The 57,450-nt window shown below is 71.1% G+C and carries 48 protein-coding genes and 1 pseudogene (1 of these 49 only partly in view); 20 read left to right on the top strand and 29 right to left on the bottom strand.

Annotated features, from left to right (window positions below; translation table 11 throughout):
• The 8 genes from AB0D04_RS19450 to AB0D04_RS19415 all read right to left on the bottom strand — a co-directional run.
• A protein-coding gene (locus tag AB0D04_RS19450) for a beta-ketoacyl synthase N-terminal-like domain-containing protein (protein ID WP_362704585.1) crosses the window boundary here: on the bottom strand, positions 1–443 show its start. 514 nt of this gene lie to the left of the window's left edge; only the first 443 of its 957 coding nucleotides appear in the window; the start codon lies at positions 441–443; its stop codon lies off the left edge, out of view.
• On the bottom strand, positions 440–1,588 hold the full coding sequence (locus AB0D04_RS19445; protein ID WP_362704582.1) for a beta-ketoacyl synthase N-terminal-like domain-containing protein: 1,149 nt from the start codon (positions 1,586–1,588) through the stop codon (positions 440–442). The genes AB0D04_RS19450 and AB0D04_RS19445 overlap by 4 nt, the downstream gene beginning before the upstream one ends.
• A complete protein-coding gene (locus tag AB0D04_RS19440; RefSeq protein ID WP_362704580.1) occupies positions 1,582–2,853 on the bottom strand; it encodes a beta-ketoacyl-[acyl-carrier-protein] synthase family protein in 1,272 nt (423 codons plus the stop codon). Before AB0D04_RS19440 ends, AB0D04_RS19445 begins: the two co-directional genes overlap by 7 nt.
• A gap of 61 nt (positions 2,854–2,914) precedes the next feature.
• Positions 2,915–3,169 carry an acyl carrier protein gene (locus tag AB0D04_RS19435; protein ID WP_362704577.1) on the bottom strand — a complete coding sequence of 85 codons (255 nt, stop codon included), beginning with the start codon at positions 3,167–3,169 and terminating at the stop codon, positions 2,915–2,917.
• 177 nt (positions 3,170–3,346) lie between these two features.
• Positions 3,347–4,096 (bottom strand): alpha/beta fold hydrolase, encoded by a 750-nt coding sequence (locus AB0D04_RS19430; protein ID WP_362704574.1) that lies wholly within the window; start codon positions 4,094–4,096, stop codon positions 3,347–3,349.
• Positions 4,093–5,043 carry an ACP S-malonyltransferase gene (locus tag AB0D04_RS19425; protein WP_362704571.1) on the bottom strand — a complete coding sequence of 317 codons (951 nt, stop codon included), beginning with the start codon at positions 5,041–5,043 and terminating at the stop codon, positions 4,093–4,095. The genes AB0D04_RS19430 and AB0D04_RS19425 overlap by 4 nt, the downstream gene beginning before the upstream one ends.
• Positions 5,044–5,196: 153 nt before the next feature.
• Positions 5,197–6,366 (bottom strand): DNA-binding response regulator, encoded by a 1,170-nt coding sequence (locus tag AB0D04_RS19420; RefSeq protein ID WP_362704568.1) that lies wholly within the window; start codon positions 6,364–6,366, stop codon positions 5,197–5,199.
• A gap of 235 nt (positions 6,367–6,601) precedes the next feature.
• Positions 6,602–7,468 carry a LuxR family transcriptional regulator gene (locus AB0D04_RS19415; protein ID WP_362704566.1) on the bottom strand — a complete coding sequence of 289 codons (867 nt, stop codon included), beginning with the start codon at positions 7,466–7,468 and terminating at the stop codon, positions 6,602–6,604.
• Between the two features lie 703 nt (positions 7,469–8,171).
• Here AB0D04_RS19415 and AB0D04_RS19410 point away from each other — a divergent pair.
• Positions 8,172–8,783: a TetR/AcrR family transcriptional regulator gene (locus AB0D04_RS19410; RefSeq protein WP_362704565.1), complete on the top strand. Its 612-nt coding sequence runs from the start codon at positions 8,172–8,174 to the stop codon at positions 8,781–8,783.
• Positions 8,784–9,297: 514 nt separating this feature from the next.
• On the opposite strand, the gene AB0D04_RS19405 is transcribed toward AB0D04_RS19410, so the two are convergent.
• From AB0D04_RS19405 to AB0D04_RS19395, 3 genes are all read right to left on the bottom strand, one after another.
• Positions 9,298–10,257, bottom strand: coding sequence for a LysR family transcriptional regulator (locus tag AB0D04_RS19405; RefSeq protein WP_362704562.1), 960 nt, complete (start codon positions 10,255–10,257; stop codon positions 9,298–9,300).
• Positions 10,258–10,409: 152 nt separating this feature from the next.
• Positions 10,410–11,165 carry an SDR family oxidoreductase gene (locus AB0D04_RS19400; protein WP_362704559.1) on the bottom strand — a complete coding sequence of 252 codons (756 nt, stop codon included), beginning with the start codon at positions 11,163–11,165 and terminating at the stop codon, positions 10,410–10,412.
• A 339-nt stretch (positions 11,166–11,504) separates the two neighbouring features.
• Positions 11,505–12,941: an amidase gene (locus AB0D04_RS19395; RefSeq protein WP_362704556.1), complete on the bottom strand. Its 1,437-nt coding sequence runs from the start codon at positions 12,939–12,941 to the stop codon at positions 11,505–11,507.
• A gap of 93 nt (positions 12,942–13,034) precedes the next feature.
• Between AB0D04_RS19395 and AB0D04_RS19390 the strand changes: the two genes are divergently transcribed.
• Together AB0D04_RS19390 and recQ are read left to right on the top strand one after the other, a co-directional pair.
• Complete coding sequence (locus AB0D04_RS19390) at positions 13,035–13,760, top strand: TetR/AcrR family transcriptional regulator (protein WP_362704553.1); 726 nt, start codon at positions 13,035–13,037, stop codon at positions 13,758–13,760.
• A 145-nt stretch (positions 13,761–13,905) separates the two neighbouring features.
• A complete protein-coding gene (gene recQ, locus AB0D04_RS19385) occupies positions 13,906–15,948 on the top strand; it encodes a DNA helicase RecQ (RefSeq protein ID WP_362704551.1) in 2,043 nt (680 codons plus the stop codon).
• Between the two features lie 103 nt (positions 15,949–16,051).
• Here the strand turns inward: recQ and AB0D04_RS19380 are convergent, their stop codons facing one another.
• Positions 16,052–17,332: an ATP-binding protein gene (locus AB0D04_RS19380; protein ID WP_362704548.1), complete on the bottom strand. Its 1,281-nt coding sequence runs from the start codon at positions 17,330–17,332 to the stop codon at positions 16,052–16,054.
• Entirely contained in the window at positions 17,329–18,009 is a 681-nt protein-coding gene (locus AB0D04_RS19375; protein ID WP_362704545.1) for a hypothetical protein, read from the bottom strand. The genes AB0D04_RS19380 and AB0D04_RS19375 overlap by 4 nt, the downstream gene beginning before the upstream one ends.
• Before the next feature lie 233 nt (positions 18,010–18,242).
• Between AB0D04_RS19375 and AB0D04_RS19370 the strand changes: the two genes are divergently transcribed.
• The 3 genes from AB0D04_RS19370 to AB0D04_RS19360 all read left to right on the top strand — a co-directional run bounded on the left by AB0D04_RS19370 (position 18,243) and on the right by AB0D04_RS19360 (position 19,962).
• On the top strand, positions 18,243–18,563 hold the full coding sequence (locus AB0D04_RS19370) for a hypothetical protein (RefSeq protein ID WP_362704542.1): 321 nt from the start codon (positions 18,243–18,245) through the stop codon (positions 18,561–18,563).
• Positions 18,564–18,823: 260 nt separating this feature from the next.
• Positions 18,824–19,159, top strand: a complete 336-nt coding sequence (locus tag AB0D04_RS19365; RefSeq protein ID WP_362704626.1) for a hypothetical protein — start codon at positions 18,824–18,826, stop codon at positions 19,157–19,159.
• Positions 19,156–19,962, top strand: coding sequence for an ATP-grasp domain-containing protein (locus AB0D04_RS19360; RefSeq protein WP_362704539.1), 807 nt, complete (start codon positions 19,156–19,158; stop codon positions 19,960–19,962). Before AB0D04_RS19365 ends, AB0D04_RS19360 begins: the two co-directional genes overlap by 4 nt.
• Here AB0D04_RS19360 and AB0D04_RS19355 read toward each other — a convergent pair.
• Together AB0D04_RS19355 and AB0D04_RS19350 are read right to left on the bottom strand one after the other, a co-directional pair.
• A complete protein-coding gene (locus AB0D04_RS19355) occupies positions 19,959–21,506 on the bottom strand; it encodes a glycosyltransferase family 39 protein (protein WP_362704536.1) in 1,548 nt (515 codons plus the stop codon). The two genes, AB0D04_RS19360 and AB0D04_RS19355, sit on opposite strands and share 4 nt — an antisense overlap.
• Positions 21,507–21,593: 87 nt before the next feature.
• Positions 21,594–24,329, bottom strand: a complete 2,736-nt coding sequence (locus AB0D04_RS19350) for a D-alanyl-D-alanine carboxypeptidase (protein ID WP_362704533.1) — start codon at positions 24,327–24,329, stop codon at positions 21,594–21,596.
• 240 nt (positions 24,330–24,569) lie between these two features.
• Here AB0D04_RS19350 and AB0D04_RS19345 point away from each other — a divergent pair, with 240 nt between their 5' ends.
• From AB0D04_RS19345 to AB0D04_RS19335, 3 genes are all read left to right on the top strand, one after another.
• Positions 24,570–25,331, top strand: coding sequence for a GPP34 family phosphoprotein (locus tag AB0D04_RS19345; protein WP_362704530.1), 762 nt, complete (start codon positions 24,570–24,572; stop codon positions 25,329–25,331).
• Between the two features lie 258 nt (positions 25,332–25,589).
• Positions 25,590–26,456: a helix-turn-helix transcriptional regulator gene (locus AB0D04_RS19340; protein ID WP_362704527.1), complete on the top strand. Its 867-nt coding sequence runs from the start codon at positions 25,590–25,592 to the stop codon at positions 26,454–26,456.
• Positions 26,457–26,675: 219 nt separating this feature from the next.
• Positions 26,676–26,885: a DUF397 domain-containing protein gene (locus tag AB0D04_RS19335; RefSeq protein ID WP_362704524.1), complete on the top strand. Its 210-nt coding sequence runs from the start codon at positions 26,676–26,678 to the stop codon at positions 26,883–26,885.
• Between the two features lie 137 nt (positions 26,886–27,022).
• Here the strand turns inward: AB0D04_RS19335 and AB0D04_RS19330 are convergent, their stop codons facing one another.
• The gene (locus tag AB0D04_RS19330) at positions 27,023–27,892 is read right to left on the bottom strand and encodes a hypothetical protein (protein ID WP_362704522.1); all 870 of its coding nucleotides are present in this window, start codon (positions 27,890–27,892) and stop codon (positions 27,023–27,025) included.
• Positions 27,893–28,134: 242 nt separating this feature from the next.
• Here AB0D04_RS19330 and AB0D04_RS19325 point away from each other — a divergent pair, with 242 nt between their 5' ends.
• From AB0D04_RS19325 to AB0D04_RS19310, 4 genes are all read left to right on the top strand, one after another.
• On the top strand, positions 28,135–29,358 hold the full coding sequence (locus AB0D04_RS19325; protein ID WP_362704519.1) for a PLP-dependent aminotransferase family protein: 1,224 nt from the start codon (positions 28,135–28,137) through the stop codon (positions 29,356–29,358).
• 141 nt (positions 29,359–29,499) lie between these two features.
• Entirely contained in the window at positions 29,500–30,117 is a 618-nt protein-coding gene (locus tag AB0D04_RS19320; RefSeq protein ID WP_362704516.1) for a DUF2690 domain-containing protein, read from the top strand.
• A gap of 94 nt (positions 30,118–30,211) precedes the next feature.
• Positions 30,212–30,997: an SDR family oxidoreductase gene (locus AB0D04_RS19315; RefSeq protein WP_362704514.1), complete on the top strand. Its 786-nt coding sequence runs from the start codon at positions 30,212–30,214 to the stop codon at positions 30,995–30,997.
• 337 nt (positions 30,998–31,334) lie between these two features.
• Positions 31,335–32,894 carry a sodium:solute symporter family protein gene (locus AB0D04_RS19310; RefSeq protein ID WP_362704511.1) on the top strand — a complete coding sequence of 520 codons (1,560 nt, stop codon included), beginning with the start codon at positions 31,335–31,337 and terminating at the stop codon, positions 32,892–32,894.
• On the opposite strand, the gene AB0D04_RS19305 is transcribed toward AB0D04_RS19310, so the two are convergent.
• Complete coding sequence (locus AB0D04_RS19305) at positions 32,860–33,270, bottom strand: DUF4345 family protein (RefSeq protein WP_362704508.1); 411 nt, start codon at positions 33,268–33,270, stop codon at positions 32,860–32,862. The two genes, AB0D04_RS19310 and AB0D04_RS19305, sit on opposite strands and share 35 nt — an antisense overlap.
• Before the next feature lie 19 nt (positions 33,271–33,289).
• Here AB0D04_RS19305 and AB0D04_RS19300 point away from each other — a divergent pair, with 19 nt between their 5' ends.
• Positions 33,290–34,072: an AraC family transcriptional regulator gene (locus AB0D04_RS19300; RefSeq protein ID WP_362704505.1), complete on the top strand. Its 783-nt coding sequence runs from the start codon at positions 33,290–33,292 to the stop codon at positions 34,070–34,072.
• Positions 34,073–34,079: 7 nt separating this feature from the next.
• On the opposite strand, the gene AB0D04_RS19295 is transcribed toward AB0D04_RS19300, so the two are convergent.
• On the bottom strand, positions 34,080–35,192 hold the full coding sequence (locus tag AB0D04_RS19295) for an ADP-ribosylglycohydrolase family protein (RefSeq protein ID WP_362704503.1): 1,113 nt from the start codon (positions 35,190–35,192) through the stop codon (positions 34,080–34,082).
• Between the two features lie 261 nt (positions 35,193–35,453).
• Between AB0D04_RS19295 and AB0D04_RS19290 the strand changes: the two genes are divergently transcribed.
• The gene (locus AB0D04_RS19290; RefSeq protein WP_362704502.1) at positions 35,454–36,413 is read left to right on the top strand and encodes a D-2-hydroxyacid dehydrogenase family protein; all 960 of its coding nucleotides are present in this window, start codon (positions 35,454–35,456) and stop codon (positions 36,411–36,413) included.
• Between the two features lie 121 nt (positions 36,414–36,534).
• Positions 36,535–36,789: a hypothetical protein gene (locus tag AB0D04_RS19285; protein WP_362704500.1), complete on the top strand. Its 255-nt coding sequence runs from the start codon at positions 36,535–36,537 to the stop codon at positions 36,787–36,789.
• A gap of 35 nt (positions 36,790–36,824) precedes the next feature.
• Here the strand turns inward: AB0D04_RS19285 and AB0D04_RS19280 are convergent, their stop codons facing one another.
• The 3 genes from AB0D04_RS19280 to AB0D04_RS19270 form a co-directional block, all read right to left on the bottom strand.
• Positions 36,825–39,533, bottom strand: a complete 2,709-nt coding sequence (locus AB0D04_RS19280) for a bifunctional FO biosynthesis protein CofGH (RefSeq protein ID WP_362704498.1) — start codon at positions 39,531–39,533, stop codon at positions 36,825–36,827.
• Between the two features lie 181 nt (positions 39,534–39,714).
• Complete coding sequence (locus AB0D04_RS19275; RefSeq protein ID WP_362704495.1) at positions 39,715–40,116, bottom strand: VOC family protein; 402 nt, start codon at positions 40,114–40,116, stop codon at positions 39,715–39,717.
• 313 nt (positions 40,117–40,429) lie between these two features.
• Positions 40,430–41,254, bottom strand: a complete 825-nt coding sequence (locus AB0D04_RS19270; protein WP_362704492.1) for a TIGR03619 family F420-dependent LLM class oxidoreductase — start codon at positions 41,252–41,254, stop codon at positions 40,430–40,432.
• A 169-nt stretch (positions 41,255–41,423) separates the two neighbouring features.
• On the opposite strand from AB0D04_RS19270, the gene AB0D04_RS19265 reads away from it, so the two are divergent.
• Positions 41,424–42,944, top strand: coding sequence for a CehA/McbA family metallohydrolase (locus tag AB0D04_RS19265; protein WP_362704490.1), 1,521 nt, complete (start codon positions 41,424–41,426; stop codon positions 42,942–42,944).
• Positions 42,945–43,016: 72 nt separating this feature from the next.
• Here AB0D04_RS19265 and AB0D04_RS19260 read toward each other — a convergent pair whose 3' ends face one another.
• The 7 genes and pseudogenes from AB0D04_RS19260 to AB0D04_RS19230 all read right to left on the bottom strand — a co-directional run bounded on the left by AB0D04_RS19260 (position 43,017) and on the right by AB0D04_RS19230 (position 51,580).
• Entirely contained in the window at positions 43,017–44,378 is a 1,362-nt protein-coding gene (locus AB0D04_RS19260) for a WD40 repeat domain-containing protein (RefSeq protein WP_362704488.1), read from the bottom strand.
• 224 nt (positions 44,379–44,602) lie between these two features.
• Positions 44,603–44,905, bottom strand: a pseudogene (locus AB0D04_RS19255) (amino acid transporter); the annotation flags it as partial.
• Positions 44,906–44,919: 14 nt separating this feature from the next.
• Entirely contained in the window at positions 44,920–46,389 is a 1,470-nt protein-coding gene (locus tag AB0D04_RS19250; protein ID WP_362704486.1) for an aldehyde dehydrogenase family protein, read from the bottom strand.
• Positions 46,386–48,125 (bottom strand): D-aminoacylase, encoded by a 1,740-nt coding sequence (locus tag AB0D04_RS19245; protein WP_362704484.1) that lies wholly within the window; start codon positions 48,123–48,125, stop codon positions 46,386–46,388. The genes AB0D04_RS19250 and AB0D04_RS19245 overlap by 4 nt, the downstream gene beginning before the upstream one ends.
• A 93-nt stretch (positions 48,126–48,218) precedes the next feature.
• Entirely contained in the window at positions 48,219–49,346 is a 1,128-nt protein-coding gene (locus AB0D04_RS19240) for an LLM class flavin-dependent oxidoreductase (RefSeq protein ID WP_362704482.1), read from the bottom strand.
• A 334-nt stretch (positions 49,347–49,680) separates the two neighbouring features.
• Positions 49,681–50,478, bottom strand: a complete 798-nt coding sequence (locus AB0D04_RS19235) for an SDR family NAD(P)-dependent oxidoreductase (protein ID WP_362704479.1) — start codon at positions 50,476–50,478, stop codon at positions 49,681–49,683.
• A 151-nt stretch (positions 50,479–50,629) separates the two neighbouring features.
• Entirely contained in the window at positions 50,630–51,580 is a 951-nt protein-coding gene (locus tag AB0D04_RS19230) for a TIGR03619 family F420-dependent LLM class oxidoreductase (protein ID WP_362704477.1), read from the bottom strand.
• A gap of 363 nt (positions 51,581–51,943) precedes the next feature.
• Between AB0D04_RS19230 and AB0D04_RS19225 the strand changes: the two genes are divergently transcribed.
• Positions 51,944–52,228: a hypothetical protein gene (locus AB0D04_RS19225; RefSeq protein WP_362704475.1), complete on the top strand. Its 285-nt coding sequence runs from the start codon at positions 51,944–51,946 to the stop codon at positions 52,226–52,228.
• A 143-nt stretch (positions 52,229–52,371) separates the two neighbouring features.
• Here the strand turns inward: AB0D04_RS19225 and AB0D04_RS19220 are convergent, their stop codons facing one another.
• Complete coding sequence (locus AB0D04_RS19220; protein WP_362704473.1) at positions 52,372–53,628, bottom strand: amidohydrolase family protein; 1,257 nt, start codon at positions 53,626–53,628, stop codon at positions 52,372–52,374.
• A gap of 346 nt (positions 53,629–53,974) precedes the next feature.
• Between AB0D04_RS19220 and AB0D04_RS19215 the strand changes: the two genes are divergently transcribed.
• The gene (locus AB0D04_RS19215) at positions 53,975–56,917 is read left to right on the top strand and encodes a BTAD domain-containing putative transcriptional regulator (protein WP_362704471.1); all 2,943 of its coding nucleotides are present in this window, start codon (positions 53,975–53,977) and stop codon (positions 56,915–56,917) included.
• 212 nt (positions 56,918–57,129) lie between these two features.
• On the top strand, positions 57,130–57,309 hold the full coding sequence (locus tag AB0D04_RS19210; RefSeq protein WP_362704469.1) for a hypothetical protein: 180 nt from the start codon (positions 57,130–57,132) through the stop codon (positions 57,307–57,309).
• Positions 57,310–57,450: the final 141 nt, after the last annotated feature.

The following is a 57,450-nucleotide window of genomic DNA, read 5'->3' as shown; positions in this document are numbered from 1 at the left end:
CCGGAGGTCGCGCCGTTGCACACCATCAGGTTGGGGCCGCGCAGCCCGTAGCGGATGGCGACGGACGAGGCGATGACGTTGCTGGAAGCGTTGGGCAGGTCCATCGGGCTGGTGCCGGTGACGGTCTCCGCGCGCAGGGTGTCCAGGGCCCGGGCGACCGTGTCGAGGTTGCCGTAGTTGGAGCTGGCGACGGTGCCGATGCTCTCGTCCGGTACGGCGACGCCCGCCTCGCCGTGCAGCCCGGCATCGCGCAGGGCGGCCTCGGCCAGGCAGTAACCGAGCTGGGTGGCACGGTCCTTGTAGCGCAGGCCCTTGCGGCCGATCAGCACGGCCGGCTCGACAGGCTCGCCACCGGTGGGCGCGCCCGCGGCCAGGGCGGTGACGCTGTCGATGCCCGGCAGCAGTACGGCGGCGCCGGTGACGGTGATCTGCACGGTGCTCATCGGGCGGCCTCCACGATCGCCACGGCGTTGATCCCGCCGAAGCCGAAGGCGTTCAGCTGGACGACGGTCGGCTCGGCCTGCGCCGGCGCTCCGGTGACGAAGCGGAAGTCGGCGGCCTCGTCCACCGGATCGTCCAGGCCCACGGTCGGCGGCACCCGCCCCTCCTTCAGGGCCTTGAGCCCCACGATCAGATTGAGCAGCCCGGAGGCGCCCGAGGTGTGGCCGGTCATCGACTTGACCGCGGTCATCAGCGGGCGCCCGGCGTCGTCGCCGAGCACCTCGGCCAGCGCGGTGGCCTCCGCCTCGTCGTTGAGGAGCGTGCCGGTGCCGTGCAGCATCACCAGGTCCACGTCCGCGGCCTTGATCCCAGCGAGGCGGTGGGCCTCGCGCATGGCATCGGCGATACCGGCCGGCGAGGGCGCGGTGACGTGGTACGCATCGCAGTTGACAGCCGCACCGCGCAGCCGGCCATGCACCGGCCGGCCCGCCGCGGCGGCGGCGCCCTCGCGGCACAGCACGATGGCGGCCGCCCCGTCGCCCATCAGCACGCCGGTGCGGTTGCGGTCGAAGGGCCGTACCCGGTCCGGCGGGGCGGGGTGGACCCGCTCCAGCAGCCCGTACATGCTCTCGGTGAGCACATCCACGCCCGCGATGACGACGGTGTCGACGTCCTCCTGCGCCAGCAGATCGGAGCCGAGGGCCAGCGCGTAGAGGGACGCGGAGCAGGCGTTGGAGAAGGTGTACGTCTGGTCGGCGCCGAACCGTTCGCGCAGTGCGGTGCCGAAGTGCAGTCCGGTGTCGGCGAGTGAGGCCTGCTCGCGCCACCACAGTTCGACGGAACGCAGCTCGCGCAGTCCGGTGCCGATCAGCACCGGCACCCCGGTCAGGTCCTCGCCGAGCCCGGCGTCGGCCAGTGCCTGGGCGATGGCGTCGGCGAGCAGGGCGGTGGCGCGCGCGGGCCGGTCCTCGCCCTCGGCAGGGCGGTCGTCGACCTCGTAGGCGTACTGCGCCCGGAAGCGGGTGCGGTCGAAGCCGCGCAGTGGGGCATGCCCGGTGCGGCCCCGGCACAGGCTCTCGAAGAGTTCGTCGACGCCGGTGCCGGTGCTGGCCACGGCCCCCATTCCGATGATGGAGCGGCTCAGCATGCTGCTGCCTCCTGCGCGGCGTCATAGCGGCCCAGGAGCACGGCGGCGTTGTTGCCGCCGAAGGCGAGGCCGTTGTTCTGGACGACCTTCAGGTCGGCCTCGACGGCCTGGTTGGGCACGCAGTCCACATCGCACTCGGGGTCGGTGGTTTGGTGGTTGATGGTGGGCGGGATGAAGCCGCCCGAGATGGCCAGGGCGCAGCCGATGGCCGCCAGGGCGCTGGCCGCGCCCATGCTGTGGCCGAGCATCGACTTCATCGACACGGTGCGCGGGGCCCGGTCACCGAACACCTGGCGGATCGCGCCGGCCTCGGTGATGTCGTTGGCCTTGGTGCCGGTGCCGTGCGCGGAGATCAGATCGACCTGGTCGCGTTTGACCCCGGCGTTCTCCAGGGCCAGTTCCATACAGCGGGCGACGCTGGCCTGGTTGGGCGCCACCTGGTGGTGGGCGTCGCAGTTGAGGCCGTAGCCCAGCACTTCGGCGTAGATCCGGGCGCCGCGAGCGAGCGCGGACTCCAGCCGCTCGAGGACGAGGACGCCGGCGCCCTCGCCGGTGAGGATGCCCTTGCGCTCGGCGTCGAAGGGCCGGCAGCGGTCGGGGGCGATGGTGCCCAGCCGGTAGAAGCCGGCGAACGTCTTGCGGCACATGGCGTCCGCGCCGCCGCAGAAGGCGAATTCGGCCTCACCGGAGCTGACCGCGTCATAGCCGTAGCCGATGGCGTAGTTCCCGGCCGCGCAGGCGGTGGGGACGGTGACCGCCTCCACGTCCGTCAGGCCCAGCTCCTGGGCGATGGCGACCGACAGCCGCCCGGCGGGGATACGCCGGGCGACGGTCGGCTCGAAGTGGCCCGGCCCGTGGGCGAGTTCGGCCTGCACCAGCTGGTCCAGGTCGTAGGACTCGCCGTCGGTGGTGCCGATGGAGATCAGACCGCGGCTTTCGCGCAGCTCGTCGAGGCCGAGACCGGAGTCCTCCAGCGCCATACGAGCCGCGGCGGTCGAGAACAGCGAGGCCCGGCCCAGCTGTTCGGTGTCCAGGGTGCGGATCCACTGCCGCGGGTCGAAGTCGGTGACCTCGCACCCGTTGGCGTGGGCGAACCCTTCCGTGTCGAACACCGAGATGGGCCGAGCCCCGCTGCGTCCTTCGCGCAGACTCCGGTCGAACTGCTGCGCCCCCAGGCCAATACTGGAGACCACACCGAGTCCGGTGAGGACCACGCGGTGGCCTCCCGGCTCCCCCGTGTCTGCGCCGTGTACTGCTGCCGACATGTCTGCCTCTCACTCCACCGTGACGGACCGGGCCAAGCCGTCCGGGCGGACGGCGGCCGGGTTACCAGCCGGCCGACTCCGCGACGACCTCGTAGACGCCGGCGAGGTTGACCATGCGCGGCAGCTCGGACTGGTTGATCACCGTGCCGAACTCCTTCTCCAGCGCGGCGAGTATCTCGATGGCGCGCAGCGAGTCGGCGCCGTGCTTCTCCTTGAAGAGGCTGGTCTCAGAGACCTCCTCCTCCTCGATCTCCAGAATGTCGCAGACGATTTCTTTGATCGTCTCGATGCGCTCGTCGCGCTGCACCACAGTCACTCTTTACACCCTTCGGGATTTCCGTCGGCGGAATTTCCTCGCGTTCGCAAGGGCACGCTGAGAAGTTCTTTCCTCTGTCCAGAGCAGAGAACTGCGTGCGTCCTTTTCTAGCGATAGGGCAAGCGGCCGGACAAGGTGGGCTGCAACAAGCTGCTAAACCGCAATTCCGGGAACCGCTCAACACCACCGCGCCTGGATTTCGGCGACCACGGCCGGCTGCTGCTCGACGAGATAGAAATGCCCGCCAGGCAGCACTTTCAGCGCGAATCCCGCCGGGGCCACCTCGCCCCAGGCGGCCACATCGTCGTGCTCCAGGGCCGTGTCCCGGTCACCGGTGAAGGCCACCACGGGACAGCGCACCGGTGTCGCCGGCCGTGGTCCGTACGTACCGACGATCCGGAAGTCCGCCCGGATGGCCGGCAGCAGCAGCTCGGCCAGATCGGGATCCTCGAGCAGGGCCGCGTCGGTGCCACCCAGCCGCCGCACCTCCTCGATCAGCGCCCGGTCCCCGCCGAGATACGCGGACTTGGGCGCGACGCGGTGCGGCGCGGGTCTTGCCGAGACGGCCAGCCCGGCCGGCCGCACCTGATGCAGATTCTCCAGCCGCAGGACCGTCTCATACGCCAGCGAGGCCCCCATGCTGTGCCCGAACAACACCAGTGGCAGCTGCGCCGCCAGCGGGAGCAGCGCCCCGGTGAGCCGGTCGGCGAGCTCGCCCATGGACGGGACGCAGGGCTCGGCGATCCGCTCCTGACGGCCCGGGTAGCGGGCCACCAGGACCTCGGTTTTGGGGTCGAAGGCGGTCCCCCACGCGTGGTAGAAGGCCGCGTTGCCGCCCGCGTGCGGCAGGACGACCAGGCGTCTTCGGGGCACACCGGTGGCGGGGTAGCGGCGGAACCACAGGGTGTCGGCGCTCTGGACGGTCATGCACCGGCACCCTGGCCCACGGCGGTGGGTGCGACCGTCGCGACCTCGGCACCGGGCAGGATGCGGCGGACCATCCCCGCCAGGGTGGTGCCGGGCCCGACCTCCAGGAAGCGGCGGCAGCCGAACCGCTCGCCGAGGGTGCGTACGGACTCCTCCCAGCGGACGGCCGAGGTCAGCTGACGGGTCGCCAGCTCCGGCCAGTCGGCGCCGGTGTCGTGTGGTGCGGCGTCGACGTTGGCGACCACCGGCAGATGGCCGGGCGCGAACGCCACGTCCTCCAGCGCCTTGGCCAGCTGCGCCGCGGCGGGTTGCATGAACGGGCTGTGGAAGGCGCCGCCCACCGGCACCCGGATCAGCTTGGCGCCGATGCCCGGGGCGTGCTCGGCGGCGCGGTCGATGGCCTCGGGCGCACCGGAGAGCACCACCTGGCCGGGCGCATTGACGTTGGCCACCCACAGCTCGCCCTCGCCGCTCCCGGCGGCCGCCGTTTCGGTCAGCTCCCGTACGGCCGCCTCGACCTGCGGCAGTGCGGCCCCGACCAGGACGCCCATGGTGCCCTCGCGCAGCTGTGCCGCTTCGCGCATCGCCCGCCCGCGGGCGGCGACCAGCACGGCGGCGTCGCGCACGGTCAGCGCCGCGGCCGCGACCAGCGCCGCGTACTCGCCGAGGCTGTGCCCGGCGCACGCCACGACGCCGGTCAGCTCACCGCGCCGTTCGGCCTCCCGATGGGCCATCATCGCCACCGCAAAGACCGCGATCTGGGCCAGATCGGTGCGGCGCAACGCCTCGTTGTCGGCGTGCAGCAGCAGATCGGCCACGTCCTCCCCGGTCCATTCGGACAGGTCGTCGACCAGCGACCAGGACTCGACAGCACGCCAGGGCTCACCCATGGCCTGACGTTGTGTTCCCTGGCCGGGAAAGAGCAGGCCGAGCGGTTCGAGACTCATGGATTCACCTTCCGCATGAGGATGCGCTGTTTCGACGACCTGCGTTCGCGGGTCGTCCGGTTGGGGTTCGAGTCGTGCAGGACGGTGGCCAGGGGCGCAGGGGCGCAGGGGCGCACCGCGAAGGGACACAGGGCGCACGGGGCGCGGATGCCGTCAGGGAACGCTTCGGGCAGACGGCGGCGCGCCGCGCGGTGCCCGCGCGCCCGACAGGCCCAGCTCCGCCGCCCGCACCCCGGCCTGGAAACGTGAGCTCGCGCCGAGCAGCGTCATGATCTCGGCGACGTAACGCCGGTACGTCCGTACGGACACGGCCAGATCGCGCGCCGCCACCTCGTCGGTCACCCCTGCCCGCAGCTTCTCCAGGACCTGTCTGGTGATCTCCGTCCGAGCCCGGTCGCCGAAGCTGATCCGCTCGGCGGCCACCACGGCGTGGTGCCACACATCGTCGAAGAAGGTCTGCAGCGTACGGATCACGGCGGGCGCCCGGATCACCGAGGCGCGCCGGCCGGCGGCGGATTCAGCGCAGGCCAGTGCGGTGGTGCCGTCGACGACGACCGCCGACAGCATCGGGATCCTGGCGATCCGCACCTGGACCAGGTCATCCTGCGTCTGCTTGTCGCGCGCCTGGCTGCCCTGCGCCTGGTCGTACGGATCGCCCTGGCCGCTGTCCCCCGCGTCACGGTGGTCCTGGCTGTGGTCCCGTGCTGCCCAGTTCTTGGGGGTGCGGTCCTTCAGGGTCCGCCGGTCGCGGTCCCGACCCTGGTCGCCCGCGTGCGACGGCCAGGGCAGCACGCCGGAGTCGAGTGCGGCCTGGTTGCAGAGCACCCGGACGCGGATCCCTCGGCCGGTGTCCGCCGGCAGGGTGGCGATGGCGGTCTGGAGGGGCGTCGTCGCCTCCGGGGCGATGGCGAACACGACATCGACGCTCGTCGTGGCCTGGGCGATCAGCTCTCCGACCGCGGTCGAGATCGCCGCGTCGTCCGCGGGCACCTGGCTGACCAGGCAACGACGGGAAGACCGGTCGCGGTGTTTGAGCACGGTGCTCTCGATCAACGTGCGGGCCTGGAGCAGCGCCTGTTCGAGGTCGTCGCTCAGCTCCTCCAGTTCGCTCAGATCGCCCCGTTCACCGGTGGCAGCCGGTCCCTCCGCAGCGGGGCCGCTGCTGACGCCGCCCCCGGCAGGGAAGCCTTGCCCCGGGCGTTCGTCGATTCCCCCGGATACCTCGCCGTTTCCCGGTGCTGAGCCACCGGCGGACGGCCCGTCGTCGAATACACCGTCATCGGCCGGGCCCGTCCGTTGTCTCGGCAGTAATCGGTCCTTCAACCTAATCCCCCGTTATGTTCTTTGCGGACCTGGAAGAGGGCCGCTGGTCTACGGCCCGGCATGACTGTTTCTGTCGAAGGGATGGCCTGGGGGCGTGACAGGGCCCGAGAGGTGCCGTCGGAGACGCCGGTGAAAGGCCCGACCATCGCCTCTGCCGAGCGCAACGCCCGGCCCCCCGTGGACACCTCAGCGTTTTCGCTCAAACCGCCGGCCACAGGCGCCCACGGCTGCCACGTCAGCGCGTCGGCAACAGCCCCAGCTCGACCACTCGTACGCCCGCCTGGTACCGCGAACTCGCGCCGAGCAGCTGCATGATCTCCGCAACGCGGCGGCGGTAGGTGCGCAGGGAGACCTTGCTCTCACGCGCGGCCACCAGATCCGTACACCCCTCGCACAACTGCCGCAGCACATGCTGGGCGAGGTCCGTGCGCAGGCGTTCGTGCAGCCGCAGATACTCGACCAGCCGCACCGCGTTGCCCCACGCACCGGCGAAAAGCAGGTCGATGGCGCGGACCGCGGCGGGGTCCTTGACGATCGCGACCTGTTGACAGGACGGTGAAACCACGGGGCGCACCAGGGAGATCCGGCCGTCCACGATGAAGGTGGGATGCAACTCGCCCTTTGCCACCCTCACTTCGCACCCCGATCCAGGCCGCCCGAGGTCGGCGATCGCGCTCGCGCTCAGCAGGCCCTCGTGGACCAGAAGCCGTACGGCCACGCCCAGCTGCGCGGCCGACGTCAGGGCAGCCAGCAGGGCCTCGATGACCTCCCCGTGCTGCTCGGCGTCGCCGGAGAGGGCGATGCTGACACTGTGCCGGGCGCAGCGCACCAGACGTTCGACGGCGGTCACCGCCGACTCGTGGCTGCCCATCACGATCAGCAATCCGTTGCCCGGCCGACTGCGGTGGATGGAGATGGTGGACTCGATGACACGGCGGGCCTGCATCAGCGCCAGCTCCACCTCGTCGCGCCCCGGCCCGGCCTCCCCGTACACGTTCACCGGCCCCGATACGAGCTCTGCCCCGTCCGCCCCCGGCGCGCCACACGCCGGTTCTGCGGCGGCGACTGGTATGCGCTCGGCCTCCGTCAGCAGGTCAGCCATGATTCCCCCCGGATAATCCATCAGCCTGCCGTAGCCACACATGGGTGGCCGGCACAGAAAATGGCCACCCAAGAGCTCTTCTAGCGCTCCGGTGCACCCACCGAAAGCGAAATCCCCCGAGTTTGCACACCGACCGTTAAGAATTCATCCAACGGCGGAGTTCGCAAAGTCATCCGTCGCCAACAAGTACCGGCACATCCGGACTACTCGGACATCGACAGTAGTTCGCTGGCCCGAAGCCGTCAACGTACACACCGGAATCCGACTTTCCGGAACTGCAGGTGATTTCGATTAATGGTGCGGCGCGCGTCACACAAATACCACAGCTTGTCAGCTTGCTGCAGGGGCAGGCGCTGTGCGCCAATCTCGCGTACCCTTTTCGGACCGTCGCGCCACGCACCGCGAAACCGATGCGGCAGTAGGTGATCAGCACGCGGACCCGCTGGCCGCTTGCTGCCACCCCCTCCGTGCAGCGCCTCCGGACCGGCTACCCTCCAGGGTCGCCAGGGCTCCGAACATGCCGATCCCCCGGCTCCCGAGCCGATTGCTCGCGATCCGGAGTCTGTGGGCTCATCGGCCGGGAGAGCAGGGCCGATGGGGAGGATGGGGGGGCGGACACGCGGCTGCGGCCGTCGGCCGGCGCCGCCCAGGGGCGTCGGCGACGCTGAGACCCACCTCTATGACGGGAGTTACCTTCCACCTCATGGTCAGGCCACCTCGTTTCGACAGAGACCGGCTCCTCGACGCCGCCGTGCGGCTGGCCGCCTCAACTGGCCCCACCGGGGTGACGATGTCCGCGGTCGCAGGCGACGTCGGCGCCCCCAGCGGCTCGGTATACCACCGCTTCTCGGGGCGCACCGCGCTTCTGGCCGAGGTGTGGCTGCGCACGGTGGAGCGCTTTCAGGAGGGCTGCTCAGAGGTGCTGGAAGCACCCACCGACCCGTTGCGAGCGGTCTGCGCGGCAGCGCGCCACGTCGTTGCTTGGAGCCGCGCCCACCCCCAGGAAGCTTCACTCCTGCTGTATCGCGCCGAGGACTTCGGGCAGGCCAACTGGTCCGAGGAACACATCCGCCGCGCGCACCGCGGCAACAAGCGGGTACGTGCCACCCTCAGCGTTCTGGCCGCAGGGCTCGGCGCCGACGGCCCGCGGGCCGCCGAACGCGTCGAACTGGCCGTGATCGTCTTACCTCTCTCGGTCGTCCGACTCCATGTGTGGGCCGGCCACCCCGTCCCCGCACATGCCGAAGACCTCGCCGAGGAGTGCGCCGCCGCATTGCTCGGCGTGCCATCACCATCAACACCGGCGACCGGGTGAACACAGCGGCTCCTTTACGAGCAGGCCCCGTGTGCAAGGTCCACCGCCGGCTCGGTGGGCTCGAACTCAACGTCACCGAACGGCTCGCCGCTGCGGGCAAGGCCACGCGCTCGGCGCCCGGACGGCGAGCGAGATCCTGCAGCAGGCCGTCGACGAGCTCCACCACCCACCCTTCGCCGAGAGCCCGGCACCGAACCACATCTCCGCCACCGCCTCGTCCGTATCGACCGTATCGACCGTATCGACCGTGCAGAGCAAGCACGGCAAGTCGGCCGCTTCGGCCCTGAAGGTCACCCACAAGACCGTCGGCCAGGGCACGATCACCTACACCCTGGGCTCCGGCGACAAGGTCAAGGTCTCCTACGACGACGGGGGCGAACCCAGTGCCCACCTGACCGGCCACGGTGCCGAGGGCGACCTCGCCCGGCACGGCGAGAACACCAGGGCACAGGGCAACGGAGAACACCACGGACCAGGGAGAACTCCCCTCACGCCCTTGCGCTGTAGCCCCTTCCTATTCCTCGGGACCCGTGCCCTTCCCGTCTTCCGCCACCTTCATGGCGGCCTTCAGGAATGCGGCGACCGTCTTCGACGTGGACGCCTCCAGCCAGGCCACCGAGACGGTGCTCGCGCTGAGCCCGTCGACCGGCCTGGCCACCACGTCACCGGGCGCACGGTCGGCCACGATGGACTGCGGCAGCAGCGCGACCGCCTGGCCGAACGCCACGACCGTGAACAGCTGGTGCAGATCGCTGATGACGGGCGAGGTCCTGGCCCGGCCCGGGGCCGGCGCCCCGGCCGGCCCCGGCAGAGGGTGTTCCGGGTCCCACTCGTAGGCCTCCGCGTCCTTGCCCGACCAGTAGGCGCGGGCGAAGTCGTCGGCCCCCTCCCATTCGGGGAAGACCTCCGCCGCGAGGTCCGCGCGGGTCAGCCGGTCTTTGTCCGCCAGCGGGTGTCCCTCCGCGAGCACGGCGAGCCGCGGCTCGGCCAGCAGCGGCTCCAGGTGGAGACCGGAACGCCTGGTCGGGGTGCGGACGATCGCCACGTCGGCCCGGCCGTCGCGCACCATCTGTTCCGGGGCGCCCCAGCCGGTCACCCGCACCTCTGCCGGCACGACGGAGTCGGCGTGGTAGAGGTCCAGAATCCGCTTGAGCAGGCCCCCGTCCGCGTCGGGGGTGAGCGCGACCAGCAGCTTCTGCTCGCGTACGGCGGCCCGGCGGGTGAGGCGGTCGGCGGCAGCCGCGGCGTCCAGGACGAGGGACCCCTGTTCCAGCAACACCCTGCCGGAGTCGGTCAGTTCGGCACTGTGGGTGTTCCGGATCAGCAGCTCGACCCCCAGCTTCCGCTCCAGTTGCCGGATGGCACGGGACAACGGGGGCTGCGCCATCCCCAGACGCTGGGCGGCGCGGCTGAAGTTGAGTTCCTCGGCCACGGCCACGAAATAGCGCAGCTCCCTCAAGTCGAAGGAATCCATGGCCGGATGGTAAGTGACTCCCGCCGTGCCCCACGGCAACAAGCAGGGAACGGTGGTGCGTAACCGTGAACGTGCCGACGCCCCCCGGCCGGACCCACGGGTTCACTGTCGGCACGTTGGCGGTCATCGGGTCACGGTTCTCCGCTGCCGGGTCACCACGGCACGACGGACACGGCCCCGGGCTCTCCCTCGGCGGCTTCCAGGAACTGCCCCGTCGGGCCGTCCGCGGGCAGCGTCGCCAGGTGCACCAGGACGCGCGCCCCGTCCTCGACGCTCTGGAAGCCACGGTGCCCGTTGAGGTCGGTGGCGATGAACCCGGGATAGGCCGCGTTCACCAGGATCCCGCTCTCCTTGAGCGCGTTGGCGTACATGAGGGTGAGGGAGTTGAGCGCCGCCTTCGAGGAGTTGTACGCCAGCAGCCGCATCGTCGACACGTGGTGCGACGGGTCGGCGGTCAGGGTGAGCGACGACAGCTCGGTGGAGACGTTGACGATACGGGGCGATGCGGACCTGCGGATCAGCGGCAGCAGCGCATGGGTCGTCGCGACCACGCCGAACACATTGACCTCGTAGGTCTCGCGCAGCCGGCGCACATCGACCTGCTCCGGCGGAGTCATGCCCTCCACCCAGATGCCGGCATTGTTGATCAGGACGTCGAGGTGTCCGAACTCGCTCTCGATCCACTTGGCCGCCCGCACGATGCTCTGCTCGTCCGTCACATCGAGCTGGACGAACCGGGCGTCGGCGCCCTCGCCCTGCAACTCCTCGACGGCGACCCGGCCCCGGCCGGCGTCCCGCGAGCCGACGAGCACGGTCAGGCCGCGCTCGCCCAGCTGACGCGCCGTCTCCAGCCCGATCCCCTTGTTGGCTCCCGTTATCAGGACGATTCCCGCGGTACCGCTGCTCATTGGTGAACCTTTCTCATTCTGCGCTGGTGAAGGTCACTGATTCATGGGCCCGACGGCGTCCCGCGCGCCCTCTCAGCCAACAGCAGAGGGCGCGCGGCGGGAAGGACGGACTCGATCCCGTGCCATACCCGTGCGATATAACGCCGGTCCGGTGGACCGCCGTGGCTCAGCCCTGACCGGCCGGCCAGCCAGCCAGCCAGCCAGCCAGCCGCGGCATGATCTGCTCAGTCCCGGCAGACCGGCCGGGCCCGGGTGTACGAGGGCGCCCGACCGCAGAGCACCACCCGCGCTGCAAGGCGCCCACCGCTGCCACGCCCGTAGAGGCCCTATCGCCCGCCGTTACCTGGTGTCTCCGTCGAACCGGTGCGGGCGCGGGTCGAGCGGGGCGAGTACGCCGAGGCGCTCCTCGATGCGCTGTGCCGCGTCCAGGCACAGGTCTTCGCGGTACATGCCCGCCACGACCTGGACGCCCTGCGGCAGCCCGGCCGCGAGTCCGGTGGGCACGGCCACGGCCGGCACCCCCACATACGTCGTCGCGGTCAGCAGCCGCATCGGTGTCATCATCGCGTCGCGCTCCTCCGGGGTCCGTGGCACCACGGGCTCCGGTGTCGGCTGCGTGGACACCGGTCCCAGCAGCAGCGGGCAGCGCTCGAAGAAGCGGGCCCAGGCGCGCTGGACGCCAAGGCGTACGCCGGTCTGCCGGAGGTACTCCGCCAGGTCGACGGGTGGGTGGCGCTGTGTGTCCAGCTCGATGTGGCGGGCGCTGTCGTCGGTGAGCAGCCGCCTGAGCACGGGCCAGGCCAGGGAGAACTCGGCGCGCAGCAGTGCGCCGTAGCCGTCGAGGGCGTCCTGCAGGTGCGGCACCTCCACCTCCTCGACGGGGTGCCCGGCGTCCTCCAGGGCTGCCGCCGCCGCCTCGATCGCCGCGCGCACGTCCGGGTGGACGTCGCCCCGGCCGCCGGGGTCGGTCACCACGCCGACCCGCACCGGCGCGTCCGGACGCGGCCCGTACAGCGGGGCCGGGACCGCCCGCGGGTCCTGCGGGTCGGTCCCCGCCAGCACCTCGTATGCCGCCCGCAGGTCCGCCACCGACCGGGCCAGCGGCCCGTCCACAGGGAAGAGCTGGTGGCCCAGGACCGGCTCCTGGTCGTTCATCCGGTGGTCGGCAGGGAATCGCCCGTAGCTCGGCTTCAGCCCCGCGACGCCGTTGAACGTCGCCGGGTTGCGCACCGACCCGCCGGAGTCGTTGCCCAGGCCCAGCGCCGCCATGCCGGTCGCCACCGCGACCGCGTCGCCGCCGCTGGTGCCGCCGGGTGTGCGCTGCGGGTCCCACGGGTTGACCGTGTCCCCGAACAGCTGGCTGACCGTGTGCAGCCCGGCGATCGCCAGGTCGGGCATGTTGGTGCGGCCGATCGGAATCGCCCCGGCAGCGCGCAGCCGCCGCACCGGGGGAGCGTCCGCCTTCGCCACCCGGTCACGGAAGTACGGCACGCCGTGCGTGGTCGCCGATCCGGCGACGTGGATGTTCTCCTTCACCGTGAACGGCACCCCGGCCAGCGGGCCCAGCCGCTCTCCGGCGGCCCGGCGCCGGTCGGTCTCCCGCGCCGCCTGCCGGGCGCTGTCCTCCAGCAGCCGGGTCACCGCGTTCACCCGCGGGTTGACCGCGGCGATCCGCTCCAGGTGCGTCTCCACGGCCTCCGCCGCGGACACCTCTCCGGATGCCACCAGCTTCGCCAGCTCCGACGCCTCCAGCGCCCACAGTTCGTTCGTCCCCATCGGACTCTCCCTTCGCTCCGGCAGCAAAGATACAGAGCTGTATTTGAATACGGAACTGTATATTTTTGCTGGGGTGCGCCGTAGGATGCCGCCGTGAGCCCCGAACGCAAGCGCCTGACCCGCGAAGAGAGCCGACAGCAGACCCGCGACCGCCTGCTGGCCGCCGCCGCCGAGCTGTTCACCGAACGCGGCGTCAACGGCACCTCCGTCGAGCAGATCGCCGAGCGCGCCGGCTACAGCCGCGGCGCCTTCTACGGGAACTTCGAGGACAAGAACGCCCTCGTCGCCGAGCTGCTCCAGCACCGCACCCGCCGCGAGCTGGAGGAGGTCCGCGCCGTCACCGAGGACGCCGCCTCCTTCGCCGACGCCCTCGACAAGCTCCGGGTCTGGAACCGCGACCGCGCCCGCCACCTGCCCGAATGGCTCGCCCTGCGCATGGAACTCGTCCTGCACGCGCTACGGAACGAGGAACTGCGTCCCCTGCTTGCCGAGCGCGAACTCCTCGCCCGCAACGCCCACGCCGGCGGCCTGGAGCAGGCGTTCGCCGCCCGCGGCGTCACCTCGCCCGCGGACCCCGCGTTCCTCGCCCTGATCGTCCATGCCCTGGAGGACGGCCTGCTCATCCAGCGCCTGCTGGCCCCTGAGGGCATCCCGGGCGATGTCGTCGTCGACGCCTTCGACCTGCTTCTGCAGTCCTGGACCGCGCTCGCGCAGCGTGGGGCCCAGGGGGGCGACCGCGACGCCCAGCCCGCCGTCACCGCCGTCACCGCCGACCCTGCAGGCCACTCTGCAGACACCTCTGCCACCCCCGACGTCTAGCCGCAGCGCCGGCCCGACCGGGCAGAAGGCTCGGCTCCGCGGCCCGGCCGCGTGCAGCGGGGCACCGGCGGCGCCGCGAACGCCGGACCCTGCGAGTTGTCCACAGGCTCAGCGGCCGCCCCCTCGGAACTCGTACGCTTCTGGGATGGCACTGGCGGACGTGGAAGTGGTCGTGGGCATGGATACGGAAGGCGTTTCGGACGTGAGCGAGGCGGTGCAGGTGCTGCGCCGGGTGTTCGGGTATGACGCGTTCCGTGGCAGTCAGCAGGAGATCATCGAGCACGTCATAGGGGGCGGGGACGCGGTTGTCCTGATGCCGACCGGTGGCGGGAAGTCGCTGTGTTATCAGATTCCGTCGCTGGTCCGGCCCGGGGTCGGGGTGGTGATCTCGCCGCTGATCGCGTTGATGCAGGACCAGGTCGATGCGCTGCGGGCGCTGGGCGTGCGGGCCGGGTTCCTCAATTCGACGCAGGATCTCGAGGAGCGGCGGCTGGTCGAGGCGGAGTTTCTCGCCGGGGAGCTGGACCTGCTGTACCTGGCGCCGGAGCGGCTGCGGGTGGAGCAGACGCTCCGCCTGCTGGACCGGGGGAAGGTCGCGCTGTTCGCGATCGACGAGGCGCACTGTGTGGCGCAGTGGGGGCACGACTTCCGGCCGGACTATCTGGCGCTGTCGATGCTGCACGAGCGGTGGCCCGACGTGCCGCGGATCGCGCTGACGGCGACGGCTACGGAGGCCACGCACCAGGAGATCACGTCCCGGCTGCGCATGGAGGAGGCCCGGCATTTCGTCGCGAGCTTCGACCGGCCGAACATCCAGTACCGGATCGCGGCGAAGAGCGAGCCCAAGAAGCAGTTGCTTGACCTGCTGCGCGGGGAGCACTCCGGGGACGCGGGGATCGTGTACTGCCTCTCGCGGGCGTCGGTGGAGAAGACGGCACAGTTCCTTGTGGACAACGGCATCGCCGCGGTGCCGTATCACGCGGGGCTGGATGCCCGTACGCGTGCCGGGAACCAGGCGCGGTTCCTGCGGGAGGACGGCCTGGTGGTCGTCGCCACCATCGCGTTCGGGATGGGCATCGACAAGCCGGATGTGCGCTTCGTGGCGCATCTGGACCTGCCGAAGTCGGTGGAGGGGTACTACCAGGAGACCGGGCGTGCGGGGCGCGACGGCCAGCCGTCGACCGCCTGGCTGGCGTACGGGCTGCAGGACGTGGTGCAGCAGCGCAAGATGATCGACGGGTCGGAGGGGGACGACGCGCACCGGCGTCGGCTGTCCGCCCATCTGGACGCGATGCTCGCGCTCTGTGAGTCGGTGCAGTGCCGGCGGGTCCGGCTGCTGGCGTACTTCGGGCAGGAGAGCGGCCCGTGCGGCAACTGCGACACGTGCCTCTCGCCGCCGCAGACCTGGGACGGCACGGTGCCGGCGCAGAAGCTGCTGTCGACGATCGTGCGGCTCCAGCGCGAGCGGCGGCAGAAGTTCGGGGCGGGGCAGATCATCGACATCCTGATGGGGCGGAAGACCGCGAAGGTCATTCAGTTCGATCATGACGGGCTGAGCGTCTTCGGGGTGGGGGACGACCTCCGGGAGGCCGAATGGCGGGGCGTCGTACGGCAGTTGCTCGCCCAGGGGCTGCTTGCGGTCGAGGGTGACTACGGCACGCTGGTGCTGACCGAAACCAGCGGTGAGGTGCTGGGCGGGCGGCGCGAGGTACCGCTGCGGCGGGAGCCGGAGAAGGCGGCGCGGGCGGCGAAGACCAGGACGAAGAGCGGCAAGCGGGCGCCGGTGGATCTGCCCGCGGAGGCGCTGCCGGTGTTCGAGGCGCTGCGGGCCTGGCGGGGCCGGACGGCCAAGGAGCAGGGTGTGCCCGCGTATGTGATCTTCCATGACGCCACGCTGCGGGAGATCGCCACCGCCCAGCCGGCGACGACGGCCGAGCTCGGGACGGTCAACGGCGTCGGCGAGAACAAGCTCGCGAAGTACGGGGAGCAGATTCTGGACGTGCTGGCGGGAAGGGACGGTGCCGCGGAGGCCGGAGCCGGCCCAGTGGCGGCGGACGGGCCGGCACACGCGGACGGACCGGCGAGGGAGGAGCCGGTGAGGGAGGAGCCCGCGGCGGAGGAGCCGCCGGCGGAGGATCGGGAGGAGCCGGCGCCGGACGCCGATGAGTACGCGGAGATCGACTGGTGACAGCCGTGGACGCGCCCTCGTGACGTGACGGGCCCTCGGCGGCGGACGGGTCGTCGGTGACGGGCGCTCGATGACGGGCCCTCGGCGACGGACCGGCCGGCCCTCAGTCGCCGTTCTCCGGATACCGCGGCAGGTGAAGCGTCGCGCGGGCGCCGCCCTCGGGGGCGTTGTCGAAGCGTAGGTCGATGCCGAGGACGGCGGCCTGGCCGACCGCGATGGTCAGGCCGAGGCCGTGGCCCTTGCCGCGGCCGGGCGCGTCGGTGCGGAAGCGCTGCGGGCCGTGGTGCAGCAGGTCGTCGGGGTAGCCGGGGCCGTGGTCGCGTACCTCGACGGCCGGGATGCCGTCGGGGGGCGCCTCGACGGTGACCAGGACCGGGGGCCGGCCGTGCCGGTGGGCGTTGCCGACGAGGTTGCCGAGGATGCGGTCGAGACGGCGGCGGTCCGTCTCGACGACCGTGTCCGCGGGCGCGGTGATCCGTAGCTCGGTGTCGAGGCCGGTGGCGCGCACCGAACGTTCGACCATCGGGCCGAGTTCATACGCGGCGAGGTCGGCGTGCTCGGCGCCGGAGTCCAGCCGGGAGATCTCCAGCAGGTCCTCGGTGAGCCGGTGCAGCGCCCGCAGCCGGTCGTTGATCATCTCCTTCGGGCGGCCCTCCGGGAGCAGATCGGCCGAGGCGAGGATGCCGGTGAGCGGCGTGCGGAGCTCATGGGCGACGTCGGCGGTGAAGCGCTGTTCGGCCTGGAGGCGGCTCTGGAGGGAACCGGCCACCGAGTCCAGGGCCGCGGCCACCGCCGCCACCTCGTCGTGCCCCGTGGGGCCGCCGCCCGGCCCCCGGCCCCCGTCGTTGCCGACCCGCGCGTCGAGGTCGCCCGCGGTGATCCGGCGGGCGACCGCCGCGGTGGTGCCGAGCCGGCGGCTGATGCGATGGGCAAGGAACAGCCCGGCGAGGGCCACGGCCGCGGCGGCGAGGACGGCCGAGCCGAGGATCGCCGTATCGAGGTCCTCCAGGGTGTGCCGGGTGCTCCCGTACGGCGACCACACCGCCACGATGTGGTCACCCCCGGGCGCCGCCGCCCACATCACCGACCGCCCGCGATACGTCCCGACCATGCTGCCGCGGTTACCGCTGTGCACCAGCCGGCGGAGTTCCGCGGGGAGTTCGGGCGGGTCGACGACAGAGTTGATGCCCTCGCGCGAGGTGCCGTACTCGAAGAGGACCAGGGCGGTGTCGAGGTCCGTGCGGGCGTGATCGCGGACATGGCCGACGGTCTGCTGCGCCACCACGTTGTGGACGAGCACCCCCAGGACGCCGGCGACCGCGCAGCACACCGCCGTCACGGTCAGCGCGAACTTCCAGCGCAGGGAGAGCGAGGGGCGCCTCACGTCCCGGCTCCGGGCGTCGGCGAGGGCGTGGGCGTCGGCGAGGGCGAGGGCGGCTGCGACGGCGTCTGCGGGGTGCGGGCGTCGTCGAGGGTGAGGTCCCACAGCCCCAGCTCGCCGTCGTCCCAGGCGTAGTCGGTGACGCTGACGTAGCGGGGGTCCTTGGTGGGCTCCCGGATGACGAGATGCCCCGCCGCCAGCTCGACCCCGGCCAGCACCCCGCGCACCAGCAGCACCCGGGTCACGCGCTGCTTCTGGACGCTGTAGGCGCGCAGCTCACTGGTGCGGCGGTCGAGGTCGACGACCATGATCAGGTCGGGTTTCCCGTCGCCGGTGAGATCGTGCAGGACGGGACGGCGTACGGCCTTCGGGGCGGGCGGGGTGGCGCCGCCCGAGGCGATGTCGGTGTCGAGGACGGTGAGCGGGTCCGCGGCCGCCATGCTGCCGCTGGGGATACGGGCGAGACCCGGTACGGTCCTGCGCGCATCCGGGTTCTGCGCCCGAGGGAGCGGGGCGGGCGAGTACTCCGGCCACAGGGCGAGCGGCGCCTTCACGTCCCGCGCCCGGCCCTCGCCCTGGAGCCCGTCCAGGCCCGCGCAGCCGGCAAGGAGGGCGAGCAGCGGGCCCAGTAAGGCGAGGGAGGTCAGGGCGGCACGGGCCCGCCATGGCAATCGGAGCATGCCCTCGCCACCCTTCGCCTCCACACACCGTTCATGACGCCCGATACGTCCGCCATGCCTGATATAAGGCGTGGCGAGACCAAGCTACCCAAGGCGCCCCCGTCACACGACCTACAACAGAGATGTGGGTGGCTGTTACACAACGTACGGGGAGCCGTTAGGCAGGATCCGTAACGTGCTGCTCACGCTGCACGCCCACCGGCGGCCCGAGCCGCCCACGACGAGGAGTACCCATGCCGGCCCTGCGCCGCTCCGTGATCCGCACCGCCGCCGTCGCAGCCGGTGCGCTGGCCGTCCTGGTGCTTCCCGCCGGGTCCGCCTCCGCCGCCGGCTCCCCCGCACACGCGGGCAGTCGGGCGGAGATCATGCTCCCGGACAACGGGCTGGCCGGTGTGGCCGAGAAGATCGATCATCTGCCCAAGGCGACGCGCATCGGCGGCGCGGGCGCGCTCGGTGCCGCGGGCGTGGGCATCGCCGTACTCCGCCGGCGCCACGACGGTCACCCCGTCCGGACGGCCGGCGCGCGCCGACAGGGCCGGGCGCAGCGCGCCTGACCTCCGACGCACGGCCCGGCCCGCCGGCCGCCGCGATCCGCCGGACGGCTGAGGGTGCCGGTCCCCCGGCAGCCGGCTCGGCCGATATCCCCGCGCACCCGGCCCACCCGCCCGCGTACCGTACGGCCATGATCGCCACGCCCGGACCGCCCCGCGACGCAGCCCACCCCTCGCCCGACCGCCACCCCTCAACGGCACCCTCCGGGCGACTTGCCCCCACCCGTACCCTCTGGCGCCCCACCGGCCCCGAGGAGCTCGCCCTGGTCGAGGCCTCCGGCTGGCGCACCTGGCCGCCGCGGCTGCCCGACCAGCCGATCTTCTATCCCGTGCTCAACGAGGACTACGCGATACGGATCGCCCGCGACTGGAACGTCCCGGCCTCCGGCGTCGGCCATGTCACCCGCTTCGAGGTCGAGGCGGCGTTCCTCGACCGCTATCCGGTACGCCAGGCAGGTGGCGAGACGATCCTCGAACTCTGGGTTCCCGCCGAGGAGCTGACGGAGTTCAACCGGCATATCGTCGGCCGCATCGAGCTCGTCCGCAGCTTCCATCCGCCGCAGTCGACGCACCCGCCACAGCCGACGCACGCGCCATGAGCACCCCCGCCCCGGTCCTCCTGATCTCCGCGCAGCGCACCAGCACCGCCCTGCTGCTGGCCGGAGCGGCCGCCCGGCGCGGCCTGGAGACGGCGGTGCTGACCGGCCCGGACACCGTGCGCGCGCTGACCGGACGGGCGGTCCACTGGTACGGCGGCCCGCACCTGGCCGACCGCATCACCGAACCGCTGCACCTGGGTCTGCTCGAGCCGCCGGACGACTGGCTGGCTCTCCTGCCCCGTCAACTCACCCTCCGTACGGTCAAGTTGATGACCCACGCGGAGGCGAGCCGGCTCCGCCACCCGTTCTTCGCCAAGCCGCCGAGCGACAAGTCCTTCCCGCCGGGCGTCTACACGGACGGCGAGCGGCTGCCGCCCGCCGCCCCGCAGACCCCCGTCCTGGTCTCGGGCATCGTCTCCTTCGCCGCCGAGTACCGGCTGTTCCTCCTGGACGGCGCCCTCGCCGCCGCCACCCGCTACGCCGTCCACGGCCGCCTGGACCCCGCGCCGCTCCACGAGGACCCGTACGCGCCCGCCGTCCGCGCCTTCGCCGCCCGGCTGCCCGGCCTCGCCCCGCTGCCCGGCGCGGCAGCGGTCGATGTGGGGCTGCTGAACGACGGCCACTGGGCGGTCGTGGAGGCCAATATGCCGTGGTTCGCGCACAGTTACGCGGCCGAGCCGGACGACGTACTGGACGTGGTGCGGCGCGCGGCGGGCCCGTACGACCGCGTCCCGGACGGCGACCGCCGCTTTCTGCGCCCTGCCGCCGGGGCGCCCGGCCATGCCCCATCGGACAGGCCCTAGTCCTCCCCGCACACCCCCGGCCGCCCGTACAGCGTGATCCGGGCGCCGCGGACCTCGGTGCCGGTGCAGACCTCGAACGCGTCCCGCAGGGTGGTGCGTTTGGCGATTTCCTGGTCGTTGAGGTCGGCCGGCTGGCCGTCCGGGTCGCCGGCGACGACGATCCGGCGGGTGTCGAGCATCCGGTCGCGGATCCTGTCGCCGGAGCGCTCGGTGCCGTACAGGGTGTGCGAGGCCACCGGGCTCTTGGCCAGGGCGAGATCGGTCAGACCGCGGAACCCGCGCGGGTGCGCCGCCCTCCAGATACGGCGCCGCGCGGGCAGGAACAGCAGCCCGTCGCCGGGCACTGCCATCTCCTGTACCGCCTCGGCGACCGCGGTGGCGTCGTCGACCCGGCTGTCCGGGCTGCGCAGATGGACGTCGACGGGCAGCAGGGCCGCCGCCAGAAGCACCGGCACCGCGGCCCGCCGCAGCCACCGCGCGCGGGTCTGGCCGCGTTCGCCGGGCGGCCGCAGCAGCCGGGCCAGCGCGGCGCCGGCAAGCAGGGCGAAGCCGGCGACGTAGTAGAGGACGTAGCGGTCGACGTAGGCCGGTTCGGCGTAGGAGAGGAGGAAGAGGAGGAGGGTGGGGAGGAAGAGCAGCGGAAGGCCGATGGCGCGCAGGCCGATCGGGCCGCGCGAGCGCGTCCGGATCCGGGCGCAGCCGGCACCCAGCACCGCCAGCACCCCGAACGTCAGCAGCTGGACGGGGTCCGGCCACATGAGCCAGCCGAGCTGCCCCGCCTGCCGGGTGCTGAAGACCGCGAGCGGGGCGAGTCCGGCGAGGACGGCGACGGCGGCGAGGACCCAGGCGCGCAGCACCCGGCGGGGCAGCCGCGCCAGGACGACGGCGGTGCCGTGCGCGGGCAGCGCCAGCGCGGCGAACTCGTGCAGCAGGCAGGCGAGCAGCATCAGCGCCGCATAGCCGCACCACAGCCTGCGACGCGGGCGGGCGGCCGTCACCACCAGGACGTATGTCGCCCAGACGACCAGCGCGCAGACCATCGCGTACGAGCGCCCCTCCTGCGCGTACTGCTGCACGACGGGGATCAGCGCGAAGGTGACGCCGGCGAACAGGCCCGCGCGCCGCCCCACCAGGCGCTGCCCCAGCAGGGCGATGCCGGCCGCGGCGGCGGTCATCGCGGCGACGGACGGCAGCCGCAGTCCGATCACCTCGCCGAGGGCGCCGCCGAGGGTCGCGTCGTAGCCGAGGAACCAGGCGTGCATCAGCGCGTAGTACAGGCCGTGGACGGCATCGACGTGCTGCAGCGTCGGCCACAGGTCGGCCAGGCTGCGGTGCGCCACGTCGTACGTGACCGCCTCGTCGCGCCATATGGCGTCCTGCCGGCGGATGCCCCAGGCCCCCAGAAGCAGCATCAGCCCGGAGGGCGTCAGCACCACCGCCCCCTGCGCCGCCCACGTACCACGGGCGACCGGCGAGGACGCGAACGGCGTCTTCTGTGCTTGCGCTGCGTCGATGACGGGCTCCGGTCGTTCGTACGGACCCATGGGGGGAGGGGCACCGCCGGCGGGGCTCGCAAAACCGGCGGGGCTCTCGGTTCTAGCACTGCCAGAACCGAGAGCCCCGCTTCACACTCAGCCGATGCGCGTCAGCTTCGACCCGAATGTCGGCTCGGTGAGGTCCTTCTGCAGGGCCACCGGCACCTTCTGCGCGCTGGCGCCATTGCCGACCGTCAGCATGCCGACCGTGGTCCCGGCCTTGGCGGCGTGCGGTACGGGCTTGCCGCCGCCGTCGATCGAGAACTTCGCTTTCATGCCCGGCCAGCCCACGGCCGTCAGGTCCTTGGTCGCGACCACCGGGGTCTGGCCGCCGAGGCCGTCGTCCACATACCCGACGACCTGACCCTTCTTCACCGCGGTGGCCGAGGTCAGCGCGTTGCGTACCGCTTCGATGACCTTCTGGCTGTTGTCCTTGACCATGGTGAGGCTGTTGGTGGCGTTGGGGTCCAGGCCCTTGAAGTGCTGATCCAGCATGGTGCCGAGGATCATCCGGTCCTTGCCGTCCACCGTCTTGTAGGCCGCCCAGGACAGCGTGCCGCCGGCCGCCGTGCTGGAGCCGGTCTTGATGCCCTTGATGCTCAGCCCGGCCAACAGCAGGTTGTCGTTGTTGTTGTTGATCGGCTTCGGCAGGCCCGGGATCTGTGCGTTGGGCATGGCGACGATCGGCCGGAAGGCGTCGAACTTCATGACGGCCTCGGCCAACTTGAGCTGGTCGACGGCGGTGCTCACGGTCTTGGAGTCGAGGCCGCTGGGGTCGGTGTAGGTAGTCTTCTTCATGCCCAGGTCCCTGGCGGCAGCGTTCATCTTCTTGACGAACGCCGCCTCGCTGCCGGACTGGGTGTCCCAACGGGCCAGCAGCCGGGCGATGTTGTTGCCGGACGGGATCATCAGCATCTTGAGCATGTCCTGCTCGCTGAACTTCTGCCCCGCCTGGAGCCCCTCGATCCGCGACTCGTCCGTGGAGCCGCCCTCGGCCACCGCCTTGGCGTCGACCTCGATCTGCGGGCCCGTGTCGTTCTTCGTCTTGAGCGGGTGGCCCTTGAGAATGACGTAGGCCGTCATGATCTTGGCGACGCTCGCGGTCGGCACCGGCTTCTGCTCGCCGAACGTCCCCAGCCCGCCGGATCCCACGACCTTGACCGCCGCCTGTCCATGCTCGGGCCACGGCACGGTGAGCTTGGCGCCCTGGAAGGTGAACGCGGTCGAGGAGCCGACGGCGAGCGTGGGCACGGGCAGCGACCGGACCGACTGGACGACCACGAAGATGATCGCCAGCAGCACCACCAGCGGGGTCCAGATCTTGAACCGGCGGGCGACCGTGCGCAGCGTGGTCTCGGGCGGCGGCGGGGTGTTGGTGAGCCTGGCCAGGAGGTCGAGCGGCGGCAGCGGCTCCTGCCGGGTCCGCTCGGACTCGGGCAGCGCCTCGGGCTCGGGACGCGGCGGGGCGGGCGTGGCTTTGGTGGGCGTGGCTTTGGTGGGCGCCGGTGCCGCGGGGGCCTCGGGCGGCAGCGCGCCGGGGCCCTTCGCGGGGGCCGCCTTGTCGAGGGCCTTCCCCGGGGTACGGGCCGGGGTACGGTCCGCCGTCTTGCCGAGGGACTTCTCCGCCGCACCGTCGTCCGCCGACTTCAGCGCCACGAACTGACTGGTCCGCTCGGTGTCCCGCTCGACGGGCCTGGCCTTGGGGGCCGCCTTGTCGTCGGGCTTGTCGCTGGGCTTGCCGTCGGGCTTGCCGTCGGCCTTGCCCTTGGCCTTGCCGTCGCCCTTGCTGCCGGGCTCGCCGTCGCCCGTGTCCTTGGCCTTGACCTTGTCCTTGCCGGGCGGCGTGATCTTGAACGCCGTGGTCGGCTGGTCCACGGCCTGACCGGCCGCGGCCTTCCCCTTGGGCTTCGCGATGGCAAACGTCCGGGTCGCCTCATCGACCGGCGCCGCCTCGGCCTCCGCCTTGTCGCCGCCCTTGGCCTTCCCACCGGCCTTGCCCTTCTGGGCACCAACCGTCTTGAACACGGCCGTGGGCTGATCGACGGCCTGGGGCATGGGCTCGGACTTGGCCTTGGGCTCCACCTTGGGAGCCGGGTCGGCCTTGGAGCCGGACCCGGCCTTGGGCGCGTCGGATTCCTTGGCGCCCTTGGCGTCCTTGGCGTCGGGCTCAGGGTCGGTGTCGGACTCCTGCTCCGCATCGGCCTTCGCCGCAGGCTTGGCGTCAGGCTTGGCGTCAGGCTTGGCGTCAGGCTTGGCGTCAGGCTTCGCCTCAGGCTTGGCCTCCTTCGCAAGCTCGACCTTCGCCGCGCCTGCCGCCCCACCCGACGCCTCCGGCTTGGCCGCCGCCTTCACGCCATCGCCATCGCCATCGCCGGCGTCCGCGCCACCGTCACCGTCACCCGGATCGTCGGCATCCGCGTCATCGGCACCGTCACCGGCCCGCTCACCCGCACCGGAGTCCGCCCCCGGGTCCCCGCCCCCGTCCTCATCGCCCGTCCCCGCGACCCAAGCGGCCACAGCGGCCCGCAGACGGTCCTCGCCACCGTCGGCGCCGCCCTCGCCCGCTTCGGCCTCCTGTGACGCCTCAGAGCCCTTCTCGGGCGCAGCCTCGGCGGCAGGCCCGGCCTCCGCCGACGCGCCGGGCGCATCCGGCTCCCCCGACGGCTCCCCCGACGGCTCGCCGGACGGCTCCGCCGACTCCGCCGCCTTCGCATCCGATTCCCTGCCGAAGGCCGTCAGGCGCGGATCGCGTGCGCTCCGTGCCGGCTTCCCCGACGACTGCTTCTTGTCCGACTTGTTCGTGTCCGACTTGTCGGGGGACTCGCCCGCCACCGATGTCTCCTTCACTACGTCGCCCGCTCCACCACAGCCAGTGTTTCCCAGTCTCCTGTGTCCGCGTGGCGCCATCTCGCCGCCACGCGAACCCCTGCGCGCCGCACCCCACGGAAGATGTCGCCGACGTGCTAGACGAGAACGACATACCTACCGGTTCCCTACCGAACCCCCCACGCACCCTCGACAGATGAATGTGAGAGGGGTCACCCTGTCATTCATCCACGCGGGGAGGCATGGATGGGCAGGAGCCGCAGAACAATTCCGGAGGAGCTTCTGCTGCTCGCTTTGGACCCGACGACCGGGACCACGGCGCAGCCGCAGTCGCTCGACCTCGGCCTGGCCGGGGCCCAGCTAGTAGAGCTGGCTCTGGCAGGACGGATAGCCCCAGACGGGGATCGTATCGCCGTGGTGATGGCACGGCCGACAGGAGATCCAACACTGGACTCCGCGCTCGAACTGCTGCGCCGACGCGGCAGTCCGGTGCGCGCGGTCCACTGGATCGGCGGGCCCCGACTGGGGCTGCGCCAGACGTATCTCACGCATCTGGAACGGTGCGGCATGGTGCATGCCGTGGAGGGACAGATGTGCGGGGTGCTGCCGACGACGCGCTACCAGGCGACGGAGTCGGCCATCAGCCGGGAAATCAGGGTCCGGCTGGACAACGCGATCCGCACCGGCGTACCACCGGACCCGCGGACCGCGGCGCTCGCCGCGCTGGCCCATGCGGTCGGACTCGGCAAGCACCTCTACCCGGGGAACGAAGGGCGCTCATCACGCTCCCGCCTCCGGGATCTGATCCGGCACGACCCGATGGGCGGGCTGGTCGCACACGCCGTCATGGATGTGCAGAACGGCGCCGCGGCGCAGCCCCGGCGGGCGCAGGCCGCGGGACCGGCATCCGTACGGCAGCCCACGGCACGTGCCACCGAGCCGGCGGCCGGTGTGCCGGTGCAGTCGCGGCACGGTCACAGCAGCATGGCCCGCGTCGGCGCCCGCTGACGCGATACGCAGAACACCCGAACCACACGCGCACCACTACCCCTCAACACCCACTTCCCATATCCCGCAGATCCGTTCGGGAGCCGCAGCAAGAGAGCGTGGGGTGGCGGGTCCGGCCGTTCTGGACGACGGCCGGTCCGCCACCCCACGCGCATGTTCGCTCGCCTTCTGTGTCCATTTGACTGCGCGGCGTGGCATTCGAGTGGCACCCTGCTGGACAGAACACGACAGCAGTACGGAGCCGGAGGTGCACTACCCGTGGCGTCCAACATCAACCCCACCGTCAGGCGACGCCGATTGGGCCAGGAGCTGCGCAGGCTCCGCGAGGACAAAGGCATGACGGCGGAACAGGTGGCCGAGCGGCTACTGGTCTCCCAGTCGAAGATCAGCAGACTCGAGAACGGCCGCCGCAGTATCAGCCAGCGCGATGTCCGCGACCTGTGCGGGGTCTATGAAGTGGACGATCACCGCATAGTCGATTCGCTGATGCAGATGGCCAAGGATTCGCGCCAGCAAGGCTGGTGGCACGCCTTCGGCGACATCCCGTACAGCGTCTATATCGGCCTGGAGACCGAGGCGGCCTCGCTGCGGGTGTACGAGTCCCTGCTGGTGCCCGGTCTGCTGCAGACGCCCGGCTACGCCGAGGCGGTCATCCCCGGCGCGGTCCCCGAGCTTGCGCCCGAGAATCTGGAGAAGCGCATCCAGGTGCGGATGCGCCGCCAGGAGCGGGTCAATGATCCCAAGCGGCCGCTGCGGCTGTGGGTGGTACTGGACGAGAGTGCGCTGCGGCGGGTGGTCGGCAGCCATCTGATCATGCGCGAGCAGCTGGAGCATCTCGTCGAGATGAGTCATCTGCCGCAGGTGACGGTGCAAGTACTGCCGTATGACACGGGTGCGCATGCGGGGATGTCCGGGACGTTTTCGATCCTGGAATTCGACGATGCCTCCGATTCGAGTGTGGTGTACATCGAGGGCGTCACCAGTGATCTCTATCTGGAGAAGACCAACGATGTGCACAAATACACGATCATGTACGAGCATCTGCGCGCGCAGGCGCTGAACGCGGACCAGAGCCGGGAGTTCATCGCCAAGGCGGCCAAGGGGCATGCGGACGCCATGGGGTGAAGGGGGCAGGCGGCAGCCATGGGAGAAATGGGGCAGCACGGCGCGGAATAGCGTGCTCCGAAAAAGCGGAACGCACGGTACACCGGCACCCACCACCATGAAAAGAGATCACGGAATATGGCATTCGGAAGGGTGAACGACTCCTGCGGCTCGTGATGTTGGCGCGTAGCGTCAGCAGTACCGAATCCCCGGTAACCCACAGTGAGTTGGAGCAAAAAAATGGCTACTCAGCCCAATTCCGCGTTCTCCTGGACGAAGTCCTCGTACTCCGGCGGCAACGGCGCCTGCGTGGAGATGGCCGTGCCCACCTCGGCGGCCATCGCGGTGCGCGACTCCAAGGACCCCGAGGGCCCGCGCCTCACGTTCGACAACGCCGCCTGGAACACCTTCGTGTCGGACGTGGCCGGCGGCTCGTTCGACCTGGCGTGAGCTGAGTTCTCACGCACCCCGGTCCGTGCGCTCCGCGCGGACATGAGCCCTCTCGACTGGATCGCCGTCCCGGCCGAGGGGGCTCGGCCATGTCCGCACAGCACCATGTCCGCACGGCAGGCCAACCGCCGTACGCCTCAGCGCAGTTCGGCCACGTACCGGTCCGTGCCGGGAACGGTCGGGATGAACGGCGCCACCAGCTCCACCCGCCCCAGCCCCGACTCCGCGACCGCGGCCTCCCGGTCGGCGAAGTGCTCCCCCGGCAAGGCCTCGCGCGGGTCCTGCTCGAGGAACCACAGCAGGGTCAGCCGGGTGTCGACGCCCTCGACCTGCTTCACATAGGCCATCCGGTCCCCCGGCAGCGGCGTCGGCCGGAAGATCGTGACCATCGCGGCCGGCGAACCCGCCAGCCGCCGCGGCAGATGCCGGGTACGCAGCCACTCCAGCAGCTCGGCCCGCCGCTCGGGGCCGTCCGCGTCGATCACCTCCAGCACCAGCCCGGCGTACGGATGGTCCAGCGCATGGAAGTCGCGCGGGCCCGCGGCCCCGTCCCGGTAGACCGTCGCCGCATGGTCCTGGAAGGCCGTAAAGACATGCGTACGGTCCTGGTAGACGCGGCCGTCCCGGTTGAGGCGCTTGTTGATGCCTACGGTCCACTTCATGTGCTCGTCGTAGCGGCCCTCGGTGAGCCAGTACGTGGAGAGATAGCAGCCGGCCGTCACCGGCTGGGCGACGGCGGACTTTTCGGGGTAGCGCAGCAGTTGGAGGTCGCGGGTGGCGACCCATCGGCGGCCGGCGAAGATCCAGGGCATCGCCATGGCGCCCGCGATGTAGTGGTCGTCCTCGTACCAGCGGTTGTAGGCGTACTCATGGCCCGGATGCGGTTCGACCATGGTGATCAGGGCATGCCCGGGGTGCACTCCGTAGGGGCCGACGGCGGCCAGTTCGGCGTAGGTCGCGGGGGAGGTGACGGGGTCCGTGGTGGTGCGCTCTGCGTCCTCGGTCATGAGAGACAGGTGTAGCTGACGCAGCATCAGATGGGGAGTGGCGCGGAAGGATACGCGGGAATCGACGGGCGGCGCCGACGGGCGGCATGGACGGATGACATAACGGCCGGGGCGCCCACCATTCGGGCAGATCTGCGCCCCCACCCCCCGGCCGCTTACGCTCCCTGCCGTCTACACCTAACGCCGGTTAACGCCGTGTGGGGCGGCCGGCGCAGCCTGCAATCCGAGCGATTGGAGCCGATATGTCGAACGCGATCCTTGCGGACGCCGTCACCCCCGTCCCCGAGTTCGCCGCGCGCGCGGCGCGGACCGGCAGCTCGCCCGTACGCGACATCCTGGCGCTCACCACCCGGCCCGAGATCATTTCGTTCGCCGGTGGGCTGCCCGCGCCCGAGCTGTTCGACGCGGCGGGCATAGCGGCGGCCTTCCAGCAGGTGCTGAGCGAGGACCCGCAGCGGGCGCTCCAGTACTCCACCAGCGAGGGCGACCCGGCGCTGCGTGCGGCCGTCGCGGCGCGCACCACCGCGCGCGGGCTGCCCACCGACGCCGACGACCTGCTGGTGACCACCGGCTCGCAGCAGGGCCTGTCGCTGCTGGCCACGGCCCTGCTGGAGCCGGGCGATGTGGTGCTGGTCGAGGACCCCTGCTATCTCGCGGCGCTGCAGATCTTCTCCCTCGCGGGCGCCCGGGTGGTGCCGGTGCCGACCGACGACGGGGGCCTGGACCCGGCCGCGCTGGACGAGATCGCCGCGCGCGAGAACCCCAAGCTGCTCTACGTCATCCCGACGTTCCAGAACCCGACCGGCCGCACCCTGTCCGCCGAGCGGCGGGCCGCGGTCGCCGGGGTCGCCGCCCGGCGCGGGCTGTGGATCGCGGAGGACGACCCGTACGGCGACCTGCGCTTCGAGGGCGAGCCGCAGCGGTGGATCGCGTCCTTCCCGGGTGCCGAGGACCGTACGGCGCTGCTCGGTTCGTTCTCCAAGGTGATGGCGCCCGGCCTGCGGCTGGGCACGCTGCGCGCCCCGGCGGCGCTGCGGCGTGCCTGCACCATCGCCAAGCAGGCCGCCGATCTGCACACCTCGACAATCGACCAGGCCGCCGCGGCCCGGTACTTGGCGGACTCGGACCTGGACGCGCATCTGGAGCGGGTGCGCGGCGCCTACCGCGAGCGGCGGAACGCGCTGGTCGACGGACTGTCCGCGGCGCTTCCCGAGGGCTCGCGGTGGAACCGTCCGACGGGCGGGATGTTCGTGTGGGCGACACTGCCGGCGGGATACGACGCGACGGCGCTGCTGCCGGAGGCCGTCCGGCATGACGTGGCGTACGTCCCCGGCGCGCCGTTCTTCGCCGGGACACCGGACCCCACGGCCGTACGGCTGTCGTTCGTCACGCACGCGCCGGACGAGATCCGCGAGGGGCTGGGGCGGCTCAAGAGGGCGCTGGAGGGCGTGCGCCGGGACGGGTGAGGCGCGCGGGGCGGACGCCAGGGGCGCGCGGGGGAACGCGCGCCCGAACCGCCGTCAAGGGCGGAAAATGCGCTACCGGACGTCCGTTGCGATCCCGGAAACTGGAAGATCTACGGCACGTGGACCTCCCAGGAGGCCGGATTGAGCAATCCCGACCCCGAACCCACTCCCGAACCGACTCCGGACCCCGAACCCGATGCCGGTCCCGAACCGGATCAGACCTCCACCCCCTCCTTCCTGCGGCGCAGTCGGGAGCGCATACGGGCCGCCGGCCGCTGGTTGCGCGCACACGCCCGGCACGCACTGGTCGTGGGCGTCATCACGGCGGTGCTCGGCCCGCTCGCCACCTACCTGGTGCCCAAGTTGCTCGAGGACCCGCCACCTCCGCCCCCGCCCTGCCCCGGCGCCGGCTGCGAGGGCAAGAGCCCCAAGGACAGCGTCTGCGGCGCGGACCTCGTCACTTGGGAGCCCACGGAGGGCAACGTGGCGCAGATACAGCTGCGTTACAGCAAGAAATGCGGCGCCGTGTGGGGCCGCATCCTGAACGGCGAGCCCGGCGACATGGTGACGATCAGCGTGGCGGGGGGCTCGTCCCGCAGCGCCTCCATCGACATCAACCACGACAAGTTCACCAACATGGCGTCGGTCCGCAGCACCTTCCGCGTCCGCTTCTGCGCGGTGCCGGGCAGCACCCCGAGTCACACCGGTACCTGGGTCAAGTACTGCTTCGAGGCGACCGAGCGCGCGGAGTGGAGCTGACGGGAGGAGCGATCCTCTGGCCATCCCGGTCTCCCGGCCCTACCCTGACGCCCTACCTGACGGGACGTCAGATTCAATGGGCCGGGAGGCGCACATGCTGCTGCGGAACAAGACCGTGATCGTCTCGGGCGTCGGCGCCGGGCTCGGCCATCAGGTCGCGGCGGCGTGCGTACGGGACGGGGCGTCGGTGGCCCTGGGGGCCCGTACGGAGGAGAACCTCGCCAAGTCGGCGGCGGCGATCGACCCTTCGGGGGAGCGTACGGCCTGGCGGGCGACGGACATCGGCGACGAGGCGCAGTGCGAGGCGCTGGCCGCGCTCGCAGTGGAGCGGTTCGGCGGCATTGATGCGGTGATCCATGTCGCCGCCCTGGACTCGCTGTTCGGCGGTCTGCGGGACGCCGACTTCGACTCCTGGCGCAGCGTCGTCGACGTCAATCTCTTCGGCACCCTGCGGATGACCCGCGCCTGCCTGCCGTCGCTCACGGCGCGCGGCGGCGGGTCGGTGGTGATGATCGGCACGCAGTCGTCGGTGGCCGCGCCCTCGCAGGTGCAGCAGGCGGCGTATGCGGCGTCCAAGGGAGGGCTGGTCTCGGCGATGTACTCGCTGGCGCGGGAGCTGGGGCCGGACCGGATACGGGTCAATACCGTGCAGCCCGGATGGATGTGGGGGCCGCCGGTTCAGGCGTATGTCCGGTTCACGGCGCAGGGCGAGGGCGTACCGGAGTCCGTGGTGCTGGGCCGGCTCACCGAGCGGATGGCGCTGCCCGAACTGGCGACGGACGCCGACGTGGCCGACACCGCGGTCTTCCTGGCCTCCGACCGGGCCCGCTCCATCACGGGCCAGTCCCTGCTGGTCAACGCGGGCGAGCTGATGCGCTAGCCGCCACCCCTCTCGGCATCCGGCCGCACGGGCTCCCGCGCCCGTGCGGCCGTGGCGTGTGCAGGCTTGCTGGACATGTTCGGGCGTACGGAGCCCGGCGAAGTGTGGGTTCATCGTGGGTGCGCGGGCGTGGTCCGGACAACGCCCGTGAAGGTCAAGGCAACGCAAAGTCGTTCGTCTTGATGCCCTTGGTTCATATCCTTGACCGTTGCCTCCTTGACCGGCCCGCCTCCCGGGCGGTTCAATCCCCGAAGTCCCCACTCCCGCAAGGGGACACCGCCCCACAGGACTCACGGCGAAGTGGCCCACGTTCACAAGGCGGAACCCTGGAGGGGGCATGAACAGTCTCGACTGGGCCGTGCTCATCGGCTACTTCGGCGTGATGGTCGCGATCGGGGTGTGGTCACACCGGCGCGTGGAGGACGTCGGCGACTTCTTCACCGCGGGCGGCAAGATGCCGTGGTGGCTGTCCGGTATCTCCCACCACATGTCCGGCTACAGCGCCGTGATGTTCACCGGGTACGCCGGCATCGCGTACCAGTACGGCGTCACCTCCTATGTCACCTGGTCCTTCCCCATCGCGATCGGCATCGCCATCGGGGCCCAGCTGTTCGCGGGCCGGCTCAACCGGCTGCGGTCGCGGCTCGGGGTCGCCTCGCCGCTCGAATACCTCAAGAGCCGCTACAACCTGCCGACGCAGCAGGCGCTCGCCTGGTCCGGCGTCCTGCTGAAGATCGTGGACGTGGGCGCCAAGTGGGCCGCCATCGCCACCCTGCTGTCCGTCTTCACCGGCATGTCCCTCAACCAGGGCATCCTCATCACCGGCGTGATCACCGGCATCTACTGCACCGTCGGCGGGCTGTGGGCGGACGCGCTCACCGAGCTGGGACAGTTCGTCATCCAGCTGCTGGCCGGGGTCGCGATGCTGGTCACGGTCATGGGCGAGCTGGGCGGTGTCAGCTCGCTGTGGACCGTATGGGACAAGCTGCCGGACACGCACACGCAGCCGACCGTCGGCCCGTACACCCTCACGTTCCTGCTCGCCTATCTCTTCATCAAGACCTTCGAATACAGCGGCGGCATGTGGAACCAGGCCCAGCGCTTCATGGCCACCGCCGGCGCTCGGCAGGCCCAGCGCTCGGCGCGGCTGTCGGCGGCGCTGTGGTGCGTCTGGCCCGCGGTCCTCTTCTTCCCGATGTGGGTGGCGCCGCTGCTGGTCAAGGCCCGGAGACCGGACGCGTCGGACTCGTATGCGCTGCTGACCGAACGGCTGCTGCCGCACGGCCTGCTGGGGCTCGTCATCGTCGGTTTCTTCTCGCACACCATGGCCATGTGCTCGTCGGACGCCAACGCCATCGCCGCGGTCTTCACCCGCGACATCGCCCCGGCGGTATCGGCCAGGGCGCGGGGCTGGGGCCACCGGGCCGGGCTGCTGGCGGCGCGGCTGTCGACCGTGTCGTTCCTCGCGCTGTCGATGGCGATCGCGACGCAGGTCAATTCGCCGGCGTTCAAGGACATCATCACCATCGTCATCAAGTGGGTGGCCGGTCTCGTCGGACCGATCTCCATCCCGTTCCTGCTCGGCATGCTGCCGCTGTTCCGCAGGTCGGGGCCGACGGCGGCGCTGACGTCCTGGGCGTCGGGGCTGTTCGCCTTCTGGCTGACCAACTACGGGATGGGCGGAGTGCAGCTGCAGGTGCAGATCGCGTCGCCGGTCGCCGTCTCGCTGGTGCTGTTCGTGCTGATCGGGCTGGTCAGGCCGGAGGGGACGGCGGAGCGGGACGCCTTGCTGGCGCGGATCAACTCGGACGGTGACGGGGAGGCGGCCAAGGCCGTGCCCGTTCCGGAGCAGGGGCGGGCGGTTACGGGAGAGGGGGATGCGTCGCGGTCCGGATGACGGCGGCCGCCAGGAGGCCGGCACCCGCCAGCTCCAGCCCGAAGTAGAGCCAGGACGGGTACCAGGAGCCCGGCGGTTCGGCGAGGCGCGCGGCCAGGCGGCCGGCCGCCATCCCCAGCAGGGCCACGGCGACGGCGAGTACCGCGCCACGGCGCAGCGGGTCCGCCGGAGCGGTGGCGGCCCAGCCGAGCAGGGCGGCCATGGCGACCCCGAACCCGCCGTAGACGGCCCGTACTTCGGTGCGGGCCGCCGGGCCGGCCAGCCCGATGCCGAACGGCCGGACCAGTGCGGCGGGCGCGGCCAGCCCGTACAGGCCCATGCCGAGGAAGAAGAGGGCGAGGGCAGCGATGGCGGCAGTGCTCGTCGTGTGCGTCATGTCGGCGAGGATGCCGGGCATGAACCACGACGCGCTTTCACCAACGTGCTGCCCCGAGCCATCGCCCCAGCTCAACCTGTGGCCCGGACGTGCCGTCTACAGCGGCCCCGCCCTGGAACTGGACATGCACGCCGGCTCGGTCTCCGTCCTCGCCGTCGGCAACGAGAGGGAGTTCACGCTGCAGACGGCGGACGGGAGACGCCGTACGGCGCGCAGCGCGCTGATACGCGCACGGGTACCGCACCGGATCGAGGCGCACAGTGGCTGGATGACCTTCTGCTATCTCGAGCCGGGTTCGGCGGCGGAACGCGCCTGTGTGGCAGCGCTGGAGGCGGGCGAGGAACCGGTGAGGGTCTCCGCCGCCGAGGAGAAGGACCTCGTACAGCTGTGTGCGACACCGGAGAGGTCCGAGAGCGCGGACATCGATCCGCGGATCCGGTCCGCCGTACGGAAGGTGCTACGCAACCCGCAACTCCCGGACGGTGCAACGGAGTTCGCTGCCGCCGCCGGGCTTTCCCGCTCCCGGTTCCTGCATCTCTTCCGCGAGCAGACAGGTACGAGCTTCCGCCGCTGCCGGATGTGGGCGCGGATGCTGCGCGCCGGGCGGGCGTTCCTGGACTTCGGCACGCTGACCGACGCGGCCGCGGAGGCCGGCTTCTCCAGCCCGTCCCACCTCAGCAGTACGTTTCACGCCACCTTCGGCCTCCGCCCGAGCCGTTTGCTGACCACCGGCTGCGTGATCATCGACGAGACGTATACGACGCATTACTGGGTGAATGACGACGCTTGCCTGGGCGAATGAGGCGGCACTACGCCCGGGGATAGCGCGCGAGCCAGCCCGGCGCGGACCCGCCCGGCCCGTGCAGCGCCGGTCCCTGCGTCATCTCCATCGAGAAGTCGTCGGCCAGCTGCAGGATCGTCTCCCGGCCCTCCAGCTCGACCAGCAGATCCGGCGGCAGCGCCGTCTCGCCGTGCAGGGTGCCCAGCAGGTTTCCGCAGATGGCGCCGGTCGAATCGCTGTCGCCGCCGTGGTTGACGGCCAGCAGCAGACCGTGCCGGATGTCCTCGGCGACCAGCGCGCAGTACACCCCGATCGCCAGCGCCTCCTCGCCCGTCCAGCCCTCGCCGAGCGACTCCACCCGGGCGGGCGTCGGCATGCCCTGCCGTACGGCGCCGAGCGCGCGCTTGAGGGCGTCGGTGGTCTCCTCGTGGCCGGGGCGGGTGGCCAGATGGGCCAGGGCCTTCTGGACGGCACCGTCGAGGTCCTCGCCGCGGGCCAGCGAATGGCTGATGACGGCGAACGCGCCGGCCGCCAGATAGCCGGTGGGGTGGCCGTGGGTCTGCGCCGCGCACTCGACGGCCAGCTGGAAGACCAGCTGCGGCTCCCAGCCGACCAGCAGCCCGAACGGCGCGGAGCGCATCACCGCGCCGCAGCCCTTGGAGTCGGGATTCTTGGGCTTGTCCACGGTGCCCATCACCTCGTCGCCGAGACCGCTCAGGCAGGCCCGGCCGGGTGCCCGCCGGGCGTAGAGCCACTCCTCGCGGGCGAGCCAGCCGTCGTCCTTCTTGCGCTCGTCGGGGCCCCAGTCGCGCTGGGTGGCGGCCCAGCGCAGATAGGCGCGGTGGACGTCGGTGGGCGGATGCCAGGCGCCGGTGTCGCGGCGCACCTGGGCGCGTATCAGGCCGTCCACGGTGAACAGGGTCATCTGGGTGTCGTCGGTGACCGCGCCGCGCCGCCCGTAGGCGGACACGAAATCGGTCACGCCCTCCTGGCCGTGCGCCTCGCGGATCACATCGAGGGAGTCGAATTCGATTCCCGCGCCGAGCGCATCGCCGATGGCGCCGCCGAGCAGACAGCCGCGGACCCGGCTGCGGAAGTCCTGCTGTTCGGCGCGGCCCCAGATGGCAGTGCTGCCTGCCATTGCACTCACTGCGCCCTCCAGAAACTCACGACGTCCCGGGGCCGTGCAGGCTCCCCGCCGCAGCACTGTAATCGACCGGGAATGATCAGATCGCGGCCCTGGATCGTAATGTGAGCAGCGACCCATGGCGGCTGTGACGGCTCGCGGTGAATGCCAGGATTACGGCCCTCGGCGCGCCCCCCGACCACGCCCCGGTCGCGCCGTTCCGCACCCGCACCACTGTCCTCGCCCGCCCCCTCGACCTCGCCGGGAGAAGCCCCGATGACTCCGCGCTGCGCCGTACTCGACGACTATCAGGGCGTCGCCCTCTCCCTGGCCGACTGGTCGCCTCTCGACGGCCGTGTGGACGTCCGTACACTGCGCCGGCCCTTCGGCTCCGAGGACGAGGTGGTCGAGGCGATCGGCGACTGCGAGATCGTCGTGGCGATGCGCGAGCGCACCCCGTTCCCCGCCTCGCTCCTCGCCCGGCTGCCGCGCCTGCGGCTCCTGATCACCTCCGGGATGCGCAACGCCTCCATCGACCTGGCGGCCGCCGCCCGGCACGGCGTCACCGTCTGCGGTACGGCCAGCAACACCGAACCGCCCGTCGAACTGACCTGGGCCCTGATCCTGGGCCTGGCCCGCAACGTGGTCACCGAGAGCACCGCGATGCGCGCGGGCGGCCCCTGGCAGAGCACACTCGGCGCCGATCTGCACGGCCGCCGGCTGGGGCTGCTCGGCCTGGGCAAGATCGGCACCCGGGTCGCCCGGGTCGGCCAGGCCTTCGGCATGGACGTCGTCGCCTGGAGCCAGAACCTGACCCCCGAGCGGGCGGCGGAAGCCGGCGTACGCGCCACCGCCACCAAGGAAGAGCTCCTGGAGACGAGCGACTTCGTTTCCGTGCACCTCGTCCTCGGCGACCGCACCCGAGGGCTGATCGGCGCCCCCGCACTCCGCCGGATGCGCCGCACCGCCTACCTCATCAACACCGCCCGCGCCGCCATCGTCGACCAGGCCGCGCTGGTCCAGGCGCTGCGCGAGGAGCGCATCGCCGGCGCCGGCCTGGACGTCTTCGACCAGGAGCCGCTGCCCGACGACCATCCCCTGCGCACTCTGCCGAACGTTCTCTCCCTGCCGCACCTCGGCTATGTCACCCGCCGCAACTACGAGGGGTACTTCCCGCAGGCCGTCGAAGACATCACCGCCTTCCTGGCGGGCAGCCCGGTGCGGCTACTGGGGTGAGGGGCGGGGGTGGGGGGCGGAGGTGGGGGTGGCGGGGCCCGGCCGAGCCGGCCTTTCCGTCACGGTCCGGGCGGTTATCCGTTCGATGATGGCGACGCCCCGCGCTGGGCATGCTCTCCCCATGTCCGAGTACGAGTGGGATCGCACCACCATGGCGGTCGTTGCCTCCGCGCTCTCCGGGGACAGCGACGGCGCGGTGGAACTTCTCCGGCCGCTCCCCCAGCGCGATGTCTGCCATATCGCCGTACGGCTCGCCGCCATGGCCGCCGACGCACTGATCGTCGCCGCCCAGGACAGCGGAGGCGACCGCGAGGAGGCACTGTCGCAGTGGCAGCAGTGCATCCTGCAGCACGAGGCCGAGTACGAGGGGGACTGACCGCGCGGTCAGCCTTCGGCGGAGTTGCGCATCCCCTACTCCACCACCGGCAGCAGCTCCGGCAGGTGCCCGTCCGAGGCGAGGGCAGCGGCCTGGCGCGCCTCGGGAACCGTGCCGTAGGTCGTCGTGCGGGCGCGGGCGGGGCGGCCGGCCTGGTCGGCGATGGCGATCAGGTCCTGGATGGAGCGGTAGGAGCCGTAACTGGAGCCCGCCATCCGGGAGATGGTCTCCTCCATCAGGGTGCCGCCCAGGTCGTTGGCGCCCGAACGGAGCATCTCGGCGGCGCCCTCGGCGCCGAGCTTGACCCAGCTGGTCTGGATGTTGGTGATGTGCGGGTGGAGCAGGACCCGGGCCATGGCCGTCACCGCGCGGTTGTCGCGGGTGGTGGGGCCGGGGCGGGCGATGCCGGCCAGATAGACGGGGGCGTTGGTGTGGATGAAGGGGAGGGTGACGAATTCGGTGAAGCCGCCGGTCTCTTGCTGGATCCCGGCCAGCAGGCGGAGGTGGCCGAGCCAGTGGCGGGGCTGGTCGACATGGCCGTACATCATCGTCGAGGACGAGCGGATGCCCAGCTCATGGGCGGTCTTGACGACCTCGACCCAGGTGGCGGTGGGCAGCTTGCCCTTGGTGAGGATCCAGCGGACCTCGTCGTCGAGGATCTCGGCGGCGGTGCCGGGGATGGTGTCCAGGCCGGCGGCCTTGGCCTCGGTGAGCCACTCGCGGATCGACAGGCCGGTGCGGGTCGCGCCGTTGACGACCTCCATCGGTGAGAAGGCGTGCACATGCATGCCGGGGACGCGCTCCTTGACGGCGCGCGCGATGTCGAAGTACGCCGTACCGGGCAGGTCGGGGTGGATGCCGCCCTGCATGCAGACCTCCACCGCGCCGACGTCCCAGGCCTGTTGGGCGCGGTCGGCCACCTGGGAGAGGGACAGGGTGTAGGCGTCGGCGTCGGTACGGCGCTGGGCGAAGGCGCAGAAGCGGCAGCCGGTGTAGCAGACGTTGGTGAAGTTGATGTTCCTGGTGACGATGTAGGTGACGTCGTCGCCCACGGTGGCCCGCCGCAGATCGTCGGCGATACGGCAGAGCGCGTCCAGGGCGGGCCCGTCGGCGTGCAGCAGCGCCAGCGCCTCGGCGTCGGTGAGCCTGGTGGGGTCGTCGGCCGCCTGTGACAGGGCCTGCCGTACGTCCGCGTCGATCCGGGACGGCACCATGCCGGGGGCGGCGGCCTCGCGCAGCGCCTCCCAGTCGCCGTACACCTCGTCGAAGTCGTCGCGGCGGTCCGCCGTGCGGCCTTCGGTGTCGATGGTGTGGTGCAGGTCCGTACGGCCCGAGGAGCTCATCGAGAAGCCCTCGTCGGGCTCCTGCCAGGGGCGGCCCACGACGGGGGCGTCCTCGACCGCCAGGCCCGTCTCCGGGTCGGCGAGGGCGCGGACGTGCGGCAGCAGCCGGGGGTCGAGCCAGGGTTCGCCGCGCTGGATGAACTCCGGGTAGATGGGCAGCCGTTCGCGCAGCGCGAAGCCGGCGGTGGCGCAGCGCTCGGTCAGCTCGTCGATCTGCGGCCAGGGGCGCTCGGGGTTGACATGATCGAGGGTCAGTGGGGAGACGCCGCCCCAGTCGTCGATCCCGGCATCGATGAGCAGCTGGTACTCCCCGTCGACGAGGTTGGGCGGCGCCTGGATGCGGGTCGAGGGGCCCATGATGTGCCGGGCCACCGCGATGGTGGCGGCCAGCTCCTCCAGTTCGGCGTCCGGCATCCCGCGCATCGCCGTGTCCGGCTTGGCGCGGAAGTTCTGCATGATCAGTTCCTGGATGCCGTGGTACGCGCGCTGGATGCGGCGCAGCGCGAAGAGGGACTCGGCGCGTTCCTCGTAGGTCTCGCCGATGCCGATCAGCAGCCCGCTGGTGAAGGGGACGTTGGAGCGGCCGGCGTCCTCCAGGACGCGCAGCCGCACGGCCGGTTCCTTGTCGGGCGAGCCGTAGTGCGGGCCGCCGGGCTCGCTCCACAGCCGCTCGGCGGTCGTCTCCAGCATCATGCCGAGGGAGGGGGCCACGGGCTTGAGGCGCTGGAAGTCCGTCCAGGACAGCACCCCGGGGTTGAGGTGCGGCAGCAGACCGGTCTCCTCCAGGACGCGGATGGCCATGGCGCGGACGTAGGAGATCGTGTCGTCGTAGCCGTGCGCCTCCAGCCACTCGCGGGCCTCGGGCCAGCGGTCCTCGGGCTTGTCCCCCAGGGTGAACAGGGCTTCCTTGCAGCCCATTTCGGCGCCGCGGCGGGCGATGTCGAGCACCTCGTCGGGCGACATGAACATCCCGTGGCCGTCGCGGCGCAGCTTGCCGGGGACGGTGACGAAGGTGCAGTAGTGGCACTTGTCGCGGCACAGGCGCGTCAGGGGGATGAAGACGCCGCGCGAGTACGTGATGACTCCGGGGCGCCCGGCGGCCTCCAGGCCGGCGTCCCGCACCCGGGCCGCCGAGGCGCACAGGTCCTTGAGGTCCTCGCCGCGGGCCTGCAACAGCACCGCGGCCTCGACGGCATCCAGCGCCACGCCGTCGCGGGCCCGCCGGAGCGCGCGGCGCATCGCATTCGCGGTCGGGCGTCCCGGACCACCGGCGGCGGCGTCCGTCTCCCCGCCCGGCCCCCGGCCGGATCCCTGGTCGTGCGCCCGGCCGGTTCCCTGGTCGGATTCCTGAGCAGATCCCTGGTCTGGCCCCTGGTCCGGTCCCTGCGCGCTGGAAGTCATCCTCCGAGCATACGAGCGCCCGCTGACACTGCCGCCGTCGGACAAGCGACCGCCGGTGTGCCACTGATCACGTCAGGCGGAGGTTCCCTCCGTGCGGGCACGGGGCACTCCCGGCGGCGGCGAGGCGCACGCCCCAGCGGCGCGTGGCCGGCGACCGGCCGGGAAGCGCCAACAGCCGTGGTCACAGGCCGGCCAGCAACTCGTCCGAGTACGTCCGGGTCAGGAACTCCATGTTGTGCCCGTCGGGGTCGTCGAGGTACAGGCCGCGGCCGCCGTCCTGGGTGTTGATCTGCTGCGCCCGGGTGTGGTGGGGGTCGGCCCAGTACGGCAGCTCCCGCTTCCCTATCCGCGCCAGGATCGCGTCGAACTCGTCCTCCGTCACCAGGAACGCATAGTGCGTCGGCACGAACTCCTGGCCGGAGGCAACCGCCTCGGCGTAGTCGAGGGTCACCCCGTTGTCCATCTTGACGGCGGCGAACGGGCCGAACGCCTTGGGCTCGGGTGCGCCCAGAAGGTCGGCCAGGAAGCGGGCAGAGGCGAAACGGTCGGTGCTGTGCACGATGGTGTGGTCGAGGCTGGGCATCGCTCTCTCCTTGGACCGTTGATCTGCGAATACGGCGCGGTGACGCCGGGATCCCCAGACACCGCCACCGGGCCGCGGCGCGCTGGCCCGCCTGGCGCTCTGCGGATCCCTCACCACCCACGCTATGACCGTCGGGGGTGGGGGCGGATCGGTCTTCGGTACCGACCTGCGCCCGGTGGCCGTACGTCAATGGTCCTAGGCAGCCGCGGTCCGGCCCCGGCACCGCCGGGGCGCCGCCGCCGCGTCACGAGGACCACGGCCCCCTCACAGGTACCGCTGTTCTTTCACAGACGCTGCCGGGTACCGCTGCCCCTCACAGGTACTGGGCGAAGTCGTCCAGCGTCCGCAGCACCTCCGCCTCCCCGGCCGGCGGCAGTTGCAGCACGACTTCCTGGAGGTCCAGTTCGCGGTAGTGCGCCAGCTTCCCTGGCGTGGGACGGACCGCGTACGGCACCACTTCGGGTTCGCCGGCGCGCCCGGCGTCCGCCCAGGCCTGCCGCAGCACCGGAACGGTTTCGGTCAGGCCGCGCCCGCCGATCGGCAGCCAGCCGTCCGCGTACTCGGCGATCTGCCCGAAGAGCTTGGGCCCGGCCGCCCCGCCGATCAGGGTGCGCGGCGCGCCGTGCGCCGGCTTGGGATACGCCAGAGACGCCCGTACGGACCCGAACTCACCCTTGTAGGCGGTTGGTTCCTCGGCCCACAGCGCCCGCATCAACGCCACCCGGTCGCGCGTCAGCTCGCGCCGCGTCGACCACTCCACGCCGTGGTCGGCGGCCTCCTCGACGTTCCAGCCGTAGCCGACGCCGAAGGTGAAGCGGCCGCCGGAGAGAAAGTCGAGCGTCGCGATCTGCTTGGCGAGGCCGACCGGGTCGTGCTGGCCGACCAGGGTGATGCCGGTGCCCAGGCCCAGCCGCTCGGTGACGGACGCGGCCTGGCCGAGCGCGATGAACGGGTCGAGGGTCCGGCCGTACTCGCGGGGCAGCGGCTCCCCCATGGGGGCGGGGGTGTCACGGCTTGCCGGGATGTGGGTGTGCTCGGGCAGATAGAGCCCGGCAAAACCGCGTTGTTCCAGCTCACGGGCCAGCCGGTCCGGCCGGATCGTCTCGTCGGTCAGGAAGATCGTGGTCGCGATCCGCATGCTGGGGACACCTCCGTCAGGCGTGTGGGTGACCGAATGTTCCCGCACCGCCCGCCGGTTATCCACAGGTCTTTCCCTCCGTGTCACACCCGCGTACAACAGTTTTCACAGGGCGACACGAGGCGACAGCAGGCCGACACACAGCGACAGCAGCGGTAGGGGGGCAGCGATGGAACGACGCGATGTTCTGAGGCTTTCGGCAGGTGCAGGTGCAGCGGGGGCGCTGACGCTCGGCACTGTGAGCTTCGCCGACGCGGCACCCGGTGCCGGACGCACCGAACCGGCCGACGGAGCCGAGCGGACGCGAAGAATCACCGGCCATCTGCCGACCGGAGCCCCGGACTTCGTCTATCTGCCGGTCGAAGTGCCGCACGGCGTACGGGAGATCACCGTCGCCTACACCTACGACAAACCCCCCGTCCCCGAGGGAACGGCCGGCAACGCCTGCGACATCGGCATCTTCGACGAGCGCGGCACGGACCTCGGCGGCGCCGGCTTCCGCGGCTGGTCGGGCGGGGCCCGTACGGAGTTCTTCCTGCGCGCCGACGACGCCACCCCCGGCTACCTCCCGGGCCCCGTCAACGCCGGGACCTGGCACATCGCCCTCGGCCCGTACACCGTCGCACCCCAGGGTCTGGCCTACGACGTCGCCGTCACCCTCCGCTACGGCCCTCCGGGACACACCCCCGCCCCGGTCTACCCTCCCGAGCGCGCCCGGGGCCGCGGCCGCGCCTGGTACCGGGGCGACAACCACCTGCACTCCGTCCACTCCGACGGCAAACGCAGCCCCGCCGAGATCGCCGCGCTGGCCCGCGCCGCCGGCCTGGACTTCCTCACCACCTCCGAGCACAACACCACCGCCGCGCACCGCGCCTGGGAGGGGCTGTGGGGCGATGACCTGCTCATCCTGACCGGCGAGGAGATCACCACCCGCAACGGCCATGTGGTGGCGATGGGCACCGACCCGGGCGTCTTCATCGACTGGCGCTACCGGGCCCGCGACAACGCCTTCGGCAAGTACGCCCGCGCCATCCGCCGGGCCGGCGGGCTGGTCATTCCGGCTCATCCGCATGCCACCTGCATCGGCTGCAACTGGAAGTTCGGCCTGAACGACGCCGATGCGGTGGAGGTCTGGAACGGCCCGTACACCCCTGACGACGAGGTCACCCTCGCCGAGTGGGACAACACCCTGGTCGCCCACACCCGCGGCCGCGCCGCCTGGCTGCCGGCCGTCGGCCACAGCGACGCACACCGCGACCCGGATGTCGTGGGCCTGCCACAGACCGTCGTACTGGCCGAGGACCTCTCGCGGCACGCCGTCCAGGACGGCATCCGCGCCGGCCGGGTCTGGATCGCCGAGTCCTCGAAGATCGACCTCACCTTCGCGGTCACCGGCGAACACGGCGAACACGCCGGCATCGCCGAGCGCCTGGAGGTCTCCCGCACGACCAGGGCGACCGTCCGGCTGAAGGTCTCCGGCGCCCCAGGCTGCACGGTCTCCTTCGTCACCGACCAGGGCCGCCTGCACACCTCCCCCCTCCCACCCTCCGGCACCGGCACCGTGACCTGGCAGACCACCCCCGATCACGCCGCCTATGTACGCGCCGAGGTCCGCCATCCGTCCACCACGGCGGGGCTTCCGGGGCCGATGGCGGCGATGACCAATCCGGTCTTCCTGGGGAGGGGGTGAGGGGCACGGCGGGGCGGGATCCGGCCGCCGGGGGCTCCGCGGGAGGTGCGAGCGCGGCGGCCGGGCGGTGCGTCAGCCGTTGGCGTCGGGCAATAGCGCAGCCGGTGGACCGGTCGGCAACCCGACCGGAAAGATCCGCGTCTCGCCGCCGTAGCCGTCGCCTCCCGTGGTCACGTTGGCAGCCAGCCAGCGGCCGTCGGGTGACCAGGCCAGCGGCCCACCGTAGGGACCGCCGCGGTGGCGGGTGACGATTTCGTGGTCGGCGACCCTCAGAACACGAAGTTCGCACTCCCAGGGCTCGCGATACCGGTCCGTCTGCACGGTCACCGCGAGATAGGCACCGTCCGGGCTCACCGCCAGACCCCACGTCCGTTTCCAGGAGTCGGTGATGGTGTCCACGATGCTGCCGGTCGGCAGACCCACCACATGGATCTCCGGCCCCATACCGCCGACGAACATCCGGGACTCGTCCGCGGTGAACGCCACACACTCGGCATCGAACTCCGGCGTCTTCATACCGTCGGGCTCGTTCGCGCCGCACTCTGGAGGGGAGTTGACGAATTCGACCCAGTAGTCCTCGCCGTAATTCACGCGGTATCGCCCGGTGCGTGACCGTGTGCGCCCCGGCTCCGAGGGTATGTCGACGGGCGCGCCCGCGGCCACGTCGTACGCCCACCTTGTCGAGCCTTCATAGCGCTCGTTCAGCGCCACCACGTGTTTCCCCGGCACCCACTTGAGACTGGGGGAGAGACCCAGCCCTGAGTTGGCACGGTCGTGCTCGGTCCAGCCGTCGGTTTCGTAGATGACCAGCCCGTCGCGGTCGCTGGTGACGGCCAGATAGCGGCCGTCGTCGGAAAAGGCGAGGTCGCCCGGGGTGCCTTCTTCCTTGGGAAGATCCTCGAAGGGGGTGAATGTGGCCGTGCGGTGGCGCAGATCCGGAATGTTTGGGGCCTCCTCGCGGCGCAGGTGATCGGCGGCCACGGGGTAGGCCGTCGTACCCCAGGAGTCTCCGGGGTTGAGCTGCTGCGTCCAGCGCGGATCGGTCACCCGCACGGTGTACTCGGCCTGTACGAGCAGGTCTTCGTCCTGCCAGCCCCACGACCGCTCGTAGTGGAAGTCATGGAGCCGGGCGAAGTGGTCATCCGTTGGCGGGTAGTTGTCGCACGAGGTCCGTTCGACATGGTTGATGAACCATCGCGTGTGGGTGTTGACCCAGTCTTCGTCCCCGATCTGGTCGACGGTGATCAGTTCACCCAGCGGTCCGTCCCATCGCGCCCGCTCCCACAGCAGATGAAGGAAGAAGCCGGGCTCGTCCGGCAGCGGCGGAAAGGTCTTGGACTCCGTGTCGTAGTAGACGACGAACACCGTGAACGTCACCTCGCGCCGATCGGGCGCGACGTCGAGCACACGGACGCCGTACAAGTCGGTGGACATGGGCAGGCAACCTCACAGGGAGAGCGGAGGCGGGGAGGCGGGCGACAAGCGGCAACGCGCAGCACCCCGTGGAAGGAAAGGCCGGTGCGGCCAATTTCGAGCCTTCCACGATCCCGGCCGGCCGGGCCACGGCTTTCGCTCATGATCTCCGGATCATCTCGCCGGCCTTTGCGATCAGCAGAGCCCTGCCCCGGCCACCGCCCGGAGTTCCGCCGCCTACGGAATCAGTCCTCCACCACCATCGCCGGCGTGGCGCGTGTCAGCACCGCGCCCCGGAAGAACGCCGGGCTGCGCCGCTGCATCACCAGCATGATGACGACGCCGACCAGGAGCAGGCCGACGCCGATGACGAAGACCGAGCCGACGCCGAAGACCGAGCTGCCGGAACCGTAGGAGGGGTTCCACATGTCGATGAGGGTCTTGAAGAAGACGGCCGCGAGGAGGGCACCGCCCAGGGCCGGGAAGACGCCCTTGAACAGCAGGTCGCGGACCGAGTTGCGCAGGTCGCGGCGGAAGAACCAGGCGCAGTGTGGCCCCTCTCTCACCCCGGCCAGACGATCGCCTGCAGCTCGCTGTAGGCATGCAGCGCATACGAGCCCACATCGCGCCCCACCCCGCTGCGCTTGAAGCCGCCGAACGGCGCCTCCATATTGCGGCCGACCGTGTTGATGCCGACGCCGCCCGCCCGCAGCCGCCCCGCGACCCGGAAGGCGCGGGCCACATCGCCGGACCAGACGTAGTCCAGCAACCCGTAGTCGCTGTCGTTGGCCAGCGCGATGCCCTCCTCCTCGTCGTCGAAGGGGACGACCACGACCACCGGGCCGAAGATCTCCTCACGGACCGCCCGCATCTCGTTCGTGCAGTCCGCGAAGAGCGTCGGCGCGACATAGAAGCCGCGCTCCATCGGCGGGCGCTCGCCGCCGGTGACCAGTCGTGCACCCTCCTTCACGGCCAGTTCGATGTACGACTCGATACGGTCCCGGTGCGCGGCGGAGATCACCGGGCCGACGACCGTTCCGGGGTCGGCAGGGTCGCCCACCGTCAGCCGTCCCGCGTACCGGGCGAGCCCCGCGACCAGGCGCTCGTAGATGCCACGCTGCGCCAGCACCCGCGTCGGCGCCGTACATATCTGGCCGCTGTAGAAGGCGAAGGTGGTGCCGATACCGGCCACCGCGCTCTCCAGGTCGGCATCGTCGAAGACCAGCGCCGCGCCCTTGCCGCCCAGCTCCATCAGCTGCCGCTTCATACCGCGGCCGCACTCCTCGGCGATCTTCTGACCGACGGCTGTCGAACCGGTGAAACTGACCATGTCCACGCCGTCCGCGGCGACCGCCGCCTCGCCGGCCTCCGGCCGCGCGCCGGTGACGACATTGACCACCCCTGGCGGCACCCCGGCCTCCGCCAGCGCCTCGGCCATCCGGTACACCGACAGCGGATCCTGCGGCGCCGGCTTGACCACGACCGTATTGCCCATCGCCAGCGCCGGGGCCACCTTGCCCGCAGGGTTCGCCCAGGGGTTGTTGTACGAGGTGATGCAGGTGACGACGCCGACCGGGCGGCGCACGGCGAGCGCGCCGAAGACGCCCGCCTTCCCCATCGGCCCGGCATCGTTGACCTGCGGCGGAAGCCCGGCCTCCACCGGCTCCAAGGCCCCGCGCGCATACCGCTTGAAGCGGGCGACGGATACCCCGACCTGCATCCCGCGCGCGGTGCCGGCCGTCGCACCGCTCTCCGCCTGCGCCAGCTGCGCGTACGGAACGAACTCGCGGCGCATCACCTCGGCGGCCCGGTCCAGGACGCTCGCGCGTTCCTCCGGCGCGGTGCGCGACCAGCCCTCGAACGCGTCGCGGGCCGCGGCCACCGCCGCCTCCACCTGCGCCCGGCTCGCCTCCGGGGCCCGCCCGACGACCTCCTCGGTCGCCGGGTTGATCACGTCGTAATGGCCGCCCTCCGGCTCCAGCCACTCCCCGCCGATGAACAGCCGTTCGGCGCCCGGCCCCGCTCCGCTCACCTGGTGCTCACCGTCCTCGTGTCCCGCCCCGACCGCAGCACCGTTCCCGGCACCGCCCCGGTCACCACGTCGTCGCGGATCGTCTCCACGCCGTTGACCCGTACGCTCACCACCCCGATCGCCTTCGAGTCCAGCCGCGGACTGTCCCCCGGCAGGTCGTGCACCAGCGTCGCGGGCCCGGCGGCTATCCGCTCCGGGTCGAAAAGGACCAGGTCGGCGTGGTAACCCTCGGCTATCCGGCCGCGCTCGCGCAGCCCGAACAGCCGGGCCGGATCGTCGGTCAGCATCTGTACGGCCCGCTCCAGCCCGACGAGCTTGCGGCCGCGCAGGCAGTCCCCGAGGAAGCGGGTGGTGTACGGGGCGCCGCACATCCGGTCCAGATGGGCGCCGGCGTCCGAGCCGCCCAGCATCACGTCCTCGTGCTGCCAGGCCTCCTGCCGCAGCGCCCAGCTGTCCGGGTCGTTGTCGGTGGGCATCGGCCACAGGACCGTACGGAGATCGTCGTGGGCACAGATCTCCACCAGGCAGTGGAAGGCGTCCTGACCGCGCTCGGCGGCGATGTCGCGGACCACCCGCCCGCTGAGCCCTTCGTTCGCCGCGGAGTAGGTGTCACCGATGACATACCGCTCGAAGTGGATCAGGCGGCGGAAGACCCCGGCCTCCTTGCTGTCGGCGCGGCGCAGCATTTCGGCCCGTACGTCCGCGTCGCGCAGCCGGGCGATCCGTTCGGGCACCGGCAGACCCAGGATCTCGCCCCAGCCCGGGATGAGGTTCAGGGCGCAGAAGGTGCCCAGCGACATGTTCATGGGCGTGAGGATCGGCATGGTCAGCGCCACTATCCGGCCGCCTGCCTTACGGGCCCGTTCGCTGGGGACCAGCTGGCGCGGTACGCGTTCGGGCACCGCCGCGTCGATGGTGAGCACATTCCAGTTCAGCGGGCGTCCGGCGGCCGCCGACATCTCGACGAACAGATCGATCTCGTCGTCGTCGAACCGGTCGAGGCACCCCGCGACGATGGCTTCGAGCTGGGTGCCTTCGTGTTCGGCCACCGCGCGGGAGAGCGCGAGCAGTTCGTCGGGGCGGGCGTGCCGGGAGGCGACCGGTTTGCCGTCGCCGTCGGAGTGGGTGGACGACTGGGTCGTGGACAGCCCCCAGGCCCCGGCGGCCATCGCGTCATGGAACAGCCGCAGCATGTCCGCCATCTGCTCGGGCGTCGGCTGCCCGCCCACCGCGTCCGCGCCCATGACATGCCGGCGGAGCGCGCAATGGCCCACCATGAATCCGGCGTTGACGGCGATCCGCCCCTCCAGCGCATCCAGATACTCCTCGAACGTGTGCCAGTTCCAGGGCGCGCCCTCCTCCAGCGCGACCAGCGACATGCCCTCGACCTTGCTCATCATCCGCCGGGTGTAGTCGGCGTCCTCGGGGCGGTCGGGATGCAGCGGGGCGAGGGTGAAGCCGCAGTTGCCGCCCGCGACGGTGGTGACACCGTGGTTGAGCGAGGGGGTGGCGTACGGGTCCCAGAACAGCTGGGCGTCGTAGTGGGTGTGTGGATCGACGAAGCCGGGCGCGAGGACGAGCCCCCGGGCGTCCTCGCTCGTACGGGCCTCCTCGGTGACCGTCCCGGGTTCCGCGACGATGGCGATCCGCCCGTCCCGGATGCCGAGGTCGGCGGCGTAGGAGGGGGCGCCGGTCCCGTCCACGACGGTCGCGCCCTTGATCAGGTGGTCGAGCATGGCGGGGATCCCTTTCTCGGTGCGGTTCGCGGGGCGGCGCGCGGCCAAGGCGCCGCTCCCTCCGGCAAGGACAGGCCGGTCCAGGCCCTGCTCCTAGCTGCCCGCCGCCTGGCGGAACCGCGTGGTCCGGTGCACCGGGTCGGTGTCGATCTTCGGGATGACGTGCTCACCTATGAGCTTGATGCTGTTGAGGGTGTCCTGGTGGCTCACCCCGATCGGCAGCCCGAAGGAGAGCTGGTCGGCGCCCGCCTGCTCCCACCTCTTGCACTGCCGCAGCACCTCGTCCGGATCGCCGCAGATCATCAGCTCCTCGGCGATCAGCAGCTCGATGATCTCCTCGGTGTACTCGGGGAGGAGCTCGGGCCACTCCGGTATGCCCTCGGGCCGGGGGAAGGTGTCGTGGTAGCGGAAGAGCAGCGACTGCAGGTAGTTGAGCCCGCCGCCGACGGCGATCTCCACGGCCTTTTTGTGCGTTTCCGCGCAGATGGCCGTGGACGTCACCATGACGTTGTCATTGACGAAGTCCCCGACCGCCTCGGCCTCCTTGACGGCGGTCTTGTACGACTCGACGACCCACTCCATGTCGGAGACCTTCTGCACGCTGAAGCCGAGCACGCCCAGCCCCTTCTTGCCCGCCATCGCGTACGAGGACGGCGACCCGGCGGCGTACCACATCGCCGGATGGGACTTCCCGTACGGCTTGGGCAGAACCTTGCGCGGCGGCAGCTCCCAGTGCTTGCCCTTGAAGCCGACGTACTCGTCCTGGAGCCACATCTTGGGGAATTCCGCGATGGTCTCTTCCCAGATTTCCTTGGTGTGGTTCATATCGGTCACACCCGGCATGAAGCCGAGAATTTCGTGACTGCCGGCGCCCCGCCCGGAGCCGAACTCGAAGCGGCCACCGGAGAGATGGTCGAGCATCGCGACCTTCTCGGCGACCTTCACCGGGTGGTTGACCGGGGCGAGCGGGTTGAAGATGCCGGAGCCGAGGTGGATGCGCTCGGTGGCGTGTGCGAGATAGCCCAGGAACACATCGTTGGCGGAGATGTGGGAGTACTCCTCCAGGAAGTGGTGCTCGGAGGCCCAGGCGTATTTGAAGCCGGACCTGTCCGCCTGGATGACGTACTCGGTCTCCTCCATCAGCGCGTGGTGCTCGGCGTCGGGGTCGACCTTCGCCCGCGCCGCCGGCACATATCCCTGCACAAAGAGCCCGAATTCCAAGGGAGTTCACTCCTTCGGGGTGCGGGGGTCGCCCCCCGGAAAATTACCGTCCGTTGATTACTTTCCGTCGATGAACACCGCACGTTCTGTCACGTCTTCGACGGTACCCCGACCCACCGACAATCCGTCCGGCCGAGCCGAAGGAGGCCCGCGCGGGAGTCATGCAGGGGCCACGCGGAGGCCGTGGCGGCCGCCCCGGCAGCTGACCTGACGGGCCGTCAGCTTTCGATCCCGACCGACTCTGGCACCGCCCGCACCCACCGTCAATACCTGACGCTCCGTCAGCCAAGGCCGTATGCGGCCCCCGCCCTCGCGCCCCGCCCGCGCCCCGCCCTCAGAAGACCGAGACCCCCGCCATCCACCCCCCGTCGATCACAAACGGCTGCCCGGTGATGTACGACGAGTCCTCGCACGACAGGAAAAGGGCCAGCCGGGCCACCTCCTGCGGCCGCCCGATCCGCCCCATCGGGACGGCCTTCCCGTAGAACTCGTCCAGCGCCGCGCTGCCCGCCTCATCGGCCGCCTTGGGTCCGCCGTCCGCCGCCACCCGGTCCGGGTTGGTCATCGGCGTATCGACCGCCCCCGGGCACATCGCATTGACCCGGATCCCCTTGCCCGCCAGCTCCATCGCCGCCACCCGCGTCATCCCGACGATGGCGGCCTTGGTGGCGGCGTACGACGTCAGAAACGCCATACCGGTCAGCGCCGTGTACGAGGCGGTGTTCACGATGGTGCCGCTGCCGGCCGCCACCAGCTCGGGCGTCACCGCCTTCATCCCCAGGAACGCGCCGACCTGGTTGACCTGGACCACCTGCTGGAACTCGTCCAGTGGCGTATTCACCAGCTCGTTGAAGCGCAGTATCCCGGCGTTGTTCACCAGCCCGTCGATCTTCCCGAACGCCGTCTTCGCGGCAGCGACCGCCGCCGCCCAGTCCGCCTCCTGGCTCACATCCAGGTGGACGTACCGCGCCCGCTCCTCCCCCAGCTCCTTGGCCAGCGCCTCCCCCGGCCCGTCCAGCACATCACCAAGGACCACCCGCGCCCCTTCCGCCACAAAGAGCCGCGCCTCCTGCTCACCCTGCCCGCGCGCCGCACCCGTGATGAGGACGACCCGGCCTGCCAGCTTTCCCATGCCCGCCTCCCAGCGTTCCCGTGGGGCACGGCGGCCCGCGCCGCCCGCCCTCACCCGACTCACTCACTCACTCACTCACTCGCTCGCTCACTCACTCACTCGCCACTCCGGCCGCCGCCCAGCTGTGGCCCATCCGCCGCCCGGCCACCGCTCAGCCGTCGAGATGCACCGCGACCCCGCTCCCGAACGCGGCCATCTGATCCGTCAGTTCGCTTCTGCTCCGGCTGCGGAACCGCACCTGTATCTGGTCCACGCCCATCGCCCCGTACTCCCGCAGCGACTCCGCGATCCGCTCCGGCGCCCCGCAGAGGGTCCGCCGCCCGACCTCCCAGCCCGGCTCGCCCACGTACAGCGGCTCCGCGATGGTCCCGATGGCGATCGGCTCCCCGACCCCGGCCGCCTCCCTGAGGGCCAGCAGCTTGGCTATCTGGCCGGGGAGCTGGTCCCGCCGGTCGCCCTGCGGCAGCCACCCGTCGCCACGCACCGCGGCCCGGCGTACGGCGGCGGGCGAGGAACCGCCCACCCAGATCGGCGGCCGCGGCGTCTGCACCGGCCGCGGCGCCTGCCCCAGCCCCGAGAACGCGTACCGCGCCCCCTTGAACTCGGGGAATTCCTCCGGCCCGAGCGCCGCCTTGAGCGCATCGATGCTCTCGTCCAGCACCGCGCCCCGCCGCGCGAACTCCACCCCCAGCGCCTCGAACTCCTCCTGCACATGCCCGGCGCCGACCCCGAGGATCAGCCGTCCGCCGGAGAGGTGATCCAGCGTCGCGTACTGCTTTGCGCTGATCAGCGGGTGTTTGAGGCCGACCACGGCGACATGGCTGAGCAGCCGCACCCGCTGGGTCACGGCCGCGAGATGGGCGAGGGTGGCCACCGGGTCGTACCAGACCGTGCTCATCGCCCCGGCCAGCCGCCGTGGAATCGCGATGTGCTCGCAGCAGGCGATATACGCGAACCCGTGCCGGTCGGCGGCCCGCGCGATCTCGACCAGATCGGCGGGCCCGGCCGCCGCCTCCCAGCTCTCCGCGTAGATCGTGCTCTGCGACTGCACCGGAAGCTGTATCCCGTACGCCAGTCGCCCTTCGGGCAGTATCCGCACCATCTGGACGGCTCCTCTGGATGGGGATCGGACGGTCACCTGACGGCCATCTGACGGCCCGTCATTTACCGCGGGGCCATCGTCGTGGCTGACGGGGCATCAGGCAAGGGGGGCGGCAGGGCCGGCGTCCGGGCAGGAGCAAGGGGGAAACCAGGTCGGTTGACCTGCATTGCTGCCATGGATGCCGTGAGGTGGCCTGGAAGCGTGACGAAGGCGGGGCCGGACGGGTGACGCCCCGACACTTTGATATGAGCGCCGCGGTTAGGGGCTGTGGCAGTGCGTTGCGAGCATCCGACGAGGGACGCTCCGGAGGTACGAGCGTCGTACCCCGCCGTTGAACGCATCTGCCGGAAAGGGATACACGTCATGAAGATCGCCAAGACTGCTGCGGGTGTTGTCGGCGTCGCGCTGGCCCTGGGGGCCGCCTCCCCGGCACTTGCGGCTTCCGGGCCGCGCGGTGGCGAGAAGAAGATCGTGGACGGCACGACCGTCAAGCGCGGTGTGCACGGCCCGCTGAGTACCCCCCTCAGCGTCGGCACGCTCGTCGGCTCGCTGGGCGGGGTCGCCGACAAGCTGAACGCCAAGAACGCCACCAACCCCACCAAGGCCAAGATCAAGAAGATCATTCACGCCCCCAAGGCCGCTCGCTGATCGTCGGCCACTGAGACTTCGGCGCCCCTTCCGACCGGGGCGCCGAACCCTGGCCACCGGCTCGACACAGCGGCGCCGGCGTGGCATCGCACGAGGCGGGCCGGCCCCTCCCCGCAGGGCAAGGCGCTCCCCGCACAGACCGGTCAGCGCCCCGCCGCCCCCGGCCCCCAGAGCCCCTCCCCGGTCAGTCCCAGCAGCTCGATCGCATTGCCCCGCACGATCCGCTCCACCACATCCGGCGCCAGATGCCCCATCTGCGCCTCGCCGACCTCTCGCGACTTGGGCCAGGTCGAGTCCGAGTGGGGGTAGTCGGTCTCGTAGAGCACGTTCCCCACCCCGATGGCATCCAGGTTCTTCAGCCCGAAGGCGTCGTCGAAGAAACAGCCGTACACATGCTCCGCGAAGAGTTCGGACGGCGGGCGGAGGACCTTGTCGGCGACGCCGCCCCAGCCGCGGTTCTCCTCCCAGACCACGTTCGCGCGCTCCAGGATGTACGGGATCCAGCCCACCTGACCCTCGGCGTACATGATCTTGAGGTTGGGGAAGCGGTCGAACATGCCGCTCATCAGCCAGTCGACCATCGAGAAGCAGCAGTTGGCGAAGGTGATGGTGGAGCCGACGGCGGGCGGCGCGTCGGGGGAGGTCGACGGCATCTTCGACGAGGAGCCGATGTGCATGGCGACGACCGTTCCGGTCTCGTCGCAGGCGCGCAGGAACGGGTCCCAGTAGTCGGTGTGGATGCTGGGCAGGCCCAGGTGCGGCGGGATCTCGCTGAAGCAGACCGCCCGCACGCCGCGGGCCGCGTTGCGCCGCACCTCGGCGGCGGCCAGCTCCGCGTCCCAGAGGGGGACGAGGGTGAGCGGGATCAGCCGGCCCCGCGCCTGCGGGCCGCACCACTCCTCCACCATCCAGTCGTTGTACGCGCGCACCCCCAGCAGCCCCAGCTCGCGGTCCTTGGCCTCGGTGAAGGTCTGGCCGCAGAAGCGGGGGAAGGTGGGGAAGCAGAGTGCGGACTGGACATGGTTGACGTCCATGTCGGCCAATCGCTCCGGCACGCTGAAGGAGCCCGGACGCATCTGCTCGTAGGTGATGCCCTCCAGCTTGATGTCGTCGCGGGAGTAGCCGACGGCGGTGTCGAGGCGGGTCAGCGGGCGGTGCAGGTCCTCGTACACCCACCAGTCGGCCATCGGGCCGTCGTCGCCGGGAGCGCCCATCTTCGGGGCGAACTTACCGCCGACGAAGGTCATCTCCTTCACGGGTGCCCGGACGATGCGCGGGCCGATGTCCTGGTACTTCGACGGGAGCCGGTTCCGCCAGACGTGCGACGGCTCCACCGTGTGGTCGTCCACCGAGATGATCTTCGGGAAGCCCGGGAAGGCCGGGGAGGTCTCCGTGTTCATGTCCGGTACGGTAGCGCCGATCTGACGATCCGTCAGTAATGAGTTGCGGGACGACGGCGCGACAGCGGAACACCCCGCCAGGCGCCGCGACACACACGCAACGGGAACCGCGGAGAGGTGCGTTCGCGTACAAGGCCCAGGGAAGGCGCACAAGGGGGCGCACGGAATCTGCTCCTCCGCGCCCCTCCGTACGCCTCCCCGCAGCACCCGCCCGCCTCCGAGGAGGCTTTGTGCACGCTCCGGTTCCCTACTGACGTAGGGGGCTTCCACAAGGCAGACTGACCGTTGCGCACTGCGGATGCGTGCGAACTGCGCGTATACGAACGGGACAGAGCAGGGAGAGATGATGGACGACGGTACGGGGCAGCGGCAGGAGCGGCTCCGCTTCACCGTGCTCGGTCCCGTACGGGCCTGGCACGGCGAAACGCCGCTGGCGGCGGGCTCCCCGCAACAGCGCGCGCTGCTCGCCGCGCTACTGCTGCGCGGCGGCCGCACCGCCACCGCGGCCGAACTCGTCGACGCCCTGTGGGGCGACGAACCTCCGCACGCCGCGCTCGCCGCGCTGCGTACCTACGCCTCCAGGATCCGTAAGGCGCTCGGCGCGGACGCCGATGCGCTGGTCAGCGAGTCGGGCGGCTATGCGATCCGGCCGACGGACGGCCACCCGCTCGACCTCGATCACGATCACGCCGAGCAGCACGCCGCCGACGCCGAGAAGGCCAAGGCCTCCGGCGACCGCGCCCGCGCCCGCGAACTCCTCGACCACGCCCTGGCCCTGTGGGACGGCGAGCCGCTGGCCGGCCTCGCGGGCCCGTACGTGGAGACCCAGCGCACCCGCCTCGAGGAGTGGCGGCTGTCCCTGATCGAGACCCGTCTCGAACTCGACCTGGAACTGGGCTACCACGCCGACGCGGTCTCCGAGCTCACGGCACTCACCGCCGCCCACCCCCTGCGCGAGCGGCTGCGCGAACTGCTGATGCTGGCGCTGTACCGCAGCGGGCGGCAGGCGGAGGCGCTGGCGGTGTACACCGATACCCGGCGGCTTCTCGACGACGAACTGGCCGTCGAGCCGCGCGCATCGCTCTCCGAACTCCAGCAGCGGATCCTCAAGGCGGACCCCGAGCTGGATCCGCCGGCCACGGCCCGCGAAGGCCGAAGCTTCGGTGAACCGGCTTTCGTCCGTCCGCAGCAACTCCCCGCCACGGTCTCCGACTTCACTGGTCGCAGCGCATTCGTGACGGAGCTGAGCGATCAACTTGCCACCGCCGAGGGACGCGTCATGGCGGTCTCCGCACTAACCGGTATCGGCGGCGTCGGCAAGACCACCCTCGCCGTGCAGGTCGCCCACGCCGCGCACAGCCACTTCCCCGACGGACAGCTCTACGTCGACCTCCAGGGCGCGGGCCACTCCCCGTCCGAGCCGGAAGCGGTCCTCGGCGCTTTTCTGCGCGCCCTGGGCACGCCCGACGCCTCCATCCCCGACGGCGTCGAGGAGCGTGCCGCGCTCTACCGTTCCTCGCTGGCGGGGCGCCGGATTCTCACCCTCCTGGACAATGCTCGCGACGCCGCCCAGGTCCGCCCTCTGCTGCCCGGCACGGAAGGCTGCGCGGCGCTGATCACCAGCCGGGCCCGCATGATCGACCTGGCCGGGGCCCACCTCGTCGATCTCGATGTGATGAGCCCCGACGAGGCGTTCACCCTCTTCACCCGCATCGTCGGCGAGGAGCGGGTCAACGCCGAACGCGAGGCGTCCATGGACGTGGTCGGCGCCTGCGGGTTCCTCCCGCTCGCCATCCGCATCGCCGCCTCCCGCCTGGCGGCCCGCCGCACCTGGACGGTGTCCGTACTCGCCCGCAAACTCGCCGACGAGCGCCGCCGCCTGGACGAGCTCCGGGCCGGCGACCTCGCCGTCACGGCGACGTTCGAGCTGGGCTACGGACAGCTCGAGCCACGGCAGGCACGCGCCTTCCGCCTGCTGGGACTGGCCGATGGCCCGGACATCTCGCTGGCCGCCGCCGCCGCACTGCTCGACATGGACATCGACTCGGCGGAGGACCTCCTCGAGTCCCTCGTCGACACCTCGCTGCTGGAATCCGCGGCTCCCGGCCGCTATCGCTTCCACGACCTCGTCCGGCTTTACGCGCGGTCCTGCGCGGAGCGCGACGAACAGCCGGCGCAGGGAGGCGAGGCGGCTCTGTCCCGGCTGCTGGACTTCTATCTGGCGACTGCGGCGCATCGGTATGCGTCCGAGCGTCCGGGTGACCGCTTGATCGACCAGATGGAGAGTCCGCACTACCCCGGACTGGTCTTCACGGACCGCTCGGAGGCGCTGAGCTGGCTGTTCAGCGAGACCCGGTGCCTTATCGCCTGCGCGCTGCAGAACACCGGTCAGGGTGCGCTGCGGCGGTCTGTTGACCTGCTGCTGCTTACTAGGGACATCGCTGAGTCGGGTGCCACCAACCGGGAATTCGAGCAGGCCCACCTCGCCCTGCTCGCCGCCGCGCTCGAGGCCGACGACAACCATGCGGCGGGGCGCGTGCACTGGGCACTTTCTCCCCTGTACATCCAGTCCGGCCGGCTCAGCGAGGCCGATGAACACGCCAAGCTCGCCACGCTGCGCGGGCTCGCGGCCGGCGACTCGTTCTCCGCCTCCCAGGGGCTGAATGACCGCGGTGTCATTGCCGGCCTCAGGAACCGCCACGAAGAGGCGGAGGCGTATATGAACCAAGCCCTGATCGCCTTCCGCGAAAACAACAACAAGCAGTCCGAGGCCAGCGCACTCTGCAATCTCGCCCGTATCCATCTGGGCATTGGGCGGGTGGACCATGCGGTTACGCTCGCCGAGCAGGCCGTCGCCCTGTACGAGGAGGTGGGCGCTTCACGGCGGCTGGCCAACGGCAAGTACAACCTGGGCATTGCCCTCACACTGGCCGGTCGGCTGAACGAGGCCACTCAGCAACTGACGGAGGCCCTCATCATCTTCCAGGACACCCGTCAGCGGTTCTGGGAAGGAATGACATATCTCCGGCTGGCTGAGGTCGAACTGGCATGCCGTCATTTTGGCCAGGCCGCCAATTACGCAGAGCAGGCGCTCGCCGCGCTACGGAGTATCGGTGGAGACCGTTGGCGCGCCAGCGCCCTTGCGACACTCGGCAACGCCTTGAGCGAGATCGGCCACACCGGACGTGCACAGGTGTGCCGACAGGAAGTCCTCGCCATCCGCAAAGAATTGGGCTTGTCGGTAGACAATGACAAGCAGGCGCTTCTGCCCCCAGCCGCTGTCGCCTAGCAGCAGCTCAGCGTTGCTGCTGCTGCCGTTTATCGATCGTTCATCGCCACGCGTCAGTCTCTTGTTAACCGATCCGCCGCCTCGGGGGGCAAGCGGCTCGGTGAGCAGGCCCCACCGATATGGTGTTCGGCCGCGGCCCGCCCGTCCGGCGACCCTCGGGGGAGTTGCCGGGCGGGTGGCGCCAAAAGCGCCCACACATAGGAGTTGATCACGTGAGCACCGAGAACCAGCCGCGATCGAGTGACGACAAGGACATTGTCAAGCCTCTCGACACCACCATGCCGATCGGCGCCGCGACCACGCCGCAGGACACGACCCGCGGCAAGCGGCGACCCGGCACGGTCGAGGCGAAGGACACCACCATGCCGATCGGCGACCCGAAGAAGCAGTAAGCCACCACGCAAGACCCGGCCCAACAGGGCCTGGGGACCCGGGGGGCCCGGAGGCCAACTCGTCGGCATTGGCCCAAAAGGGCCCGGCAGTGCTCATCCCAGGCGCCTCCGCCCGTTCCACTACGAACTGTCGACTCAAAC

Source organism: Streptomyces sp. NPDC048483 (assembly GCF_040651455.1).
In the GTDB taxonomy this organism is placed as follows: domain Bacteria; phylum Actinomycetota; class Actinomycetes; order Streptomycetales; family Streptomycetaceae; genus Streptomyces.
This window is presented reverse-complemented; position numbering and strand designations above follow the sequence as displayed.

Coding starts and splice junctions, on each gene's coding strand:
- AB0D04_RS19445 (WP_362704582.1), bottom strand. CDS start 1,588: ATGCTGAGCCGCTCCATCATCGGAATGGGGGCCGTGGCCAGCACCGGC.
- AB0D04_RS19440 (WP_362704580.1), bottom strand. CDS start 2,853: ATGTCGGCAGCAGTACACGGCGCAGACACGGGGGAGCCGGGAGGCCAC.
- AB0D04_RS19430 (WP_362704574.1), bottom strand. CDS start 4,096: ATGACCGTCCAGAGCGCCGACACCCTGTGGTTCCGCCGCTACCCCGCC.
- AB0D04_RS19425 (WP_362704571.1), bottom strand. CDS start 5,043: ATGAGTCTCGAACCGCTCGGCCTGCTCTTTCCCGGCCAGGGAACACAA.
- AB0D04_RS19415 (WP_362704566.1), bottom strand. CDS start 7,468: ATGGCTGACCTGCTGACGGAGGCCGAGCGCATACCAGTCGCCGCCGCA.
- AB0D04_RS19410 (WP_362704565.1), top strand. CDS start 8,172: ATGGTCAGGCCACCTCGTTTCGACAGAGACCGGCTCCTCGACGCCGCC.
- AB0D04_RS19405 (WP_362704562.1), bottom strand. CDS start 10,257: ATGGATTCCTTCGACTTGAGGGAGCTGCGCTATTTCGTGGCCGTGGCC.
- AB0D04_RS19400 (WP_362704559.1), bottom strand. CDS start 11,165: ATGAGCAGCGGTACCGCGGGAATCGTCCTGATAACGGGAGCCAACAAG.
- AB0D04_RS19395 (WP_362704556.1), bottom strand. CDS start 12,941: ATGGGGACGAACGAACTGTGGGCGCTGGAGGCGTCGGAGCTGGCGAAG.
- recQ (WP_362704551.1), top strand. CDS start 13,906: ATGGCACTGGCGGACGTGGAAGTGGTCGTGGGCATGGATACGGAAGGC.
- AB0D04_RS19375 (WP_362704545.1), bottom strand. CDS start 18,009: ATGCTCCGATTGCCATGGCGGGCCCGTGCCGCCCTGACCTCCCTCGCC.
- AB0D04_RS19370 (WP_362704542.1), top strand. CDS start 18,243: ATGCCGGCCCTGCGCCGCTCCGTGATCCGCACCGCCGCCGTCGCAGCC.
- AB0D04_RS19360 (WP_362704539.1), top strand. CDS start 19,156: ATGAGCACCCCCGCCCCGGTCCTCCTGATCTCCGCGCAGCGCACCAGC.
- AB0D04_RS19355 (WP_362704536.1), bottom strand. CDS start 21,506: ATGGGTCCGTACGAACGACCGGAGCCCGTCATCGACGCAGCGCAAGCA.
- AB0D04_RS19345 (WP_362704530.1), top strand. CDS start 24,570: ATGGGCAGGAGCCGCAGAACAATTCCGGAGGAGCTTCTGCTGCTCGCT.
- AB0D04_RS19335 (WP_362704524.1), top strand. CDS start 26,676: ATGGCTACTCAGCCCAATTCCGCGTTCTCCTGGACGAAGTCCTCGTAC.
- AB0D04_RS19330 (WP_362704522.1), bottom strand. CDS start 27,892: ATGACCGAGGACGCAGAGCGCACCACCACGGACCCCGTCACCTCCCCC.
- AB0D04_RS19325 (WP_362704519.1), top strand. CDS start 28,135: ATGTCGAACGCGATCCTTGCGGACGCCGTCACCCCCGTCCCCGAGTTC.
- AB0D04_RS19315 (WP_362704514.1), top strand. CDS start 30,212: ATGCTGCTGCGGAACAAGACCGTGATCGTCTCGGGCGTCGGCGCCGGG.
- AB0D04_RS19310 (WP_362704511.1), top strand. CDS start 31,335: ATGAACAGTCTCGACTGGGCCGTGCTCATCGGCTACTTCGGCGTGATG.
- AB0D04_RS19305 (WP_362704508.1), bottom strand. CDS start 33,270: ATGACGCACACGACGAGCACTGCCGCCATCGCTGCCCTCGCCCTCTTC.
- AB0D04_RS19300 (WP_362704505.1), top strand. CDS start 33,290: ATGAACCACGACGCGCTTTCACCAACGTGCTGCCCCGAGCCATCGCCC.
- AB0D04_RS19295 (WP_362704503.1), bottom strand. CDS start 35,192: ATGGCAGGCAGCACTGCCATCTGGGGCCGCGCCGAACAGCAGGACTTC.
- AB0D04_RS19290 (WP_362704502.1), top strand. CDS start 35,454: ATGACTCCGCGCTGCGCCGTACTCGACGACTATCAGGGCGTCGCCCTC.
- AB0D04_RS19285 (WP_362704500.1), top strand. CDS start 36,535: ATGTCCGAGTACGAGTGGGATCGCACCACCATGGCGGTCGTTGCCTCC.
- AB0D04_RS19280 (WP_362704498.1), bottom strand. CDS start 39,533: ATGACTTCCAGCGCGCAGGGACCGGACCAGGGGCCAGACCAGGGATCT.
- AB0D04_RS19275 (WP_362704495.1), bottom strand. CDS start 40,116: ATGCCCAGCCTCGACCACACCATCGTGCACAGCACCGACCGTTTCGCC.
- AB0D04_RS19270 (WP_362704492.1), bottom strand. CDS start 41,254: ATGCGGATCGCGACCACGATCTTCCTGACCGACGAGACGATCCGGCCG.
- AB0D04_RS19265 (WP_362704490.1), top strand. CDS start 41,424: ATGGAACGACGCGATGTTCTGAGGCTTTCGGCAGGTGCAGGTGCAGCG.
- AB0D04_RS19260 (WP_362704488.1), bottom strand. CDS start 44,378: ATGTCCACCGACTTGTACGGCGTCCGTGTGCTCGACGTCGCGCCCGAT.
- AB0D04_RS19245 (WP_362704484.1), bottom strand. CDS start 48,125: ATGCTCGACCACCTGATCAAGGGCGCGACCGTCGTGGACGGGACCGGC.
- AB0D04_RS19235 (WP_362704479.1), bottom strand. CDS start 50,478: ATGGGAAAGCTGGCAGGCCGGGTCGTCCTCATCACGGGTGCGGCGCGC.
- AB0D04_RS19230 (WP_362704477.1), bottom strand. CDS start 51,580: ATGGTGCGGATACTGCCCGAAGGGCGACTGGCGTACGGGATACAGCTT.
- AB0D04_RS19225 (WP_362704475.1), top strand. CDS start 51,944: ATGAAGATCGCCAAGACTGCTGCGGGTGTTGTCGGCGTCGCGCTGGCC.
- AB0D04_RS19220 (WP_362704473.1), bottom strand. CDS start 53,628: ATGAACACGGAGACCTCCCCGGCCTTCCCGGGCTTCCCGAAGATCATC.
- AB0D04_RS19215 (WP_362704471.1), top strand. CDS start 53,975: ATGGACGACGGTACGGGGCAGCGGCAGGAGCGGCTCCGCTTCACCGTG.